The organism is Halomonas sp. GXIMD04776 (genome assembly GCF_049808615.1).
In the GTDB taxonomy this organism is placed as follows: Bacteria; Pseudomonadota; Gammaproteobacteria; order Pseudomonadales; family Halomonadaceae; genus Modicisalibacter.
Genome location: NZ_JBNCAN010000011.1, coordinates 1 through 56,394 on the forward strand (window position 1 = coordinate 1; position 56,394 = coordinate 56,394).

General features: G+C 59.7%; 54 protein-coding genes (1 of these 54 only partly in view). 22 read left to right on the forward strand and 32 right to left on the reverse strand.

The genetic code is table 11. From position 1 onward, the window contains the following. Nucleotides 1-157: 157 nt before the first annotated feature. From hisD to ACPF7Z_RS09030, 5 genes are all read right to left on the reverse strand, one after another. Nucleotides 158-1,471 (reverse strand): histidinol dehydrogenase, encoded by a 1,314-nt coding sequence (gene hisD / locus ACPF7Z_RS09010; protein ID WP_425192906.1) that lies wholly within the window; start codon nt 1,469-1,471, stop codon nt 158-160. A gap of 287 nt (nt 1,472-1,758) precedes the next feature. Further along, nucleotides 1,759-3,066 (reverse strand): TRAP transporter large permease, encoded by a 1,308-nt coding sequence (locus ACPF7Z_RS09015; protein ID WP_425192907.1) that lies wholly within the window; start codon nt 3,064-3,066, stop codon nt 1,759-1,761. 12 nt (nt 3,067-3,078) lie between these two features. Next, on the reverse strand, nt 3,079-3,588 hold the full coding sequence (locus tag ACPF7Z_RS09020) for a TRAP transporter small permease (protein ID WP_425192908.1): 510 nt from the start codon (nt 3,586-3,588) through the stop codon (nt 3,079-3,081). Nucleotides 3,589-3,613: 25 nt separating this feature from the next. After that, nucleotides 3,614-4,798, reverse strand: coding sequence for a TRAP transporter substrate-binding protein (locus ACPF7Z_RS09025; RefSeq protein ID WP_425192909.1), 1,185 nt, complete (start codon nt 4,796-4,798; stop codon nt 3,614-3,616). Between the two features lie 90 nt (nt 4,799-4,888). Beyond that, nucleotides 4,889-5,116 (reverse strand): hypothetical protein, encoded by a 228-nt coding sequence (locus ACPF7Z_RS09030; protein ID WP_425192910.1) that lies wholly within the window; start codon nt 5,114-5,116, stop codon nt 4,889-4,891. A gap of 212 nt (nt 5,117-5,328) precedes the next feature. Here ACPF7Z_RS09030 and ACPF7Z_RS09035 point away from each other — a divergent pair, with 212 nt between their 5' ends. Next, complete coding sequence (locus tag ACPF7Z_RS09035) at nt 5,329-6,351, forward strand: LacI family DNA-binding transcriptional regulator (RefSeq protein WP_425192911.1); 1,023 nt, start codon at nt 5,329-5,331, stop codon at nt 6,349-6,351. Here the strand turns inward: ACPF7Z_RS09035 and ACPF7Z_RS09040 are convergent. The 7 genes from ACPF7Z_RS09040 to ACPF7Z_RS09070 form a co-directional block, all read right to left on the reverse strand. Further along, nucleotides 6,344-7,345, reverse strand: a complete 1,002-nt coding sequence (locus tag ACPF7Z_RS09040) for an Ldh family oxidoreductase (protein WP_425192912.1) — start codon at nt 7,343-7,345, stop codon at nt 6,344-6,346. The two genes, ACPF7Z_RS09035 and ACPF7Z_RS09040, sit on opposite strands and share 8 nt — an antisense overlap. Further along, the gene (locus ACPF7Z_RS09045) at nt 7,342-8,286 is read right to left on the reverse strand and encodes a hydroxyacid dehydrogenase (RefSeq protein ID WP_425192913.1); all 945 of its coding nucleotides are present in this window, start codon (nt 8,284-8,286) and stop codon (nt 7,342-7,344) included. Before ACPF7Z_RS09045 ends, ACPF7Z_RS09040 begins: the two co-directional genes overlap by 4 nt. Nucleotides 8,287-8,299: 13 nt before the next feature. Further along, on the reverse strand, nt 8,300-8,782 hold the full coding sequence (locus ACPF7Z_RS09050; RefSeq protein ID WP_425192914.1) for a tripartite tricarboxylate transporter TctB family protein: 483 nt from the start codon (nt 8,780-8,782) through the stop codon (nt 8,300-8,302). Further along, the gene (locus tag ACPF7Z_RS09055) at nt 8,772-10,289 is read right to left on the reverse strand and encodes a tripartite tricarboxylate transporter permease (RefSeq protein ID WP_425192915.1); all 1,518 of its coding nucleotides are present in this window, start codon (nt 10,287-10,289) and stop codon (nt 8,772-8,774) included. Before ACPF7Z_RS09055 ends, ACPF7Z_RS09050 begins: the two co-directional genes overlap by 11 nt. Before the next feature lie 67 nt (nt 10,290-10,356). Then, nucleotides 10,357-11,343 (reverse strand): tripartite tricarboxylate transporter substrate binding protein, encoded by a 987-nt coding sequence (locus tag ACPF7Z_RS09060; protein WP_425192916.1) that lies wholly within the window; start codon nt 11,341-11,343, stop codon nt 10,357-10,359. A gap of 202 nt (nt 11,344-11,545) precedes the next feature. Continuing rightward, on the reverse strand, nt 11,546-12,715 hold the full coding sequence (locus ACPF7Z_RS09065; protein WP_425192917.1) for a UxaA family hydrolase: 1,170 nt from the start codon (nt 12,713-12,715) through the stop codon (nt 11,546-11,548). Between the two features lie 2 nt (nt 12,716-12,717). After that, nucleotides 12,718-13,002, reverse strand: a complete 285-nt coding sequence (locus tag ACPF7Z_RS09070; RefSeq protein WP_425192918.1) for a UxaA family hydrolase — start codon at nt 13,000-13,002, stop codon at nt 12,718-12,720. 211 nt (nt 13,003-13,213) lie between these two features. Here ACPF7Z_RS09070 and ACPF7Z_RS09075 point away from each other — a divergent pair, with 211 nt between their 5' ends. Further along, complete coding sequence (locus ACPF7Z_RS09075; protein WP_425192919.1) at nt 13,214-13,939, forward strand: GntR family transcriptional regulator; 726 nt, start codon at nt 13,214-13,216, stop codon at nt 13,937-13,939. Here the strand turns inward: ACPF7Z_RS09075 and ACPF7Z_RS09080 are convergent. The 3 genes from ACPF7Z_RS09080 to xsc form a co-directional block, all read right to left on the reverse strand. Further along, entirely contained in the window at nt 13,934-14,695 is a 762-nt protein-coding gene (locus ACPF7Z_RS09080) for a TSUP family transporter (protein ID WP_425192920.1), read from the reverse strand. The two genes, ACPF7Z_RS09075 and ACPF7Z_RS09080, sit on opposite strands and share 6 nt — an antisense overlap. A 16-nt stretch (nt 14,696-14,711) precedes the next feature. Further along, nucleotides 14,712-15,719 (reverse strand): phosphate acetyltransferase, encoded by a 1,008-nt coding sequence (gene pta / locus ACPF7Z_RS09085; RefSeq protein WP_425192921.1) that lies wholly within the window; start codon nt 15,717-15,719, stop codon nt 14,712-14,714. Between the two features lie 218 nt (nt 15,720-15,937). After that, nucleotides 15,938-17,758 carry a sulfoacetaldehyde acetyltransferase gene (xsc, locus tag ACPF7Z_RS09090; protein ID WP_425192922.1) on the reverse strand — a complete coding sequence of 607 codons (1,821 nt, stop codon included), beginning with the start codon at nt 17,756-17,758 and terminating at the stop codon, nt 15,938-15,940. 199 nt (nt 17,759-17,957) lie between these two features. Between xsc and ACPF7Z_RS09095 the strand changes: the two genes are divergently transcribed. After that, entirely contained in the window at nt 17,958-18,758 is an 801-nt protein-coding gene (locus ACPF7Z_RS09095) for an IclR family transcriptional regulator (RefSeq protein ID WP_425192923.1), read from the forward strand. A gap of 54 nt (nt 18,759-18,812) precedes the next feature. Here ACPF7Z_RS09095 and ACPF7Z_RS09100 read toward each other — a convergent pair whose 3' ends face one another. After that, entirely contained in the window at nt 18,813-20,255 is a 1,443-nt protein-coding gene (locus ACPF7Z_RS09100; RefSeq protein ID WP_425192924.1) for an APC family permease, read from the reverse strand. Between the two features lie 375 nt (nt 20,256-20,630). On the opposite strand from ACPF7Z_RS09100, the gene ACPF7Z_RS09105 reads away from it, so the two are divergent. The 3 genes from ACPF7Z_RS09105 to ACPF7Z_RS09115 all read left to right on the forward strand — a co-directional run bounded on the left by ACPF7Z_RS09105 (nt 20,631) and on the right by ACPF7Z_RS09115 (nt 24,170). Next, nucleotides 20,631-22,199: an alanine/glycine:cation symporter family protein gene (locus ACPF7Z_RS09105; RefSeq protein ID WP_425192925.1), complete on the forward strand. Its 1,569-nt coding sequence runs from the start codon at nt 20,631-20,633 to the stop codon at nt 22,197-22,199. Nucleotides 22,200-22,397: 198 nt separating this feature from the next. Then, nucleotides 22,398-22,877 (forward strand): hypothetical protein, encoded by a 480-nt coding sequence (locus ACPF7Z_RS09110; RefSeq protein ID WP_425192926.1) that lies wholly within the window; start codon nt 22,398-22,400, stop codon nt 22,875-22,877. A gap of 192 nt (nt 22,878-23,069) precedes the next feature. Then, nucleotides 23,070-24,170 (forward strand): malate dehydrogenase, encoded by a 1,101-nt coding sequence (locus ACPF7Z_RS09115; protein ID WP_425192927.1) that lies wholly within the window; start codon nt 23,070-23,072, stop codon nt 24,168-24,170. 1 nt (nt 24,171) lies between these two features. On the opposite strand, the gene ACPF7Z_RS09120 is transcribed toward ACPF7Z_RS09115, so the two are convergent. Beyond that, a complete protein-coding gene (locus tag ACPF7Z_RS09120) occupies nt 24,172-25,323 on the reverse strand; it encodes a hypothetical protein (protein ID WP_425192928.1) in 1,152 nt (383 codons plus the stop codon). Nucleotides 25,324-25,503: 180 nt separating this feature from the next. On the opposite strand from ACPF7Z_RS09120, the gene ACPF7Z_RS09125 reads away from it, so the two are divergent. Further along, on the forward strand, nt 25,504-26,190 hold the full coding sequence (locus ACPF7Z_RS09125) for an SDR family oxidoreductase (RefSeq protein WP_425192929.1): 687 nt from the start codon (nt 25,504-25,506) through the stop codon (nt 26,188-26,190). Between the two features lie 215 nt (nt 26,191-26,405). Further along, nucleotides 26,406-26,606: an XRE family transcriptional regulator gene (locus ACPF7Z_RS09130; protein ID WP_425192930.1), complete on the forward strand. Its 201-nt coding sequence runs from the start codon at nt 26,406-26,408 to the stop codon at nt 26,604-26,606. A gap of 107 nt (nt 26,607-26,713) precedes the next feature. On the opposite strand, the gene ACPF7Z_RS09135 is transcribed toward ACPF7Z_RS09130, so the two are convergent. The 3 genes from ACPF7Z_RS09135 to ACPF7Z_RS09145 form a co-directional block, all read right to left on the reverse strand. Then, nucleotides 26,714-28,729, reverse strand: coding sequence for a TRAP transporter permease (locus ACPF7Z_RS09135; protein ID WP_425192931.1), 2,016 nt, complete (start codon nt 28,727-28,729; stop codon nt 26,714-26,716). 10 nt (nt 28,730-28,739) lie between these two features. After that, a complete protein-coding gene (locus ACPF7Z_RS09140; RefSeq protein ID WP_425192932.1) occupies nt 28,740-29,213 on the reverse strand; it encodes a DUF1850 domain-containing protein in 474 nt (157 codons plus the stop codon). Nucleotides 29,214-29,275: 62 nt separating this feature from the next. After that, on the reverse strand, nt 29,276-30,238 hold the full coding sequence (locus ACPF7Z_RS09145) for a TAXI family TRAP transporter solute-binding subunit (RefSeq protein WP_425192933.1): 963 nt from the start codon (nt 30,236-30,238) through the stop codon (nt 29,276-29,278). Nucleotides 30,239-30,459: 221 nt separating this feature from the next. Between ACPF7Z_RS09145 and ACPF7Z_RS09150 the strand changes: the two genes are divergently transcribed. The 6 genes from ACPF7Z_RS09150 to ACPF7Z_RS09175 all read left to right on the forward strand — a co-directional run bounded on the left by ACPF7Z_RS09150 (nt 30,460) and on the right by ACPF7Z_RS09175 (nt 38,376). Next, the gene (locus tag ACPF7Z_RS09150) at nt 30,460-31,818 is read left to right on the forward strand and encodes a DNA-3-methyladenine glycosylase 2 family protein (RefSeq protein ID WP_425192934.1); all 1,359 of its coding nucleotides are present in this window, start codon (nt 30,460-30,462) and stop codon (nt 31,816-31,818) included. Between the two features lies 1 nt (nt 31,819). Next, a complete protein-coding gene (locus tag ACPF7Z_RS09155; protein ID WP_425192935.1) occupies nt 31,820-32,305 on the forward strand; it encodes a methylated-DNA--[protein]-cysteine S-methyltransferase in 486 nt (161 codons plus the stop codon). A 149-nt stretch (nt 32,306-32,454) separates the two neighbouring features. Next, a complete protein-coding gene (dsrO, locus tag ACPF7Z_RS09160; RefSeq protein ID WP_425192936.1) occupies nt 32,455-33,237 on the forward strand; it encodes a sulfate reduction electron transfer complex DsrMKJOP subunit DsrO in 783 nt (260 codons plus the stop codon). Next, entirely contained in the window at nt 33,218-34,375 is a 1,158-nt protein-coding gene (gene nrfD, locus ACPF7Z_RS09165; RefSeq protein WP_425192937.1) for an NrfD/PsrC family molybdoenzyme membrane anchor subunit, read from the forward strand. The genes dsrO and nrfD overlap by 20 nt, the downstream gene beginning before the upstream one ends. Beyond that, on the forward strand, nt 34,368-37,466 hold the full coding sequence (locus tag ACPF7Z_RS09170) for a molybdopterin dinucleotide binding domain-containing protein (protein WP_425192938.1): 3,099 nt from the start codon (nt 34,368-34,370) through the stop codon (nt 37,464-37,466). Before nrfD ends, ACPF7Z_RS09170 begins: the two co-directional genes overlap by 8 nt. Before the next feature lie 124 nt (nt 37,467-37,590). Beyond that, nucleotides 37,591-38,376, forward strand: coding sequence for a YrhK family protein (locus ACPF7Z_RS09175; protein WP_425192939.1), 786 nt, complete (start codon nt 37,591-37,593; stop codon nt 38,374-38,376). Nucleotides 38,377-38,396: 20 nt separating this feature from the next. On the opposite strand, the gene ACPF7Z_RS09180 is transcribed toward ACPF7Z_RS09175, so the two are convergent. The 8 genes from ACPF7Z_RS09180 to ACPF7Z_RS09215 all read right to left on the reverse strand — a co-directional run bounded on the left by ACPF7Z_RS09180 (nt 38,397) and on the right by ACPF7Z_RS09215 (nt 44,870). Beyond that, nucleotides 38,397-38,966 (reverse strand): plasmid pRiA4b ORF-3 family protein, encoded by a 570-nt coding sequence (locus ACPF7Z_RS09180; protein ID WP_425192940.1) that lies wholly within the window; start codon nt 38,964-38,966, stop codon nt 38,397-38,399. A 66-nt stretch (nt 38,967-39,032) separates the two neighbouring features. After that, nucleotides 39,033-39,419 (reverse strand): type II toxin-antitoxin system VapC family toxin, encoded by a 387-nt coding sequence (locus tag ACPF7Z_RS09185; RefSeq protein ID WP_425192941.1) that lies wholly within the window; start codon nt 39,417-39,419, stop codon nt 39,033-39,035. A 1-nt stretch (nt 39,420) separates the two neighbouring features. Further along, nucleotides 39,421-39,660 (reverse strand): type II toxin-antitoxin system Phd/YefM family antitoxin, encoded by a 240-nt coding sequence (locus tag ACPF7Z_RS09190; RefSeq protein WP_425192942.1) that lies wholly within the window; start codon nt 39,658-39,660, stop codon nt 39,421-39,423. Nucleotides 39,661-39,808: 148 nt separating this feature from the next. Further along, a complete protein-coding gene (locus tag ACPF7Z_RS09195) occupies nt 39,809-40,699 on the reverse strand; it encodes a DMT family transporter (protein ID WP_425192943.1) in 891 nt (296 codons plus the stop codon). An 81-nt stretch (nt 40,700-40,780) separates the two neighbouring features. Continuing rightward, nucleotides 40,781-41,506, reverse strand: a complete 726-nt coding sequence (locus ACPF7Z_RS09200) for a helix-turn-helix domain-containing protein (RefSeq protein ID WP_425192944.1) — start codon at nt 41,504-41,506, stop codon at nt 40,781-40,783. Further along, a complete protein-coding gene (locus ACPF7Z_RS09205; protein ID WP_425192945.1) occupies nt 41,503-42,000 on the reverse strand; it encodes a metallophosphoesterase family protein in 498 nt (165 codons plus the stop codon). The genes ACPF7Z_RS09200 and ACPF7Z_RS09205 overlap by 4 nt, the downstream gene beginning before the upstream one ends. Before the next feature lie 184 nt (nt 42,001-42,184). After that, the gene (ilvD, locus tag ACPF7Z_RS09210) at nt 42,185-43,873 is read right to left on the reverse strand and encodes a dihydroxy-acid dehydratase (RefSeq protein ID WP_425192946.1); all 1,689 of its coding nucleotides are present in this window, start codon (nt 43,871-43,873) and stop codon (nt 42,185-42,187) included. A 97-nt stretch (nt 43,874-43,970) separates the two neighbouring features. Then, entirely contained in the window at nt 43,971-44,870 is a 900-nt protein-coding gene (locus tag ACPF7Z_RS09215) for a polyprenyl synthetase family protein (protein ID WP_425192947.1), read from the reverse strand. A 113-nt stretch (nt 44,871-44,983) separates the two neighbouring features. On the opposite strand from ACPF7Z_RS09215, the gene fni reads away from it, so the two are divergent. From fni to crtB, 4 genes are all read left to right on the forward strand, one after another. Further along, nucleotides 44,984-46,033, forward strand: coding sequence for a type 2 isopentenyl-diphosphate Delta-isomerase (gene fni / locus ACPF7Z_RS09220; RefSeq protein WP_425192948.1), 1,050 nt, complete (start codon nt 44,984-44,986; stop codon nt 46,031-46,033). Next, nucleotides 46,008-47,237, forward strand: a complete 1,230-nt coding sequence (gene crtY / locus ACPF7Z_RS09225; protein ID WP_425192949.1) for a lycopene beta-cyclase CrtY — start codon at nt 46,008-46,010, stop codon at nt 47,235-47,237. Before fni ends, crtY begins: the two co-directional genes overlap by 26 nt. Nucleotides 47,238-47,551: 314 nt before the next feature. Next, the gene (locus ACPF7Z_RS09230; RefSeq protein ID WP_425192950.1) at nt 47,552-49,039 is read left to right on the forward strand and encodes a phytoene desaturase; all 1,488 of its coding nucleotides are present in this window, start codon (nt 47,552-47,554) and stop codon (nt 49,037-49,039) included. Beyond that, entirely contained in the window at nt 49,032-49,961 is a 930-nt protein-coding gene (gene crtB / locus ACPF7Z_RS09235) for a 15-cis-phytoene synthase CrtB (RefSeq protein WP_425192951.1), read from the forward strand. Before ACPF7Z_RS09230 ends, crtB begins: the two co-directional genes overlap by 8 nt. Here the strand turns inward: crtB and ACPF7Z_RS09240 are convergent. Then, a complete protein-coding gene (locus ACPF7Z_RS09240; RefSeq protein WP_425192952.1) occupies nt 49,927-50,460 on the reverse strand; it encodes a beta-carotene hydroxylase in 534 nt (177 codons plus the stop codon). The two genes, crtB and ACPF7Z_RS09240, sit on opposite strands and share 35 nt — an antisense overlap. Nucleotides 50,461-50,632: 172 nt before the next feature. On the opposite strand from ACPF7Z_RS09240, the gene ACPF7Z_RS09245 reads away from it, so the two are divergent. After that, nucleotides 50,633-51,310: a hypothetical protein gene (locus ACPF7Z_RS09245; RefSeq protein WP_425192953.1), complete on the forward strand. Its 678-nt coding sequence runs from the start codon at nt 50,633-50,635 to the stop codon at nt 51,308-51,310. 15 nt (nt 51,311-51,325) lie between these two features. On the opposite strand, the gene ACPF7Z_RS09250 is transcribed toward ACPF7Z_RS09245, so the two are convergent. The 3 genes from ACPF7Z_RS09250 to ACPF7Z_RS09260 form a co-directional block, all read right to left on the reverse strand. After that, nucleotides 51,326-51,907, reverse strand: coding sequence for a peroxidase-related enzyme (locus ACPF7Z_RS09250; RefSeq protein ID WP_425192954.1), 582 nt, complete (start codon nt 51,905-51,907; stop codon nt 51,326-51,328). Nucleotides 51,908-51,980: 73 nt separating this feature from the next. Next, nucleotides 51,981-53,477: a CoA-acylating methylmalonate-semialdehyde dehydrogenase gene (locus ACPF7Z_RS09255; protein ID WP_425192955.1), complete on the reverse strand. Its 1,497-nt coding sequence runs from the start codon at nt 53,475-53,477 to the stop codon at nt 51,981-51,983. Nucleotides 53,478-53,566: 89 nt separating this feature from the next. After that, nucleotides 53,567-54,274: a GntR family transcriptional regulator gene (locus ACPF7Z_RS09260; RefSeq protein ID WP_425192956.1), complete on the reverse strand. Its 708-nt coding sequence runs from the start codon at nt 54,272-54,274 to the stop codon at nt 53,567-53,569. 173 nt (nt 54,275-54,447) lie between these two features. Between ACPF7Z_RS09260 and dctP the strand changes: the two genes are divergently transcribed. The 3 genes in view from dctP to ACPF7Z_RS09275 are tightly spaced (at most 22 nt apart) and all read left to right on the forward strand, a layout consistent with a single transcriptional unit that may run on beyond the window. Next, a complete protein-coding gene (gene dctP, locus ACPF7Z_RS09265) occupies nt 54,448-55,446 on the forward strand; it encodes a TRAP transporter substrate-binding protein DctP (RefSeq protein ID WP_425192957.1) in 999 nt (332 codons plus the stop codon). 22 nt (nt 55,447-55,468) lie between these two features. Next, complete coding sequence (locus ACPF7Z_RS09270) at nt 55,469-55,990, forward strand: TRAP transporter small permease subunit (RefSeq protein ID WP_425192958.1); 522 nt, start codon at nt 55,469-55,471, stop codon at nt 55,988-55,990. A gap of 2 nt (nt 55,991-55,992) precedes the next feature. Next, on the forward strand, nt 55,993-56,394 hold the 5' end (the start) of the coding sequence (locus tag ACPF7Z_RS09275; RefSeq protein ID WP_425192959.1) for a TRAP transporter large permease. It continues 924 nt past the right edge of the window; the window shows 402 of its 1,326 coding nt (coding positions 1-402); it begins with the start codon at nt 55,993-55,995; the stop codon falls past the right edge of the window.

Below are 56,394 nucleotides of genomic sequence, written 5' to 3' on the forward strand. Positions count from 1 at the left end.
CGATAGGCGGATACTCGGGATTCCCCGACAGCAACGCCGGCTGACCATGCCACCGGCCCAGCTGCTTGCAGGTCAGCTCCCCGTCGAGCGCCCCAGCCCGCTACTGCCACCCGTGACCAGCGCCACCTGGCCACCGAGATCGAAACTCGCGCGCATGTCACACCTCCTCGGTGATCACCAGCTCGAAGGTCTCGTCCGGGTAGTACTTGGCCAGGCGCACGTCGCCGGTACGCGCATGCCCCTCCATGCCCTCGCAGCGCGACAGGCGTGCTGTGACCGCGGCCACGTCGCGGGTCGCCTCCCGACTCTGGCGCTGGTAGGTGACGATCTTGAGGAACTTCTCCGCACACAGACCGCCGGTGTAACGTGCCGCGCCCTTGGTGGGCAGGATGTGGTTGGTGCCCGAGCACTTGTCGCCGAAGGCCACCGTGGCCTCCTCGCCGACGAACAGCGAGCCATAGCTGTTCAGCCGGGCTATCCACCAGTCATGGTCCTCGGCCTGGATTTCGAGGTGCTCCGAGGCATAGCGATCGCTGATCTCGACGACCTCCTCGCGGGTGTCACAGAGAATTATTTCGCCATAATCGCGCCAGGCCGCATCCGCCGCCTTGCGTTGGGTCTCGGGCAGCGTGGCGATCAGGCCGGGCATGCGCTCGGTGACCGCATCCGCCAACTTGCGGGATGTGGTGAACAGCCAGGCCGGGGAGTCCGGGCCATGCTCAGCCTGACCCACCAGGTCGGCGGCGACGATATCCGGGTCCGCCGTGTCATCGGCAATGATGCCAATCTCGGTAGGGCCGGCGAACATGTCGATGCCGCAGCGCCCGAACAGCTGCCGCTTGGCTTCGGCGACGAAGCGATTGCCCGGGCCGACCAGAATATCCGCAGGCTTGCCAGTGAACAGCCCGAAAGCTATGGAGGCGATGCCCTGCACGCCGCCCATCTGCAGGATGGTATCGGCCCCGGCCAGGTCCATGGCATAAAGGATCGCCGGGTGGATGCCGTTCTCGTCTCGCGGCACCGAGCACGCCACGACGTTTTTCACTCCGGCCACCTTGGCCGTGGCCACGCTCATGATCGCCGAGGCGATATGCGCATAACGGCCACCCGGCACATAGCAGCCGGCGGTTTCCATCGGAATCAGCTTCTGGCCGGCGAACAGCCCCGGTGAGAGCTCGACCTCGAACTCACCGATACTGTCGCGCTGTGCCGTGGCAAAGCGACTGACCCGCTCGTAGGCGAACTGGATGTCCTGCTTGAGTTGTTCCGGCACCCGAGCCGAGGCCGCATCGATCTGCTCTCGGCTGACCACGACATCGCCTTCCCAACCATCCAGGGTCCGGCAATACTCCTTCGCCTTGGCCTCCCCCTCCGCCTCGATCTCGGCCAGCATTCTGGCAACGAGCTCCTGGGTTTCGCCGTAGCCGGTGGCGGCGTTCTTCTCGGCCTTCTTGTAGTATTGAATCGTCATGTCGGTCACTCCTTTCATTTCATTGACAGTTGAACTGTGATGTTCCCATCGCCTCAGAGGGTCTTTACAAAATGCCTGTACTCGGCAATACAGCGTTGAAATTGAGCTCAAAATGCTCATTTACTCCGTGTAAACTGCGCTTTTTCACTCAATTTCGCCTTGTCTTGCCTTCGTTCGCCTATTTTGTGAACACCCCCCTCATGTAAGCGCTTACATTCTAGGCTGAAAGCTATCCATCTTTTTACTTGGCGGCCCTGGCGCAGCGATTCGCCAGGGCCGCCATCTATTCAGAGCCCCCAGGTCGACAGCCAAGGCACAAAGGCAATCAGCAACACCACCAGCAGCATGCCCAGCACGAAGGGGAAGGCATAGCGGGCGATGGCCAGCACCGAGCAGCGCGTCAGTCCCGAGACCACGAACAGGTTGAGTCCCAGCGGCGGCGTGATGAACCCCAGCCCCAGGGTGGTCACCATCAGGATCGCGAAGTGGAACTCGTTCATCCCCACCGATTGGGCCAGCGGCAGCAGCAGAGGTGACAGGATCACGATGTTGGGGGTGGTCTCCATCACGCAGCCGGCCAGGATCAGGATGCCGATCATCAGCAGGATGATGGCGGTCGAGGAGTCGGTGAGGTTGCCGATGCCGCCCACCAGCGTCTGGGGAATGTCGAGGCTGGCCAACGTCTGGGCCAGGGGCAGCGACACGGCGATGATGGGCACGATCACCCCGCACACCCGTGCCGACGACTCCAGCATGCGCGGGATGTCGCCGAGGCTCAGTCGGCCTTGGTAGAGCCCGATGATGACCACCACCACCACCGCCACCGAGGCCGCCTCAGTGGGCGTAAACAACCCCGAGTAGATGCCACCGAGAATCACCACCGGCACGAACAGGGCCCAGCGCGCATCCCACACCGTCGCCAACCAGCGGCGTCCGGAGAAAGGCGCATGTTCATTCTCGAAGCCGTATATGCGGTTCAGCACCATGTTGGTGACCATCACCGACACCATCACCATGACCCCGGGAATGGCGGCGGCCAGGAACAGCGTCGAAGCGGACATGCCCAGCACCAAGCCGATGACGATATAGGCGATCGACGGCGGGATCAGGATGCCGGTACAGGCGCCGGAAGCCACCAGCGCGCAGGCTGCCGGCAATGGATAGCCGCGCTCCACCAGCCGGTGGATGGTCATGCGCCCTACCGCCGCCGCCCCGGCTGCATCGGAGCCCGAGATGCAGGCGAAGAAGCCACAGCCCAGGGTCGTGGAGTTGCCCAGACCAGTGCGTAGTCCGCCGACACTGGCCTCAGCGACATCGAGCAGCTTGTCGGAGAGCCCCGAACGCACCAGGGCATCCCCGGTCAGGATGAACAGCGGCACCGCGATCAGGGCGAAGGCATCGATGCCGTCGAACAGCGCCTCGCCGAACATCGACAGGGGCAGCGTCTCGGTGAGTGTCAACATGCCGAGCGTTCCAAGCCCGATGGCCACCCAAATCGGCACTCCGAACACGATCAAGGCAATCAGCACCGCGAGCGGGACGTAGAAGGTCCAGTCGAGGGTGGCCGCGGCCTGCTGGATAGCGAGAAATTCCATATGCGACCTCCTTCAGTCGAAGAGCTTGTGTCCCGAAAACGGGGGTTCGCCACGCCGCATGCGGCGTACATCGGCAAGCATCGACTGCACGACCCGCCACACCACCACCAGGAACCCGATGGGAATGGCGGCAAGAAATATCGCCTGGGATACCCTTAGCCCCGCTGTCACCGAGCCGAACTGCAACGAGGTCAGCACCGGCGAAAGCGACAGCCATAGCGCCCAGACCGCCAGCACCAAGGTCGCGATATCGGCAAGCCACCAGCCGAGTCGCTGGGCCCGGGGCCCGCCAAGATTGACCAGCACATCGATACGAATATGGGCGCGATCGCGCACCGCGGCGGCGGCGGCGAGCCAGGCCAGATAGATGAAGGCATAGCGCGACAGCTCCTCACCCCATACCGAGGAGTAATCCAGGGCGAAGCGGCGGATGACCTCGATGGCCACGGTCAGGATGATCAGGGCATAGAAAGTCAGCAACAGCCAACGCTCCACCCCCCGGTCGACGCGATCGAACTTCATTCGCAATGCGTGATACTTTCCGGGCTTAGCCGTTGCTGTCGACGTAGTAGCCATTTGACACCTCCGTAGCCGCCAGGAGCTTTTCGAAGACTTCGAGGGAACCGGCCAGCTCGACCTTGGTGTCGTCCCAGGTCGCCAGCTGATGACCACAGCGTTCGCGCCACTGATCGAGTTCCGCATCGCTGGGCGAGTAGATCGACACGCCGGCCTTGCGCATCTGATCGTAGGCATAGGCGCGCGCGGCGGGCACCTTGGCCAGGTTCTCGCGGAAGGTCACATCCGACGCCTGAAGCACGCCGTCCTGTATCTCCTTGGGCTGGCCATCGAACCAGGCCTTGTTGCAGGTGTAGACCTGGGCGTCCGGCACCGATCGAATGGTCGAGATATTGGCCAGAATATCCGTGAAGCCGAAGACCAACAGCGCCTGCACGCTCGGGTCGAGGGCATCGGCGACCCCTTGCTTGATCGCGGAAGAGGTCTCGCCCCAGGCGATCGGTGTCGGATTGGCACCGGCCAGACGATAGACCTTCTGCAGGATCTGGGATGACGGCACCCGGAACTTGATGCCCTTGATATCCTCCGGGGTGCGCGCCGGGCCATCCAGCAGGCCGCCACGTACCGCTACGGTGCGCGGATCGATGCAGATATAGGTGAGTATCTTGAAGCCCCGCGCCTCCACCTTGTCGTGCACCGTGTCCTGCCAGGCCTTTGACGTGACCAGGTTGATCAGCTTCTGATTTTCACCACACCAGTAGGGGATGTTGATCAGATCGACCTCCGGTGCGAAGGGCGAAAGATTGGAGATCGAATGCTGGGCCATGGCGATGGTGCCGTTCTGCACCTTGGTGATCAGCGCACCGCCGGCGCCCAACTGACCACCCGGGGCCAGCTTCACGTAGAGACGGCCTCCGGTGAAGTTCTGCAGGTTCTCCTTGAAGTTGAGCTGCATGATCGGATAAGCCCGGGACGCGCCAAGCACATAGCCCGTGCCCACCGTCAAGGTCGTGTCGGCGGCCTTTTCGCGTTCGTTTTCCTCCTGGGAAACGGCGGCCATGGCGGATTCCGAGAACAATCCACCGCCGACGGCACCAAGCACGGCGGCGGTAAATCCGTAACGGGCCACCGTGCTCAGGAAGTGGCGGCGCTCGGATTGGCTGGATGTGTCCAGGGCACCGGGTACTCGAGATAACATCTTGGTTAGGCGTGACATGCTGACATCCTCTTGTGTTTTGTTTTTAGGCTCAGGTCTTACGCTTCTTCGGGTTATTGTCGGGACCGTGCTGCGTGTGGCCGGGGGTGATCATTCACTGCTGGCACGGCGCCGTTCGTAGCTCAGGCAACCGCTGATGAAACAGGCCGTGGCCAGCACCAGCAGACAGGCTTCGACCACTGGAGACATCTCGAACAGACCGGGCCAATACCGCTCCAACGCGACATTCAAGAAGAACGCCACGAAGAGACCCAGGGCAACCCATATCAACCAGCCGAAGGATTGGCCGCGTGTTGCAGCCGGTGTGGAATTCGCCATGGCATTGGCTCCTGATGACTTGTTGTTGTGATGTCCGACGCGATGGTCAGTGCTTTCAATATCGCGTTATTACTAAACTTGCGTTAGATTAAAATGTAAGCGCTTACAAAACATTCTTTAAACCTAGACTCCTATATAGGACTTGTCCAGCAAAAAATTGGCTACAATGGCAAATTTTACTTTCCGCATGAATACAGGGTGCCCAAGCCAGGATGAAGAACGACAAACGAACCCTGCTCGGCGATGTAGCGCGTGAAGCCGGAGTCTCCACGGCCTCGGTCTCCCGAGTGCTCAACCGGGCACCCCACGTCAGTGAGCGCCTGCGCGCGAAGGTCAAGGCCGCTGTCGATCGGCTCGGCTATGTCCCCGATGGGCCTGCTCGGGCCCTGGCCTCGCGGCGTATCGGCGCCATCGGTGCCCTGGTGCCGACCCTGGACAACCCTATCTTCAGCGCGATGATCGACAGCCTTGAAAGACGCCTCAAGCACCACGACTGTCGTCTTCTGATCGCCACCTACCATTACAATCTCGACGACGAACTGGAAGCCTTGCGCACCCTGGTCCAGCAGGGCATCGATGGCGCCGTCCTGATCGGTCACGATCACCGGCCAGCTGCCCTGACCCTGCTCAAGCAATACGCCCTGCCCTATCTCAGCTGTTGGCACAGCGAAAATGACCCCGACTGGCCCAGCATCGGCTTCGATAACGCCGCCCCCGCGAAGCGCCTGGCGGAACACTTGATCGCACTGGGCCATCGGCGCATCGCCGTGGTCACCGCGCCCACCACCGGCAACGACCGCGCCCGGGCCCGGCTGCGCGGGTTCCGAGACGCCATGGACGCCGCCGGCGTCGAACTGCCTGGTGAACGTATCGTGACCGTCGACTACGGCATCGAGGAAGGTGCCTACGCGCTGCAACTGCTGATGCGCCTCGATCCATCGCCCACCGCCATTCTGTGTGGTAACGACACCCTCGCCTTCGGCGTGATGCTGGCGGCCCAAAAGGCCGGCATTCGCATGCCCGAGGAGCTCTCGGTCACCGGCTTCGACGACCTGCCCCAGGCGCGCTTCATGCACCCTCCCTTGACTACCGTGGCCGCTCCCGCCAAGGATATTGGCCATCGCGTCGCCGATGCCCTGGCGGCACGCATTCAGCAACAGCCCACGATTCATTGCCAGGTGATCGAGGCGCCGCTGGTGTTGCGGGAATCGACGGCGCCGCCACCTTCTACCTAGCCGCATGTTCCTCAAGCGCCGCCACCAGTTCGCCGGGCAGCCGCAGCCGGCCGTCGAACTCGCGACGCAGCCGATAGCGACGCTCCCCCGGCAACCGCACCCCGGGCTGCTCGAGCATGGCGGAAAACAGCGTCTCGGCATGTTCGAGGAAGTCATTTGAGAAACGCGCCGGATCAAACAGCAGGAGCAGATGAGCAGTGTTCGGCGCCTCGCCCTCAGCCTCGAAGAAGGAGCTGGCCTGAAAGCCGAAATGGCTGCCGGCCAGCCCGGCGGTGAGCAGTTCGACCATCAGCGCCAATGCTGCCCCCTTGGCGTCCCCCGACGGCACCATGCTGCCGGCGATGGCGGCATCCGGGTCGGTGGTGGGTCGCCCGTCGACATCCAGGGCCCAGTCGTCGGGAATCGGTTTTCCCGCCTTCTTGGCCAGCATCACCTTGCCGCGGGCCACCTTGGACAACGATAGATCGATCAACAGCGGCTCGGCGTCCCGACGCGGGCAGCCAAACGCGATGGGATTGGTGCCGTAGAGCGGACGGTTGCCACCCCAGGGGGCCATCGCCGAGGGTGCATTGCTGAAGGCCAGGGCCATCAGCCCCTGGCGTGCCGCGGTTTCTACCGGCGAACCGGCGACGCCGAAGTGATGCGAACGGGCGATGGATACCGCCGCCAAGCCATGCTCGCGGGCCTGTTCGATCCCGACCTCCAGCCCCTTCGCCACTGCGGGGAAGGCCAGACCATGGCCGGCGTCGACCCGAACCACGGCGCCATCGACATCGACTCTTGGCACCGCCGTGGCCTCGACCTTGCCACTGGCCGCCTGATCCAAATAGAACGGCAAACGCGACAGGCCGTGGGAGGGCAGGCCGTCACGCTCGGCCTCCAGCAACGCCTCGACGGTCGCGGTGGCCTCGGGTTCGCCGAAGCCATGGGCGCGCATTGCCGCCATCGCCAGATCGCGCGCCGACTCGAGGGTCACGGTCTTTGGTTCACTCATGTCTCTGCCCTCCCCGACTTCTGGCCCAGCACCGCCCGCACATTATCGGCGGTCATCTGGCTGATGCGCGCATTGGACTCCTCGGTCACCCCGGCAATATGCGGCGTCAGGATCAGGTTGGGCACTCCCACGAGTATCGACCCCGCGGGCAGCGGCTCCTGCTCGAAGACATCCAGCATGGCCCCGGCCAGGCGCCCTTCTCGCAGGGCGTCTGCGAGCGCCGCTTCGTCGACGGTGCCGCCACGGGCGGCATTGATCAGCACCGCCGACGACTTGACCCGCTGCAGCCGGGTGGCATCGATCAGATGATGGGTCGCCTCGGTCAGTGGCACATGCAGGCTGATCACGTCGGCCTCTTCGAGCAGTGACTCGAGGCTGTCGCGGCGCTCGACGTCGGCCCAGGCGGCATCCTCGGCAGGCAGATGCGGATCGAAGGCCATCACCTGCATGTCCAGCGCCCGGGCCCGTCGCGCCGTCTCCCGGGCGATGGCGCCGAAGCCCACCAGCCCCAGCACGCTGCCGGATACCTCACGACCGATCAGCGCCTGGCGTGGCCACACCCCGGCCAGCATCGCCGCACTCGAGAAATAGGCGCCACGGCGCAGCATGAGTGCACCACCGATCACGTATTCGGCGACCGAACTGCCGTTGCCGCCGAATGCCGGCTTGACCTCGATCCCTCGCGCCGCACAGGTCTCGAGGTCGATATTGTCGAGGCCCACACCGAGGCGCCCCACCACTTCGAGATCGGGAAAGCGTGAAAGAAGCGCCTCGTCCACCTGGGTGCGGTTGCGCACGATCAGCCCACGGACGCCCTCCCCCTGATCCAGAAGCCGCTCACGTGCTTCCACCAGGGTGGGGTCGAAGAGCACCGTGAAGTCTCGTCCAAGCGCCTCGACGGCCGCCTCATCCATGAATTCACTGATGACGATGTCGCTCATTGGCTTCTTCACCTCAAAGACCACGCCATAGCTGCCCCACCGGCAGCGGCACATTGAGCAGGATGGCAAACAGGGTATAGAAAAACGCGATGATCCCGGCCAGCACCAGGCCATAGGCAACCGCGCGTTTGAACGTCCAGCCGTGATAGTGCGCCAGCATTGCCAGCGCTGTGGCGGAAAGTACGCTCGCAACGATGAACCCCAACCATTTGAGGGAAAAGCTCCACAGCAAGAGCACGCCGATGAGCCCCAGCCGGCGGCCCACGCTACCGGGCTGTGGTTTCGACATCTGCGGCCGCGTGACGAAGACTCGGGCTAAAAGCGCGATACTGAAGATCAACAGCAGGATGGCGATGGTGCGCGGAAAGACACTGGCCATCATCGACATGTCGCGGCTGAACCACAGCGCACCGAGGGCGATGACGATCATGATCGACGCCAGAATGCCATCCGAGCGCCGGGCCTCGATCTGAGTGGCGTTCGTTTCAGTGCTCACGGCGGGACTCCTTGTTATCAATCGCGCGGCTGCGTCTCGCGCGCCACAGCGGGTAGAAAATGGCTATCAACGTCACGGCGATGATTGCCATCGAAATTGGACGACCGAAGAACACCCCCAACATCGACCCTGAGGCATTGCCCATCAGATAGCCCTGTACGAAGCCCTGTTCGGCGATAGGCCCGAGGATCAGGCCGAGCACGATGGGTGATGGCTTGACGCCGTAACGGGCCAGTACCCAGCCAATAACGCCCAACACCACCATGACCACCACATCGAAGGGGTTGTTGCGGATGGCGTAGGTACCGATGACGGTCATGAAGGCGATGCTCGGCACCAGCAGTGCCTTGGGAATGGTCACGATCGATTTGAAGGCATAGCGCCCGATCAGTAGTCCAAGGGGAAGCATGAGCAGCGTGGCGATGAACAACCCGCCAATGAAGGTGTAGGTGACGTTGGCATTAGTAGTGAACATCTCGGGGCCGGTGCGAAAGCCCTGCACCAGTAGCGCACCGAGGATTACCGCATCCGGCGGGGTGCCGGGAATGCCCAGCACGAAGGTGGGGATGAAACCACCGCCAACCGTGGCATTATTGGCCGACTCGGTGGCAATCACCCCATCCGGCTCGCCTTTACCGAAGTGCTCGCTGCGCGGTGACGTGCGCCGCGCCTCGGAGTAGGACACTAGGCTGGCGATCGAACCACCGGCGCCGGGCAGAATGGCGACGACAGTGCCGATCACCGCGCTGCGCAGAGAGTTGAACTTGCTTCGCCACATCAACCCCATGCTCTCGGTAAAGCGCACTCCGCGCCCTTCTTTCGGCGGTTCTAGATGAGCGCTTGGCGTAGCGACCAGATCGATCAGCACCGGGATGCAGTACAGGCCGATCAGCGCCGAGATGATCTCTACCCCACCAAGCAAGAACTGCGAGCCGAACGCATAGCGAATATCGGCCCCGACCACCGCCACCCCCACGGTGGAAAGCAGCAAACCGATACCGGCGCCGATGAAGCCTTTGAGCGTCGAGCCTTCCGAGAGCGCGGAAATCAGCGTCAGACCGAAGATCGCCAGCCAGAAATACTCCACCGGCCCAAACTTGAGCGCGATTTGCGCCAGCAGCGGTGCCAGGGTCAGCAGCGCCAGCGCGCCGACCAGCCCGCCCACCATCGAGGAGAGCGTGGACAAGGTGACCGCCAGGTCACCATCGCCGCGCTGAGCCATGGGATAGCCGTCGAAAGTGGTGGCGATCGCCGAGGGAGTGCCCGGCGTATTGACCAGGATGGCAGCATAGGAGCCGCCGTAGATAGCCCCGGTGTAGATCGCCCCCAGCATGATCAATGCGGCTTCTGTCGGCATGCCGAAAGTAACCGGTACCAGCACTGCCACCGCCATGGTGGCGGATAGCCCCGGTAAGGCCCCGATGAAGATCCCCGCAGCGACACCGAGTATCGCCAGCAGCAGATTCAAAGGAGCGAACGCCGCCACCATGAAACCCAAGATTTCCATGCACTACCCCCGTGCTGGTCAGGCTCCCAGGATCTCGGGAGCCGAATTCCAGGAATGGCCCCTTGGATTACTCGATGATGCCCATCTCTCGGGCGACTTCTTCGTAGGCCTTTTGTTGTTCATCCATGAACGCGTCCACCTCCGCGTAGGGAACATCGATCAGCACGAAGCCAAGATCCTGCATTTTCTGGCGGAACTCAGGGTTCTGATTGATCTGTCCGAAGATGTTGGAGAGCTTTTTTGTCACCTCTTCCGGGGTCTCCTTGGGTACGGCCATGCCGCGATAGGCGCCGCCGGTCATGTCATACCCCAGTTCCTTGAAGGTCGGCACATCGGGGAACTGCGGATGACGCTCGTCTGATGCCACCGCCAACATGCGGACCTTGTCGCTGTGATTGGCCGCCACGGTGGTGTATCCCCACTCGGCCTGGACCTGATTACCCAATAGCGCGGCCACCGCCGCCCCGGTGCCCTTGAAGGGAATATAGGTCGTCTTGATGTCGGCCAGCGACTCCAGACGCTTGTTGGCGATGTCATTGGCGGACTGGGTGCCGCTGCCGGAAAGGGTAATGGCGCCGGGTGACTGCTTCGCCGCCTCGATGAAGTCCTCGAGGGTCTGGTGGGGGCTGTCGTTTTCAACGATCAGGGCATCCGGCGAATAGTGGAAGAAATAGAAGGTCTTGATATCGTCCGTCTTGAAACCGGGGTCCTTGCCCATGGGCTTGAGAATGATATGCGGCAGGTTGGTCCCCATGATGGTGTAGCCATCCGCATCCATCCCGTTGAGTTGAGACCAGCCAACCGCACCCCCGCCCCCATCCATATACTGGATGATCAGTTGCTGGTCGGTGATGTCTCTGAAATATTGCTGTTGCAGTCGGGCGCTGATATCGGATTCGCCGCCCGGCCCGAAGGGAATGATGTACTGCACGTTTTTGGACGGATAATCCTCGGCGCTCTGAGCGAGAACCGGATTGCTCAGGGCAATGCTGGCGATTGTGGCCCCTAGAAGGGTGCCGAACCAGGAACGCTTGTATCGATTTGTATGGCGCATGAGTCTCTCCGATGGCTATTTGTTATATCTGTTGTATCGCTTGTCATCTATCGAGTGGGTCAGTGCCTCCGTGCAGGTCCCGGAAACTGCTGGTATCGCGTCATTGCGACGCAGACTGTTCTTCTCTTTTCTCTTTTCTCTTTTCTCCTTTTCTGACATTGCGGGTGGCAGATGCCACCCGTTCAATACGCTACCGCGCCTCTCAGGCACTCTCGTAGAGGCGCGTAAACACAAACTCGCGATGCCCCAGCGCCTCCGCCGCTGTATGGCGCCCGTTGATCGTACGGAACATCATCTCGAGGAGCTTGTCGCCCGCTTCCTGCATGTTGATCTCACGCTTCAGAATACCGGTGACATCGACATCGATGTGCTCGCTCATGGTGCGGAAGGTGCGCGGATTGGCGCAGATCTTGATCACTGGCAGGATGGGGTTGCCGATGACGTTGCCTTGCCCAGTGGGGAAAAAATGCACCACATAGCCTGAGGCGGCACATAGGGTGACCATCTCCGCGGCGGCGGATGAGGAGTCCATGAACCACAGGCCCGGCTTGTCCGGCGTCTCGGCCTTGTCGAGCACCCCGTCGACCTGGCAGCGATGTCCGATCTTCTGAATGTTGCCCAGCGCCTTCTCCTCGATGGTGGTCAGTCCACCCTCGATGTTGCCCTTGGTCGGCTGGGAGTCGGAGAGATCGCTGGTCTTGTGACGATCGATCATCGCGCTGTAGCGATCGAACATCGCCTGGAACTTCTCGCGCACCTCGGGTGTGGCACAGCGTTCCGCCACCAGATGCTCACCGCCAGTCAGTTCCGAGGTCTCGCCGAAGACCAAGGTACAACCCGCGTCATACAGCTTGTCGAAGGCATCGCCGACGGTGGGATTGGCGCCGCAGCCCGAGGTGGTATCGGACTCTCCGCACTTGGTCGACACCCACAATTCGCTGACATCGCACTCCTCGCGCTGTAGTTCAGTGGCGTACTGCACGTATTCCCGGGCGGCCTTGGAAGCGGCACAAATGGTGTTGTGATCACCGTTCTGTTCGATCCAGAAGCCTGCTACCGGCTTGCCGGTGGCCTTGATGCCATCGACCACCTTGCCGGTCCAACCCGGCTCGATACCGATGACCACTACCGCCGCTACATTGGGATTGCTGCCGGTACCGATCAGGGTGCGGAAATGCAGGTCCAAATCGGCACCAAATTGCAGGCGCCCATAGGGATGCGGCATCGCCAGGGTGCCCTTGATGTTGTTGGCAACCGCCTCGGCGGCGGCGTTGGAGATATCGTCCACCGGCAGCACGATGACGTGGTTGCGAACCCCGACGCGGCCGTTGTCGCGACGATAGCCCATGAACTTGCGTCCCTTGAGTTCCATGCTTACCACCTCTTGGTCTTGACGTTGTGGACGTGCAGATGCTCACCCTTGCTGATCGGCTTGACCGCCTTGCCGATATCGACGCCGTACTTGATTACGGTATCGCCATCAGCCAGATCGCAAATCGCCAGCTTGTGACCGATGGGAATCGGATCATGCACCTCGAAGGTCACCGTCTGGTCCTGGTGCATCACCCAGCCGGTCAATGTCTGCCCCGCCTGGACCCCCTCTACTACCACCACGCCAACGCTGTCGTCGGCGTCGTGCACCACGAAATCAATACTCATCGATGTGTCCTCCCGCTAGCCACCGTATTGTTCTGCCTCTGCCAGCATCATGCCGCTGGTTCCTGGAATGGATGATCATCGTCCAACCCCAACTCATGTATATGATATATGACATGGGATAGCAAGTACCATTTTGTGTTATGAGGTAGAATGAATTCGTTGATCACATTCATACTCATGGTTAATCACTTGTGAAAATAAGGACTTGCCAATGGACTCTCGGGTGACGCCGACCTTCCGCCCGCTGTATCAGCAGCTCAAGGAAGTGCTGCTGGCACGCATCGTCTCCGGGGAATGGGCGCCGGGCACCTTCATCCCTAGTGAATCGGCGCTTTCTCGTGAATACGCCGTGAGCGTCGGCACGCTGCGAAAGGCGCTGGATGCCCTGGCCAAGGATCAGGTGGTCATCCGTCATCAGGGCAAGGGCACGGTGGTGGCGACCCACGATGCGGACCGCTCGCTGTTCCAGTTCTTTCATCTGGTGCGACTGGATGGCCAGCGCAGCCTGCCCGTCTCCCGCGTACTGCGTCGGGAGCGTCGGCAAGCCACCGCTGAGGAAGCTCAAGCCTTAGAGCTGGAGGCCGGTGAGGAAGTCATTCATATAAGACGGGTGCGCGAGCTGGACGATCATCCAGCGCTGCTGGAAGACGCGGTGGTCTCGGCACGCCTGTTTGCAGGGCTCGAAAAATCCCCGGAGCCATTGCCCAACACGCTCTACCATCTTTACCAGCAGCAGTTCGGCTGTAGCGTGGCCAACGCCGAAGAACGATTGTTCGCGGTCGCCGCCGATAGCCAGGACAAGACGCATCTGGGCGTCAAGGTCGGTACGCCGCTGCTGGAGATTCGCCGTATCGCCAGGGATCTTCAAGGTCACCCGGTGGAATGGCGACTATCGCGTTGCGAGACGAGCCAGCACTGCTACGTCAATGAGCTATAGAATGTCTAGCGATGCCCCGATGAGCCCGCCCCCGATCCCCACCAACACCAGAAACGCCAGGCGACGCATCATCACCGCCGACAGCGGCGGCGGAAAGCGTCGTCCGGCGTAGGTCGTAACGGCAATCACCGGTATCGACCAGGCGGTCAGCACGAGGATTTCGGTATCGAGTTGACCCTGAAAGGCAATGAATAGGGTCCGTACGAGTGAGGTAATAGCAAAGAACAGGATCAGCATGCTGCTGATGCCGATCAAGGGTAGCGGTTGACGATAACACTGATAGATCAACGGCGGTCCGGGTGTGGCAAAGAGCCCGCCGCACAGCCCGGACAGCACACCGCTGACGAAAAAGCTCATCGACGAAGATAATGACGTCTGACGGCTGGGCTGCAGTAGCATGCTGACCCCGCCATAAAGGATGAGACCGCCCAGGACGAGCTGCAAAAGGCGCGAGGCACTGGCACTCAAGTAATCGAGTATCAAGACACCGCCCAGGATCGCCGGTAGAAGGCCGACAATCACTGCCCTGATCGCTGGCCAATGCACGTACTGGAGCTTACCGGGCAGCGCCACGACGCTGTTGACCACCATCAGCAGGCTGACCACCGTGGCGACGGTAGCCACGGAGGCAATCCCAAGACCACTGGACAAGCCGATCACGATCATGCCCAGACCAAAACCGGTCACCGTCTGGAAGTAACCGGCCACCGCCGCTACCGCCAGAAAGGGCAGCAGGGTTTCAGGAGGAATCGTCACCCGCGCACAACCATGCTCATTCTTGCTCGACCGCTTGAGCCTGTAGCGCGGTGACGGCGACTACATGATAGACGTCATCGGCGCTGCAGCCCCGGGAAAGATCGTTGGCGGGCTTGGCCAGCCCCTGCAGCATAGGCCCGATGGCCTTGGCTCCGCCGATGCGCTCCGCCAGCTTGTAGCCGATGTTGCCGGCCTCGAGATCGGGAAAAATCAATACATTGGCTTCGCCCTTGACCCGGGAGTCCGGCAATTTGCGTTGTGCGATCTCCGGAACGATGGCGGCATCGAGCTGTATATCCTCATCGATGGCGAGTTCAGGGCGTTCGGCCTTCACCTGACGTGCCGCCTCGACCACCTTGTCCACCGCCGCATGCTTGGCGCTGCCGTTGGTGGAAAACGACAGCATGGCCACCTTAGGCTCCTCACCAAGCAAGGCACGAGCACTGTCGGCCGCCGCCTTGGCAATCTCGGCAAGCTCTTCGGCCTTGGGGTCGATGACCAGGCCACAGTCAGAGAAGATCATGCCACCCTTGCGGCGATGATGTGGTTCTTCCATTACCATCAAGAAGAAACTCGACACCAGCTTGGCGCCGGGCTTGACCCCCACGATCTGAATGGCACTGCGCACTACATCCGCAGTGGTATGCACGGCACCGGCGACCGAGCCGTCCGCATGCCCCAGACGCACCAGCAAGTCGGCGAAGACCAGGGGCTTTTGCACTTCATGTTCAGCCCGCTCCTGAGTCATGCCCTTCTTATGACGCAATTGATACAGCGTCTCGACCAGGGAGGGGGTCAGCGACGACTCAGCGGGATCGATCAGGGTGATGGCATCGAGGGACAGGTTATTGTCGGTCGCTGTCGCTTCGATCCCGGCACGTTCACCGACCAGGCTGATGTCGGCAATGCCATCCTGAGCAGCGCGAACGGCTGCTTTCAATACTCGTGGGTCGTCGCCTTCGCAAAGAACGATACGTTTACGCGCCTGTTTGGCACGCGCCATGATGTTGTCAAGCACCTGCATGATCGGCACCTCCTGATGAACACTCTTTTTAGAAAGTAAGTTGGAAAGCGAGAAAACCCCGACCCAATGAGAATACCTCATTGAATCAGGGCCTTAGACTTGAGCGCTCAAGGAAAGCATTTATTTACCACGCAATCGATGAAAGATGTGCCACCTCCGGCGCGTTCATACCAGCGCCGGCGGCAGCCATGACATCGAGCGCAGCAAATACGTCTTCCTTACACGTAGTCCTGATACTTCTCCAGCATCCGCACCGGCTTCTTCAGAGCATCACGACGGAACGGGTCGCCCAGTTCACGGGTACACATGATCTCGAGAATGCAGGTCTTACCTTCGTTCATCTGCATGTCGATGGCCTTCTTCAGCGCCGGGCCAACGTCTTCAAGCTTGTCCACCACGATACCTTCAGCGCCCATGGCACGACCGATCTCGGCAAAGCTCTGGTTTTCCAGCTCGCCGGCAACGAAGCGGCGGCCGTAGAAGTCCACCTGGTTCTTCTTCTCCGCGCCCCACTGACGGTTGTGGAAGACCACCGCGGTGACCGGGATGTTGTCCCGTACGCAGGTCATGGTTTCCATCAGGCTCATGCCCCAGGCGCCGTCGCCGGCATAGGAGATAGCCGGGCGATGCGGTGCCGCGACCTTGGCCCCAATGATGGTGGGGAAGGCATAGCCGCAGTTGCCGAAGCTCATGGCAGCGAACATGCTGCGCGGCTTCTCGAAGCGCAGGTAGCTGTTGGCCACGGAGTTGATGTTGCCGATGTCGGTAGAGACCATGACGTCTTCCGGCATCGCCTTTTCGAGCTCGCGCAGCACCTGACGCGGATGCAGGTAATCGCCGCCGGAGAAGGTCTTCTCCTGCTTGTTTTCTTCAATGACGTCAAGGCTGTAATCGTCACGCTCATGAGTCCACTCATCAAGCTCTTTCTGCCAGGCGTCCTGCTCGCTCTTGATGGTCTTGGCGCGCTCGTCCTTGTTGCTGTCGCAGGCCAGATCACGGCCCTGTAGCCGCTCAGTAAGGGCGACAGCAGCCTCTTTGGCATCGCCGCAGATGCCCACGGAGATCTTCTTGACCAATCCGAGCATCCTGTGGTCCGCGTCGATCTGAATGATCTTGGCGTTGGTCGGCCAGTAGTCCATGCCGTGCTGGGGCAAGGTGCCGAAGGGCCCGAGACGCGTGCCCAGGGCGACGACCACGTCCGCTTGTGCCATCAGCTTCATCGATGCCTTGGAACCCTGATAACCCAGAGGGCCACACCACAGCGAATGGCTGGCGGGGAAGGAGTCGTTGTGCAGATAGCTATTGACCACCGGCGCGTTGAGGCGCTCTGCCAACGCCTTGCACTCTTCCACGCCATCCGCCATGACCACGCCGCCACCGGAAATGATCACCGGGAACTGAGCCTTGGCCAGCAAATCCGCGGCTTCGTCCAGGCTCTTGGTGCCGCCCGGGCCACGATCCAGACGCATCGGGCGGGGAATCTCTGCCTCGATTTCGCCGTAGAAGTAGTCCCGGGGAATGTTGAGCTGGGTCGGGCCCATCTCGGACATGGCACGATCAAAGCAGCGGCCGGTAAACTCCGCAATACGTGCGGGATGGGTGACATGCCCCTGGTACTTGGTGAACTCCTGGAACATTGGCAGCTGATTACATTCCTGGAAGCCGCCCAGGCCAATGCCCATGGTGCCGGTTTCCGGCGTAATGATGACGACCGGGGTGTGGGCCCAGAAGGCCGCAGCGATAGCGGTCACGCTGTTGGAGACGCCTGGGCCGTTCTGGCCGATCAGCACGCCGTGGCGGCCGGAGGCGCGGGCATAACCGTCTGCCATGTGACCAGAGCCCTGCTCGTGTACCACCGGAATCAGACGAATGCCCGCCGGAGCAAAGATATCCATGGCATCCATGAAGGCCGAGCCCATGATGCCGAACATATCGGTAACACCGTTGGCCACCAACGTTTCGACGAAGGCTTCGGACGGGGTCATCTTCTGCTTGCCTTGAACAACCTGACGGTTGTCTGTGTTGTCTTGGGTGCTCATGGAAAACCCTCCGGAGTGAGCGTTTGCTTTATTTGGTACGTTTTATTCCATTTTCTGGAACTGATGCTGAATCTAGTCTTTCCAATGATCGACGTCAACACAAATTTCAAAAAATGGTATGCTTTCTATCAAATTCAGGAATTATCATTCTCCTGGCTTGTTCATCACCTCCGTCGAGACCGTCGCTATGAAGCCCGAAATGCAGCCCGAAACAGCCAAGATCGATGGCGATACCCCTGCTTTACGTCTCCTGTCGTTATTGGAAGTCATCGCCGAAAAGGATCAGTTTTTCACCCTTCAAGGACTGGTGGAAGAAACCGGCTTACCCAAGCCGACCCTACATCGCATGCTGCAACAACTCGAAACCGCCGGCATGCTGCAACGTGACGGTGACAACCGCCAATACGGCACCGGTATACGTTTGCGCCGTCTGGCCGAAAATCTGCTGCTCAACAACACCGTTCAGGGCGCACGCCATGCGGTGCTCAGCCAGCTCGTCAAGGAGGTCGGTGAAAGCTGCAATATCACCGCCCTCTCGGGTAACGAAGTGCTGTATCTCGATCGGGTCGAGACCCAGGCGCCGTTACGCTTTTATCTGCACCCAGGTTCCCAGGTCCCCGTGCACTGTTCAGCCAGTGGCAAGCTGTTCCTGGCCCAGATGAAGCCCGCTCAGCGCAAGCGCTTGCTAGCTCATGTACCTTTGGAACGCTTTACCCACAACACCCTGACCGATCTGACCTCCCTCGAAGGCGAAATCGAACGTGTCGGCAATGACGGCTACGCCTTCGATGATGAAGAATTCCTGCCTGGGCTTTTGTGCATTGCCGTGCTGGTGCCTGCCGCCAAGGGCCGCTCCAATCTGGGGCTCGCGATCCAGGGCCCTACCATGCGCCTGTCCCGGGAGAAAGCGTTGAGCTTTTTGCCGGCGCTGCACAAGGCAGCCCAGTCGATCGCCGCCATTGATGCTGAAGCCACCGCTGACAACAGTGCATTTGCTTAGACTTAGCGCTGCTGCCGAACCCAACTGGGCGCCACTATCCTCCATCACTACACATCACACATCGCTGGACGCCAGGATGAGATGATCGAGTTCCTCCTTCGACTTGTGCCGCACGATTTTCCGACGATAGATATAGAGTGCCAGTCCCAACGCCGACCAGATAATCAGCGCAATCCAGGACGGGGCACTCAAGAAGCCTGGTGAACCAGGGATCAGCAGGAGGCCCAGGAACGACAGACTGCTGATCGCACCAAGCAGCGACAGCAACTTCTTGAAGGGAGACACGCAGCCCTCATAATGCTTGCCGATCCCCTGTTCGGACCATTTGAAGCATTTATAAGCGACCGCGCAGCAATAAAAGTAAGCGATAGCGACACCGGTGGCGGCCATATCGACGACCCATAGCAGGGCCTCACGGCCAAGCCAAGGCGCCACCAAACAAAGACCACAGGTAAACAGGATGCCCGCTGTCGGTGTACGGTACTTCGAATGCAACTGGCCGAAGACGGAGGGCAGAACACCAGCCCGGCCCAACGCGAACATCAAGCGACTGGTAGCGATGTAAAAGCCATTGAGACCCGTTGCTATCCCCATCAGCAACGCGAGTGCCAGGGCGGCCAAACCTAGATTACCCAAGGTGGCCTGCACCATTTCCCCGGTACCCCATACCGGAGACTGATCGACCAGCTCCATCCAAGGCATCGCCAGCGCCGTCGCCATCACCAGGGCGGAGTAATGCACTGCGGCCATGGCGAGGGCCAATACGATCAGCGTAAATGCCTTGGCCGGCGAAAAATCGAATTCCTCCGCCGCCTGGGGAACGCTGTCGAAGCCCACATAGGCCCAGGGAGCAATGGCAACGATGGAGAGTACCGCCGCCCAGGACGACACACCGGGTTTGAACAAAGGCTCGAGATTGCTGAAGGAGGTGCTAGGCGCCAGGATCATGCCTACCACCACCGCAACCGCGCCTATGATCAACAACATGCAGAACACAAACTGACTCTTGCCAGAAAAGCTTCCCCCGCGAATGTTGATCAACGCAAACAGGATCAAGGCCACGCTGGCTACCACGATCTCGCCCAGATACACATCCCAACCGGCGACGCTATAAAGCCGACCGACATCGACTATTTCGGGAATCAGAAACTTGCCTAGCAAGGCCAGCGCCGAGGCATTCAAGGCCACGATGGACATGTAGCCCAAGGTCAAGAACCAGCCGCAGAAAAAGGCATGATTGCGCCCAAAGCCCAAATAGGCATAAGAAAATCCACCGCCGGTAACAGGGTATATCTTGATCAGAAAGCCATAGCTGACACCGATGATGATCATCAGTACGGCCCCGATACTGAGCCCCAACATCACCCCAAGCGGACCCGCCATGGCGATCCAGTCCGCCGGTAGCACGAAACTGCCCCAGCCGATAGCGGAACCAAAGGCAATGGCCCACACCCAATGAGGCTTCAGACACTTCTCGAGCTGTTCGCGTTGTTCCATGCCACTGCTCCCGAACTATCGTAATTTTGTACGGCGATTCCTTCGTCGTCAGTTACTGAGTCTAGACGTCGATTGCATTTAGTGCCGACACTAGGGAGGCCTTCAGAAAGGAAGTAGGACCAGAGGCAAAAAAAGGATGGAGCCAGTGGGTGATCTGTGCTTACAGTTTCCGGAATGAATCAAGATAAAAAATGCCAAGCCTTTGTATTGGAGTGTCTTTCTATCGAGACGTTTTGCTTGAACGCTGTTCTGCGCTGTCCCGTAGCCATTTGCCTACCTTATACCAAAGTCGTATTGGAAGTTAGATGGCCTCATCGACACGAAAATGGTCGTTACAACATAAAAGAGTCATATGTGAAATAACAGGGCGCCTGCATGCGTAATTATTTACATAATATAAAAGAGCTATCTTGGTCATGCTTTCTATGGCTGCCATTACTGTTTGGAACAAGTACGCCGATTCTAGCCGCAACATTTGATGAAAATATAAACTCGCTTTTCGAGCCTGCTTCCAAGGTCGTTTCATCGATAATCTTTTTCAGCCTGCCCGTGCTTGGCGTTCAATTGCCGATCATAGTGCTGTGGCTTGCGCTCGGCGCTGTATTTGCCACGCTCTATTTCAATTTCATCAATCTGCGCGGCGTTGGTCATGCAATAAAATTGCTCCGAGGCGACTACTCCCATCCTGATGACGAAGGAGAGGTCTCCCACTTTCAGGCATTGGCCACCGCCGTATCGGGCACGGTAGGCATCGGTAATATTGGCGGCGTCGCTTTTGCCGTGTCTCTGGGCGGGCCCGGGGTCGTATTCTGGATGGTGGTTGCCGGCTTCCTGGCCATGTCACTCAAGTTCGTCGAGTGCACATTGGGGACCTATTATCGACGACAAAATAGTGACCGTTCGGTATCCGGCGGCCCAATGTTCTACCTCAAACAGGGCTTGGCTGACCGCGGCTTTCCTAATCTTGGACGTTTTCTGGGAGCTTTCTACGCAATTGGCATCATCGTTGGCTGCCTGGGCATCGGTAATATGTTTCAGTCACAGCAAGCCGTCATCCAGCTGGTCAATATTACTGGAGGCAGTGATGTCAGCTGGTTTGCCGACAAAAGCTGGATACTAGGGTCGCTCATGGCGACCATGATCGGGTTGGTCATTATCGGTGGCATCAAATCGATTGCCCGCGTCACCGAAAAGGTGGTGCCGTTCATGGCAATTCTCTACTGCACCATGGCATTGGTGGTCATCGCCATGAATGCCGAAGCCCTGCCCTATGCCATTACTGCTATCTTCCGTGGCGCCTTCACTGCCGAAGGAGCCGCCGGCGGTGCCTTGGGAGCCTTCATCATCGGCTTTCAGCGCGCGGTATTTTCCAACGAGGCTGGCCTTGGTTCGGCCGCCATCGCCCATTCGGCAGTTCGCACCCTGCACCCCATCACTGAAGGTTATGTGGCACTGATAGAGCCCTTTATCGACACCATCATCATCTGCACGCTGACCGGCTTGGTCATCGTGACGACACTTTTCTATGATCCTGCCTTTACTACCGATATTGGTGGCATCGAAATGACATCCGACGCCTTCGCTCGCAACGTTTCCTGGCTGCCAATCCCTTTGGCAATTGCTGGGTGGCTGTTTGCCTTTTCCACGGCGCTTGCCTGGTCCTACTACGGTCTCAAAGGCTGGTGCTATCTGTTCGGCGAGAGCAGATGGCGGGGCCACCTTTTCAAACTGGTGTTCTGCCTTTTTACCGTGATTGGCTCCATGACACAGCTCAAATCACTGATCTCTTTTTCCGATGCCTTGATATTCTTAATTGGCGTACCGAATATCATCGGAATTTATGTTCTGGCACCCATCGTCAAGCGTGAGCTCAGATTTTATCGTGTCATGCTGCGCAGCGGTGAAATCGTCGATTACCGTGAGCAGCGCGCACTCTCTAAATAATACGGCCTTTACTTTTGCGATCATCAACGCTTATCTGGCTGACAAAAAATATTATTTATTAGTTTTACTTAGACAGGTGATACTTGAAAAGGGATTATCATTATATTTTGCAGATAATCCAGGCCAGTAATTTCGTATTGCGTACCAAGACCTCCCTTTACCATACTGGCGAATCGATCAGGCTCCGAGATTCGCCTCATGCAACACTCGCAACATCCGGATGATGAAAACACCTTTCGAATAGAGAAAAATCATTGGTATGCATGGCAAACCATTCCCTCCGATCTTGATGGAAATCGCATCTATTACTCTCCTGTTCATGTCACCAATTCGGCATTAAAAGGGGGCAATAAATCACATATTATGCTCGCCTTTACCAACGTACTTTATCTGGACGGCTCTCAAGATTTTCATGTCAACTTGAACGTGCTGCAGCGGTTCAAGGATATCCTGGTCGCCGATCTCTTGATGACCAATGCAACAATGCGAAGTATTGCCATCCTCAGTCGCATCGACTTTGCCTGGTTGCAACAGCACTGTCGGCATGTCCTCGATCAGTACCCTCCTAGCCTGTTCGGACCGGCGGCAGAAGGCGATGTCGCAACCTACCTGGATAGGGCCTTTCCTTACGTGCACTCGCGAGTAACGCTACCCCGCCGTCCTATGCTCGATAAATAGTCGTAGACTCGCACACGAAACACGGCCGCAAGATCTGAATCGCGCCAGTTTTTGTTATGCTCTGGGATGGCGGTAGGCGCAGGAGAACATGTGCTCGTCTGCGCCAGATATTGTGCGAGCGTGTTTCCTTGCTCGCGCTAGAATGCGAGCATGGTGTTGTAGCTACCATCCAACCTCAGGAGGGATCCCAACTTGAAACGTCCTTTTCGTATCGCTGTCACCGGTGCGGCCGGCAGCATCAGTAATTCACTATTGTTCCGTATTGCCTCTGGTGACATGTTCGGCAAGGATCAGCCGGTGATCCTGCAGCTCATCGAGCGACCCGAGGCCATGCAGGCTCTGAGCGGCGTTGCCATGGAGCTCGAGGACTGCGCCTTCCCGTTGTTGCTCGGAGTGCGCCTGCACGATAACGCGGAAGATGGTTTCCGCAATGTCAGCCACGCGCTTCTGGTCGGTGCCAAACCCCGTGGCAAGGGAATGGAGCGCAAGGATCTACTGGCCGAGAACGCCGAGATCTTCAGTCGTCAGGGCAAGGCCCTCAACGATTTCGCCAATCCGGACGTCAAGGTACTGGTGGTGGGCAATCCGGCGAATACCAACGCCATGATCGCCAGCCGCAACGCCCCGGATCTGTCGCCGGCGCAGTTCACCGCGATGAGCCGCCTGGATCACAACCGCGCCAAGGGCATTCTGGGCAACCATATCGGTGCCAACGCTCAGGACATCACCCATGTAGCCGTGTGGGGCAACCATAGCCCGACCCAGTATCCCGACGTCCGCAATGCCAAGGCGTTCGGTGAACCGGTGATGCCGACGCTGGACAAGAAATGGGTCGAGGAGACCTTCATCCCGCGGGTGCAAAAACGCGGTGGCGAGATCATCGAGGCACGCGGTCTATCCAGTGCGGCATCCGCCGCTCAAGGCGCCATCGATCACATGCGTGACTGGGAACTGGGTACCCGCGACGGTGATTTCGTCAGCATGGGCATTTTCTCCGATGGCAGCTATGGCATCGCCAAGGGGATTGTCTACTCCTTCCCGGTACGCTGTCGCTATGGACGCTACGAGATCGTGCAGGGTCTGTCCGTCGACGATGAAGCACGCAAGTACATGAAGGCAACGGAAGACGAGTTGCTCGAAGAGAAGTCCGCAATCGAGCACCTGCTGCCCAAGGAAACCGAAGAATCCAGTCACAATCTGGGTGTGACCCTGCGTTCCGGCGCCAAGCGCTACGCCGACCAGGACCCCTTGGACGATAGCGAGGCCAGCGCCCTGCGCACCGATCGCATCTGATTCATGTCGGCTCCTGTCCTTCCCGCTCCCCGGTGATCCACCGGGGAGCGATCAGGGTGCGCAGCATCCACCACAGCGCCCATAAAGCCGCCAAGGGCATTAGCAGCGTCTCGAGCAGATAGACCACCAGTAGTTGAACGAAGCGATCGACCATATCATCGGAAAACTGTCGCACGCTCAGCGTCATGTCCGAGGTGCGTTCGCGCAGATCATTCAGCCATCCCGTCAGGCCGTCATCCTCTTTCAAGGTATCGACATCCGCCTGCTGCAATTCCGCCGTGACCACGTTCAATACCTGCTGGGCCTGCTGCCGTCGCTCTTCCAGAAGGGCATCCGAGACGAACCCCACCCCGGTTATCATCAAGGGAAGCGCCAAACGCGCCACCACGAGTACGATCACGACACCACGAGCCAACAGCATCAAACGTCGGGACAATCCCGAAAACACCAGTGCCGACATCAACAACAGCGCGCTCAGACTCCCTAGCACCGTCACCGCAGCGCCCTCTCCCATCTCCAGCAGCACGCGCTGAATACCGATCGACGCCATGGCCACCACCATGACATCGGAATAGCGCTCCGCCATATCCTGCAACGGCTTGAATACCTGGCCGGGCTTGACCGCGACGCCGCCGATGAAGGGCAGGGTCAATTCGGCTTCGGCCGCCAAGGCAATACCGCGATCGATCAAACGTGCCGAGGCATAGGACGCCGCCGCCAGCGCCAGGGAACGGTCGAGGGTCATGACCGCCGAGATTTCCGTCGGCGACAGTGCTGGCCCGAGCACGCGCCGTTCGGCAAACCCGCTGACAGACGCCAGCAGCACTAGCCCCAGCAGTATCAGCATCCCCAGGCGCTTTCCCATATCACGCCGAGACAACGTTATTGTCGTGTCCGCCTCGTTTGGGCCTGCCGCTCGACCACGCTGTACCGCCGCCCAACTGGTGAAGGGCAGGAACAGGCTGAGCGAAAGCAGTACTATTTGCCATCCTTGCAAGGAAGGCTTGTGCCACCAACGCCAGGCAGCGCTCCCCCCTATCATCAGCCCCACCAGGATGCCGTAACTCAACGCTGGCCATTGAGAAACCCGTACGAACGCCCCTAGATAAGCGGCGTCGAACAACAACGCGATGACCATCCACAACGTCATCATCAGCCAGTCCTCTATGTTGCAAATAAATCGTCCAAGCCTGATGTGGACCTGTCGAGTACGCCTCCATGAGACACAGTCTTGATAAGTACAGTCATATCAGGTGACCTTGATCTCATCATCATGTTGCGTTCCCGAGGTTTACTTACCATGCTATAAAGCCAACACCCTAAGGAGACAAAAATGAATGATCGCGTCCTTTTGATTACCGGTGCCTCCACCGGCATTGGTGCCGCCACCGCTCGTGCCGCCCATCGAGCAGATTACAAACTGGTACTGGCAGCCCGTTCCACCGATAAACTGGACGCCCTGGCCCGGGAATTCGGCCCAGAAAAGACCTTGACCGTTGCCTGCGACGTCACCTCCATGGACGATCAACAAGCCATGGTCGACAAGGCCATGGAGCGCTTCGGACGCATCGATATCGTCTTCGCCAATGCCGGTCGGGGTGGTTCACCTGGGGGGTTTAGCGAGGCCGACCACGAAAGCTGGCGCGACATGCTGATGACCAACGTTTACGGTGTTGGTCTTACCATCCAGGCCACACTCCCGATGGTACGCAAGAATCAGGGCCATATACTGCTGACCGGCTCCGCTGCCGGACGCGCCACCATCCCCGGTTCAATGTACAGCGCCAGCAAATGGGCCGTTACCGGGATCGGGTACAACCTGCGCGAGGAGCTTCGCGGCAGCGGCGTACGCGTCACGTTGATCGAACCAGGCATGGTCGATACACCTTTCTTCGATCAGGCGCCGGAACATGCCCTGGAGGATCGTGACATTGCCAACGCGGTCATGTATGCCATCAATCAACCCCCCCATGTGGACGTCAACGAGATATTGATACGACCAACGCCACTTCAGGAATAACCATCTAGTCAAACGTTACAAAAAACATGCTTTGAACTCGCTTTTGAGACTAGCGAAATGCGCAAAAATTTCGCATGCTAAACCGGTCAGTGGTCAGGCATTGGAGCCTCATGAACGCGGTACGACAATTTAGCGGCAGCGCCTTTTCGGCAGCATCATCGAAGGGCAAGAGCCGCTTCGATACAAAAGGCGATTTAAGAGACGATGTCCGAGACATGGAAAAACGCTCTCGCTTGATGCGGGTTGTGACACGCCGCATCGCCTTTTCAGAGTTGGACAATCGGGAAATCGCCCGTCGCGCGGGCATTCCCTCCCAGCGCATCAGTGATCTCCTCGCCGGTCGCCTGGAACATTTCTCGGTAGACGAGCTACAGGCGCTCCGCGAAACCGTGGAGGATGAGACACCCAGCTCCTGACACGACGTCGGATTCGCTAGCACCTTCAGCCATTCTCTTATTCGGTGCCGTAAAATACGGCACCGAACAATTTCGTCCTTCAACACCCTTCAACCCGGACTCGTGGTTCATGTAGCACCGGCTGAAGACTGGCGCTTACTGGCCAGCCAATTCCCTCCCAGGAACACCGCGATGGTCGCCACACCGGCCACCTCGCTCAATAAATTGGGATAGAATACCGCCGCGGAAGCCAAGGCAATCAGCATCCGAGGAATCACCGAGATGCGCAGGAACAGATAGCCTTCCAAGGCTGCGGCAAAGGCCAGAAGCGCGGCAATCGCGATGATCACGTTCCAGATCACCACCGTCACCGGCCCACCCATGATGATTTCCGGATTGAACACCATGAATAGCGGGATCAGGTAGAGCCCTTTGGCAAACTTCCAGGCCTGGAAGCTAGTCTCCATGGGCTTGCTGCCGGCGATAGCGGCGCCGGCGAAACCGGCCAGAGCGATCGGTGGCGTCACGTTGGAGTCCTGGGAGTACCAGAACACCACCAGATGCGCGATCAGAAGCGGAATGCCGAACTCCGTGGAAAGTGCCGGCCCTACCAACACAATCAATACAATATAGCTCGCCGTGACGGGCAGGCCCATCCCCAGCACCAGGCTGGCCAACAGCACCATCACCAGGGCCAGCAGGATGTTGCCCCCGGAGAAGGCCATCATCATCGCCGAGAACTTGAGTCCCAGTCCGGTCAAGCCGACGATGCCGACGATGATACCTGCCACGGCACAGGCCATGCTCACCGCCACCGCATTGCGTGCACCCAGCTCCAATCCCTCGACTAGCCGCGTAAGGCCGGACTTGGCCACATCCTTCAAACCCGCGGCGGTCACCGGCTGCCCCTTCTTCGGCGCGATGAACAGATACCAGATCAAGAAGCGCAGCACCGCCACGGCAATGATGGTGAGAATGGCATAGTAGCCTACCCGCATTGGCGACATGTTCATGACCAGCAGATAGACCAGCATCCCCAGGGGTAGCAGGAAGTGCCAGCCATCGCGCATCACTTGGCCTAGCTGGGGTAATTCCGAGCGTGGCATTCCTTGCATGCCACGCTTCAAGGCGATGATGTGCACGAACAGATAAACCGTGGCGAAATACATTACCGCCGGCAATACACTCACCTTCACCACTTCCAGGTAAGGTACGCCGGTGTATTCGGCGATCAGGAAAGCGCCGGCCCCCATCAGGGGCGGCGTGATCTGGCCACCGGTGCTTGCCGCCGCCTCGATGCCTCCGGCCTGGGCCGGGCGATAACCCAGGCGTTTCATCAGGGGTATGGTGAAGGCGCCGGTGGTGACCACGTTGGCAATGGCGCTGCCGGAAATCGACCCCATGCCCGCCGAGGCCAGCACCGCCGCCTTGGCCGGACCGCCACGCTGGCGCCCGGTGGCGGCATAGGCCAGATCGATGAAGAAACGCCCGGCGCCGGTGCTTTCCAGAAAGGCGCCAAACAGCACGAAGATAAAGATATAGGTGGCCGCCACCCCCAAGGGCAGACCGAACAGCCCTTCTTGACCCAGATAGAGCTGGCCGACGATGCGATCCAGGCTATAGCCGCGATGCGCCATGATGCCCGGCATCCAGTCCGCCAACCAGGGCAGATCGCCCCGGGGGCCGGCAAAGGCATAGAGAATCGCCACCACGCCGATGATGGTCATGCCGAGTCCCACCGCTCGGCGGCTGGCCTCGAGCACCGTGACCACGGCAATGCAGCCGACGAGGATATCCGTCTGGTTCCAGAACCCGGCACGATCGATGATCGCGTCGAGATTGAAAGCCATGTAGAAACCGGTAATGAAGGCACCCGCCAGAAAGACACAATCGATGACCCAGCCGATCACGCCTCGGCGTCGCTGGGCGCCGAACACCGGGAACATCAGAAAGGCCAGGAACATGATCAGCGCGATATGAATGCTGCGCTGATAGAAGAGTCCGAGCGGTTCGATCCCCGCCGCATAGAGCTGGAACAGCGACAGCCCCACGCCTACCAAGGTAATCAACCACAGCACCATACGCGGCTGGACGGACTTGGGTGTGCCAGGATCGACAGAAGACTGCTCGGGTGTTGCGTTCATGGCATTCTCTTCAAGGAATCGGGTTGTTTGTTTGCAGGCGGACCGTGACAGGCTCCCCTGCCGCCAAGGCGCTCAAACTGATGATATTGCCGGCATGACAAAGCCTATGATTCACGGCCATGCTACCGACTCGTAATAGATAACCGTTACCGGGTACCGGCTCATCGATATGCTCGATCCAATAGCCACCTTCACCGTCGGACGTCTGCACTCCGCGACCCGGGATATGTCCAAGCCCCGCTGCAAAATCCGGTTGATGGCTGCGTTCCAACACCATTTTCCCCTGCCAATAGCGATAGCAGTCCGCCACTCGAATACCCGTCACGGAATGATTCCATACCAGACACCAGCGCTCACCGGGCTGAAGAGGAATATCGACCAGCCTGGTGTCCGAGGACGACACCACCTGTAACCGAGCAGGTACGTCGACCGCCCTGCCAGGAACGGATATCATCGACAACCCCAGCAGGAAAAGGGCGAGCATCGATGCTCGCCCTACTACTGCCAGTTTCTGGGTTCTGTTCGTTTCAGGCCACATTTCAGGGCTTAGGGACGCAGCTTGTCGGGAATCTCGGCGCCTGTTTCCTCATAGTAACGAATGGCACCAGGATGCAGCGGTACCGGGGTCGAATCGAGGCTAAACTCCACCGTGGTATCATTGGCCGCCGGATGGATGGCGATCAGCTCATCGGTCTTCTCGAACAGCACCTTGGTGACGTCATAGGCCAGATCGTCAGGCAGATCGGCATTGACGACCAGCACATTGGGAATGCTGATGGTCTGCACCGGCTCTTCCATGCCTTCATACAGGCCTTTCTTCAGTTCGTAGGCGGCAAACACCGGCTCGGCTTCCTTGGCCTTGGCAATCTCCTCATCGCTCAATCCCAGCAGGCGAATATCCCGGGTGGCGGCCAGGTTGAGAATCGAACTGGTCGGCGGCCCCACACTCCAGAAACCGGCGTCGATATCGCCATCGCGTAGCGCATCCGCGGTCTCGTTGAAATTCAACCGCAGGGTTTCCATATCGTCATAGGTCAGATCATTGGCGTTGAGCACCGCCTTGGCATTGAGTTCGGTGCCACTACCCGGCGCCCCCACGGAAACCCGTTTACCCTTGAGATCGGCAAGTGAGGTAATATCCGAATCCGCCATGGTCACAATCTGCACCGCATTCGGGTAGATCGACCCTAGCGCCCGGGTGGCTTCGACCTGTCGCCCTTCGAACGCCCCCTCCCCCTTGTAGGCCTGATAGGCGGTATCCGCCAACACCAGGGCGAAATCCGAATCCCCTCGATAGATCAAGCCCATGTTTTCCACCGAGGCTCCGGTGACCTCGGCCACCGCGCTATACCCCTCGAGATGCTTGTTGATCAGCTCGGCCAAACCGCCCCCATAGGGATAGTAGACACCCCCGGTGCCACCGGTGGCAATGGAGAGACGTTGCTGAGCAATGCTGGTGGGGGCAGCAATGATAAGCGAGGCTGCGAGTGCAGCAGTGAGAAGACGCATGGATTTCTCCTTGGATGATTGTTGTTGATAATGCGTAGCTAAAAACTAGCACGACCGACAACTTGCCTGCCAGGCGGATTGGCAACTTAACCGCTTCTCTTTGGTAGGATTTCAAGGAATCAGGCGTGCCTGTGACGAGACCGTTCAGTTCCGTTTCCGGCTAGTCATTGCCGTGAGAGGGCTTACACTGGGCCTATCGTCATGCCACTGGACATGCACAGGTGCTTAACAGAGAGACATGTCACCAGGCTCGCCTGGCCCGGGATGCCCGCTTCGATGGTCAGTTCTTCACCGCGGTCAAGACTACCGGCATCTATTGCCGACCGGTATGCCCGGCCACGCCGCCCCAGGAACACAATGTGGCTTATTTCGCCAGCGCTGTAGAAGCCGCCGAGGCCGGTTATCGACCTTGCCTGCGCTGCCGACCGGACAGCGCCCCGGGTTCACCGGCCTGGAAAGGTGTAGACACCACCTTGGAGCGGGCGTTGCGGCTGATCAATCAGGGCGCACTGCAACACGGCAGCCTGATCGAACTCAGTGAGCGCCTGGGCATTGGTGAGCGCTATCTGCGTCAGCTATTTCACAAACGCTTCGGTGTCGCACCGAAAACCTACGCCCTCTATCAGCAATGCCTGTTCGCCAAGCAGCTATTGCATCAAACCCGTCTGCCGATCACGGAGGTGGCTTACGCAAGCGGTTTTCGCAGCTTGCGGCGCTTCAACGACTGCTTCAAGAGTCGCATGGGGCTCAATCCCAGCCAATTGCGGCACTATGCAAGCCCTGACAACAATGAACTGGTGCTGCAACTCATCTATCGTCCGCCGTTTGCCTGGGAGCGTTTGCGTCACTTCCTGGCCCGGCGCCTGATCGAGGGCCAGGAATGGCTGGGCGATGACTTCTACGGCCGCACCTTCGTTTGGAGCGGTGCCAAAGGGCATTTTACGGCGACCCACGATCCGCAGCAGCACTGTTTCAGAGTGGCGCTGACAATCGATGACGTCTCCGTCCTGCAAGCCGTGGTCGGCAACATTCGCCGCCTGCTCGATCTGGATGCGGACACCCGAGCCATCGAAGATCACCTGAATGTAGCAGTCCCTGGATTACCCTTGGTTGCAGGACTGCGTTTACCCGGCATCTGGGATCTGTTCGAGGCCGGTGTGCGAGCCATCCTGGGTCAGCAGATCTCCGAACTTGCCGCGCGCCATCTGGTCCAGAATCTGGTCGATGCGCTTGGCGAACCTCTGGAAGACCAGCGACGCTGCTTCCCAACCCCGGCCAGCATCGCCGCCAGCGATCTGACTTTTCTCAAGATGATCGCAGCCCGCCGCGATACCCTGCGTCGTTATGCCGAATGGTATCGAGACAGCGAAGCACCTCAAGATGCGGAGCAATGGCTGACGCTGAAAGGCATCGGTCGCTGGACCGTGGATTACGCACGAATGCGCGGCATCAGCCATCCGGACATCTGGCTGAGTGGCGACCTGGTGGTAAAGAAGAAGTTACATGCCCTGGAAGACGCCGACCCACATCGGGCCGCCCCCTGGCGCAGCTATCTCACCCTGCAACTGTGGAATCACTGACATGTACATCGACTACCTGACCACCCCCGAAGGCTCACCGCTGGGCTTCCTGCAAATCAAAGCCACTGAGGCGGGCATCACCCACATCGACTTCGTGGATGAGTGCTTTGAGCCGGTCAAGCCCCACCCGCTGATCGACGACTGCAAGACTCAGCTCGAGGAGTATTTTCAGGGCCGACGCCAAACCTTCGATGTGCCGCTGGCTCCTCAGGGTACGGAGTTCCAGCAGCGCGTATGGAGGCAGCTGCGAGCCATTGCGTTCGGGGAAACCTGCAGCTACGCGGCGATCTCCCGAAAGATAGGCAGCCCCAAGAGCCACCGCGCCGTGGGTGCTGCCAATGGCCGTAACCCCTTGTCGATCATCGTGCCCTGCCATCGAGTGATCGGCAGCAATGGCCAGCTGACCGGCTATGCCGGCGGGCTAGAGCGGAAGAAGTGGCTGCTACAACATGAACAATCGCATCTGGAGTATGCATTACAGCCTTGAGCAGCACTTGTGCATTTAGGTTATTGACTAATTACTTTCCTAACGGTACTTGACCGATATCAAGACCCCTCTTGGCTCGCAGATTCATACTGACTCCATAACATTCTGACCTCGCTCTTTGCAGCGATCCTTCAATCCTTGGAGGCGTTATGGATCCTATTCGCCGCTCTCTTCTCGGCCAGCTTGCAAAGCTTACGGCCGGAGCTGCCCTGGTGCCGCTGTCCAGCGTGGCCAGTGCCGGCATCAACGACCAGCCGCCGCGTCGCGGTGGCGACCCGGAAAAGCGCTACGGCATGCTCATCGATCTACGCCGCTGCATCGGCTGCCAAGCCTGTACCGTGTCCTGTCATATCGAGAATGCCGCGCCGCTGGGCAATTTCCGCACCGTGGTCTCCCAATTTGAGGTCGAGCACGAAGAGACCGGGGAGCTTGCCACCTTCATGCTGCCAAGACTCTGCAATCACTGCGAGAACCCGCCCTGCGTGCCGGTCTGCCCGGTGCAGGCCACCTTCCAGCGCCAGGACGGCATCGTGGTGGTGGACAGCGATCGCTGTGTGGGCTGCGCCTATTGCGTCAACGCCTGCCCTTATGACGCTCGCTTCATCAACCCGCGCACCCAGACCGCAGACAAGTGCACCTTCTGCGCCCACCGTCTGGAAGCCAATCTGCTGCCCGCCTGTGTCGAATCCTGTGTCGGCGGTGCTCGCATCATCGGCGACATGCGCGATCCACAAAGCGAAATTAGCCAGCTGATCGAGCAACATCGGGACGAGCTGATGGTGCTCAAACCGGAAAAGAACACCCTGCCCCAGGTCTTCTATCTGGGCATGGACGAGCGTTTCACCACCCGCCCGGACGGCATCAAGCCGGCCATCTGGGATGTCGCCAACCAGAACGGCAAGGAGATCGGTTATGAATTCGATGGCCATTGAAATGCTGGTTCCGCGCTACGGGATCGCCTGGTATCCCTGGGCGGTGCAGTATTTCTTCCTGATCGCGCTGTCCTACGCCACCTTATGGCTGGCGGTCCCGGGGCTCATCTTCGGCAAGAAGGCGTGGATGCCCACCGCCCGCATCGCCATGCTGGCCTGTGTCAGCACCACCCTGGTAGGACCGGTTGCCCTGCTCGCCGACCTGCACCAGCCGCTGCGTTTCTGGCACTTCTACGGTTACCCTGCCCCCTGGTCCTGGATGTCCCTTGGCAGCTTTATTCTGCCGCTGTATCTCGGCGCCGTGGTCGTGCTGGCCTGGATGAGCTGGCGTCCGGCGCTCAAGGCGCGCAGTCAGCATGACGATGGCTGGTTCTCCAAGGTCGCCGGTTGGCTCTCCTGGGGTCACTGGGAAATTCCGCGTCCGCTGATGGTATTGGTGGGACTGGGTGCCTTGGCGCTTTCTCTTGGCATCATGGTGTATACCGGTGCCGAAGTGGCTATCGTTCGCGCCCGCCCGCTGTGGCATACCTACTGGCTACCGTTTGCCTTCGTCGCCACCGGCTTCATCGGCGCCTGTGGCCTTGTAATGCTGCTCAACCGCATCAGCCAGGTACGCGATGTTGTAATCAATCGTCAGATGTTCAGCGTCATGATTGGCGCCTGCATTGCCATGGGCTTTGTCGCATTGACCTGGTTCCTGGACGGCGTCAATGCGGTGGATGGCTCCGTCGCCATTGCCCTGGACTCCATCAAGGACAGCACGCAGTGGCGCAATACCGCGCTGTGGGGCGGCATTGCCGGCATCGCTTTGTTCGTCATTGCCATCGTCCTGCGACTGCGCGAGCGGCTGTGGGGCTGGGGCTGGCTGGTCGGGCTACTGGCCCTGCACGTGGCCTGGATGTTCCGCTGGGTCGTGTTGATGGATGTACAGACCGTGGCGCGAAACAGTGCCGGCTACCACAACTACGACATGGCCTTCGGCTCCTACGGCCTGATGGGCATTCTCGGCACCTTCGGGCTCTGGATCGCCGCCATTCTGCTCATCGATCTGTTCATCCCCTGGCGCGGCAACGACGCCCGGGCGATCACCGACAAATCATCTTCTGACATATCGACAGGAGCGCCTAGCCATGGATAAGTCACGTCGTCGTCTTTTAAAGGGCGCTGTCGCCGCTGGCGGCGCCGCCACCTTCGCCGTCGGCTATTCCGGCCCGCTGATCAAGATGGGCAAGGGCGTCACCGGCAGTGCCGGAGAAACCCCCAAGCACAACATCTATGGCAACGCCCTGGCGCCGGAGTATCACGTCGATGCCAAGAGCGGCGAGTTGACGCTGAATCCGGATCAGCGCACCGCCTTCACCATCTGCTACGGCTGCACCACCAAGTGCGGCGTGCGGGTCCGGGTGGACAACAACACCGACGAGGTGCTGCGGGTCATCGGCAACCCCTATCACCCCCTCTCCTCCGAGCCGCACCTGCCCATGAAGACCCCGGTCGCGGAGGCGCTCAGAAGCGTCAGCGGCTATCAAGGGCAGGGGCTGGCCGGGCGTTCTACCGCCTGCGCCCGGGGCAACGCCATGATGGCCCAGATCACCAGCCCCCATCGCATCACCGACTGCCTGAAGCGGGTTGGCGAGCGCGGCAGCCATCGCTGGGAAAAGATTTCCTTCGAGGAATTGATCGAGGAGGTCTGCGAAGGCGGCGATCTGTTCGGCGAGGGCCAAGTGGACGGGCTACGCGCCATTCACAATCATGACGAGCTGATCGATCCGGACAATCCGGAATACGGCCCCAAGGCCAATCAGCTATTGATGATGGAGGCCACGGACTACGGCCGCTCCGCACTTTTGAAGCGCTTCGGCAACAACGCCTTCGGCACGCGCAACTACGGCCACCACGGCTCCTATTGCGGCCTGGCATTCCGCATGGGCTCCGGCGCCATGATGGACGACCTGGCCAAGAACGCCCACACCAAGCCGGACTACGCCAACGCCAAGTTCGCGCTGTTCATCGGCACCGCCCCCAGCCAGGCGGGCAATCCCTTCAAGCGTCAGGGCCGCATGCTCGCGGAAGCACGCTCTCTGGGCAATCTGGATTACATCGTCATCGATCCGGCGCTGAATGCCACCGCCTCTCACGCTTCCGTAGAGCGCAGCCGCTGGATTCCCATTCGTCCGAGTAGCGACAACGCCCTGGCCATGGCGCTGGTGCAGTGGCTGCTCGACCATGAGGCCTACGCCGCGGACTATCTGGCCATTCCAACCCAGCAGGCCGCGGAGAGCGCCGGCGAGCTGGGCTACACCAACGCCACGCATCTGGTGATCGAAGATGAGAATCACCCTCGGGTCGGTCACTTCCTGCGCCGCTCGGATATTGGTGACGCCGAAGCGGACAGCGATGACGACGAGCTGCTGGTCGTCGATACCAACGGTCAGCTCTTGCCCGCCTCCAAGGTGTCCAAGGCCGCCCTGTTCGTCGAGCGCGAGGTCGAGACCCCGGAAGGTCCGGTACAGGTCAAGAGCAGCCTAACCAAGCTCAAGGACGCCGCCAACGAGCACACTCTCAAGGAGTATGCGGATTACTGCGGCATTGCCGAGAGCCAGATAAAGCATATCGCCGAGCGTTTTGCCGCCTATGGTCGCGATGCCGTCGTCGACTGCCACGGTGGCATGATGTCCGGCAGCGGCTTCTACGCCGCCTACGGCATCCAGATGCTCAACCTGCTGGCGGGCAACATGAACCGTCAGGGCGGCGCGGCCTTGGGGGCAGGCAAGTTCAATGGCATGGCGGATGGCCCGCGCTACGATCTGGAAAGCTTTCCGGACATGCGCAAGCCCCAGGGCGTGTTCGTCTCCCGTTCGCGCTTCGCCTACGAGAAGACCTCGGAATACAAGCGCAAGGTGGCGGCGGGCGAAAATCCCTACCCGGCCAAGGCGCCCTGGCGCTCCCTGGCGCCGCCGATCCTGACTGAGCAGCTAGCATCCGCCTTGGACGGCTATCCGTACCCGCTCAAGGCGGTGATCGGCTGCATGGCCAACCCCTTCTATGGCCAGGCCGGACTACCGGGGCTGATCACCGAGAAGTTCAAGAACCCCAGGAACCTGGGCCTGTATGTGGCCATCGACGGCTTCATCAACGAAACCAACCAGTATGCAGACTACATCGTGCCGGACTCGGTGATGTATGAAGTCTGGGGGTTCACCGGTGCCTGGAGCGGTGTCGTCAGCAAGATGACCACCGCCTGCTGGCCCGTGGTGGAGCCACGCCAGCAGAAGACCGAGGACGGCGAACCGGTCAGCATGGACAGCTTCTTCATCGCCGTGGCCAAGCGTCTGGGTCTGCCGGGATTCGGTGACAACGCCATTCCCGGCGCCGATGGCAAGGTCTATCCACTCAACCGCGCCGAGGACTTCTACCTGCGCGCCGCCGCCAACGTTGCCTTCATGAACCAGCCACTCCCGGCGGCGGATGAAAGCGACATCCAGCACGGTGGCATCGCGCCCCTGCTGCCGAAGATCGAGCAGACCCTGCCCGCGGAGGAACGCGGCCCCGTGGCCTATCTCTATGCCCGGGGCGGGCGTTTCGAGGATCACAGTGACGCCTACCTGGGCGAGGACAAGCTCAAGAATGCCTGGACCAAGCCGCTTTGCGTCTACAACGCGCAGGTGGGCACCGCCATCGACAGCCAGACCGGCAACCGCCTGAGCGGCACGCCACGCTATCAAGAGCCGCAGATGAGCGATGGCCGCATGATGCGGGAGGTGTTCAGCGAAAAGGACTGGCCGCTGCTGGCCTTTTCTTACAAGTCCAACATCATGAACTCCTACGCCATCGGGCTTGAACGGCTACGCATGATCAAGCCCTACAATCCGGTGCTGATGCATACTGATGACGCCCGGGATCGCGGTATCTCCCATGGCGACACCGTGCGCCTCAAGAGTCCTGGCGGCGAGGCCATCGGGCTTGCCCTGGTCACGGATGGCGTCATGAAAGGCTCACTCGGTATCGAGCATAGCTACGGCCACACCGAACTTGGCGGCAGCGATCATGTGATCGACGGAGAGACGATGGAAGGCGTGGAATGGGTGCGCGCCGGCGTCAACATCAACGATCTCGGCTTTGCCGATCCCACCCGCAAGGTGATGGGTACCTGGCTCGAAGGGGTCAGTGGCGCCAGTATTCGCCAGGGGCTGCCGATCGAGGTCAGTCGTATCGCGGAAGAGGCATAAGATGTTTTGAAGTAGCTTCAAGGCGGCCCAAGGGTCGCCTTTTGGTTTGTCTGGCTTTGCAATTTTCGGGCTTTCGCAAATTTGCCATACTAGCGCCATCCAAACGATCAATGACCTCAGCCCTATGCCGCATCTAGTGACTCACCGCCCGCGGGTTTCCAACCTGAAATCCTCTAATCCAAAAAGCACCTCACACAAGCTCTGGGAGACGATCAACGCCTTCAGCTACAAGCTGGGGGGATTGGCTTTCGTCTTCGGTAGCGTCTTTTTCTTTCCGGCACTCTCGCAGTATCTGGTCATCGGCGACTGGCTGTTCTTTGCCGGCTCGCTGCTTTATCTGCTGGTGACGGGCCATGATCTGCTCGAGGTGCTCAAATATTGGCGCATGCACAGCACACGGACCTTCGCCGATCATATCGAGTACATAGCGGCCTGGTCCTATGTACTTGGCTCGATACTGTTCACGGTGGGCAGCCTATGCTTTCTTCCCTCCCTGGAAGCCGTCGCGCTTGGCAGCTGGTGCTTCATCATTGGCTCGGTGCTGTTCGTGATCGGCGGCTTCGCGAACCTGCTGCAGGTAGTCGAGGCGCCGTCGATGATCTACATGCAGCTGTTCAACGTCACCGTGGCCCAGTTTATCCTGGGTTCGGGATTGTTCACGATCGCCTCGATTCCTTATCTCTGGCAACTCGACGCCGCCGCAGAGCGGCAAGTGACAACCCTTGCAGCGTCATCGTTTCTGTTCGCCAGCATGCTGTTCTTCGTCGGCGGCGTATGCATTTACTACCGCAAGCTGGTGGAGAAAAAGCTCGAGGCTTTCTGCCATGCTAACGGACTAGGCACAATGTTCATCAGTGCACTGCGCAAAGAGGACGATGTGGCAAGTCGCGAAAATTCGTCATCACGCTAGGTTTCCACGTTTACGCTCGTTCATGAACGACCGCCGCGCCGAAACCCTGCCTGTATGGGCTTCAGCATGAAGGCGATGCCGTCAGGGTCCATGTCCTGCGGATCGAAATAGCCATCCAGCGACTCGAGCAGCATCTGGCCATGCTCGTCATCCTGCCCCGCGACTGCTGCCTTGAGTGCCTCGAAGCCGGGAAGACCGCCAATATCCTCCGGCGGGCAGGCCATGGCGCCACCCAGCAGACGCGGGCAGGGATTGGTCTCGGGCAACCCGCTTTCCTCCACCAGGATGCGATGCTCCCAGCCATCACCGAAATCGTAAAGATAACGCAACTCACTGTCGGCGAGTCGCGGTAGAAAGGTGTTCAACTTGGCATTGCGCGCCAGCGCAATATCACGATCCGCGAAGTCGTCCGGCTCACCGTAATAGCGGCCATTACACTCGAACTCGTACAGATGGCAGTCATGCCAGCCCATGACAGCCTGGATCACCTCATGCAGACGATGCAGGTTGATCTGCTGCGGCACCAACAGGCTGCGCCAGACCAAAGGCTGGGTATCAAGCAATTCAATACGTAAACGCGTATCAGGCATGATCCCTCCTTCGCCTATCATCGAGTGCATATCAATCTGCTTGTCAGTCTTGTACTAGTCACTTACCTACACTCGACGAATCGGACCAGGGTATTGCGCCACCAGATCATCCATCGTCAGCAGCAAAAAGCCTTCGAATTCCGCCTGGGCGACAAGAATCCGATCGAATGGATCCTTGTGGATGGGCGGCAAGTGAGCAATCGCAAGTGTATGTTGAGACGCGATCGGCAGCTCTCGGTAACCATTCTCTATAAGGTTACGACGAAGCAGATGGGCATCCACGTTAAAATCCGGGCGCTGCAATCCATTCTTTATAACGATTTCCCAAACGCTGGCGGCGCTAAAGTACAGGCTGTTATCGCGATCCTCCACAAGCTCCAGCGCCTCGACAGACAATCGCTGCGGCTCTCCCGCCGCCCAGAGGAGAATATGCGTATCGAGAAGGAGGTTCACACTAGCCTCCAAACAGTTCGGAAATGTCTTGCTCACCCATACGATCGAAGTCTTCAGGCACCTTGAACTCCCCTTTCAAGAAGCCCAGCCGGCGCTCCTTACCCGGTTCGGGACTATCGATGGCGGTGACACGGGCCAGTGGCTTACCCGCTTTTGCAATAATGAAGGGCTCCCCTTTCGCGGCCTTTTCCACGAGCTGCGAAAGACGGGTTTTGGCGTCATGCATGTTGACGATTTCCATGATCAGCTTCCTATAACTGGTAAAGCTTAGTCCATAGAACTTAGTTTGATCTGAACTGTATTCTGCTGGCTTCCTTTCTGCAAATCCAGCTCAACGCCAGGCTGCAGCGGACAATGCCATCGCAAGCACTGGCGGGAAGCAGAATCCATCAACCGGCACTGCGTGAAAACAGTCGACCACTCAAACGCCCGCTGCCCACCAGCATCCCCAGCGTGATCAGCCCGGCGGCCAGCGCCAGCAGCGGGGTTGCCTCGGCGTATCCGGTCAGGATCAACACCACCGTAGACAACAGCGGCGTGAAATAGGCCAGCAGTCCCAACAGACGCAGGTCGCCATGCTTGACGCCCACATCCCAGGTGAAGAAGGCGCTGCCCACCGGCCCCAGGCCTAAACCAAGCACCCCGAGCCAGCCGAGGCCTTGCGGCAGGCGCGTCGGCTCGAAGAACCAATGGCAGAGCGCCGCGAGCAGCGCCGTAACCAAACAAAAGCCGCCTACCGCTGCGGTGGGCACACTGCGGGTCGCCCTTGAAAGCACCGAATAGCCGCTCCATACGAAGGCACAGGCAAACGCCGCCGCATAACCCAGCGTATTGCCCCCGACATTCACGTCGCCGCCCACCAGCAAGGCCGCCCCGCTGAAGCCCAGGAGGCTGCCGATCACATGAATGAGGCGCAGCCGTTCACCGGGCAGCAGCGCCACGAAGATCACGATCAACAGCGGCCATAGATAGCTGATCAGCCCGGCATTGGCCGGCGGCGCATTCTGCTGGGCGATGAAATAGAGCGCGTGGTAGCCGAACAACCCACCGACGCCCAGCGCCCATATCGCAGGCGGCTGCTTGAAGGATGCGAATAGCGATTCGCCACGCAGGCTCAACCAGGCTGCAAAACAGATAAAGGCGATGCCGAAGGCCAGCGCGGTAAGCAGAAATGGCGGCACCGGCCCGGCCAGTTGGGTCAGCGCTGCCAGCAGCGCCCAGTTGAGCACCGTGGTAGCACCGATGGCGGTAGCACGATTGTCGGGGATGGATTGCGTCATGATTCTCGCCAACAGAGGGACTGCTGCAGAGCCTGCCGCTAGTCGACGGTCATGACTTGTAGAATCCTGACCAATGGATCGTTATTCCATGAGTCGAAGGATGCCGCGCCAATCGCGGGGCGAACAACCGTGCTGCTGCCGGAAGCTGCGCGAGAAGTGCGCCGCGTCTGCAAAACCGCAAGCCAATGCGATCTCGGTCAAGGAACCCTTGGTTTCACGCATTAGATGGCGGGCACGCTCAAGACGCCGAGCGATCAGCCAGTTATGCGGCGTCTGTCCGGTCAGAGCGCGAAACTGCCGCGCGAACACCGCCTCGGCAAGATGACAACAGGCAGCCATCTCGTTGACACGCCAGGGATGGGCTAAATCTGCCTTGATGGCCGATAGCAACCGGATCAGTCTCAGGCGCGGTGCCATCACTTTGGCACCAGTATCGGCCAAGGCTTCATGCAGCCAACTCAGCAACTCAGTGGAACCGGCAGTGGTGAGTCTCGGGCCGTTTGCGACTAATGCCGGGGCCAGTCGGCGTGGCATATGGTTCGTCGCTATATCCAGCTCCAGTGACTCACACCAGGTGACCGGCAGATCCAGCGTCAGGCAATCGTTATCACGCAATGCCAAATAATGGTGTTGCTCACCGGCAGCGATGGGTACCAGCACACCGGCCGTCACTCGCGAACCACGGCCATCGGTCTCGAGCTCAACGTTACCGCTCAGCCCTAGCAACAGCTGATGAAAGTCGTGACGATCGGTGAGCACCCGGTCCGGATAGGCACGCACTTCAACGACGGGCCGTGAGGCAATCATGACGATTTCACATCGAGCGGCTGATGAATGATCGCACCGCGTAAGCCGCGTTCATCCGCCCATAATTTGCCGAGGGTAATCGGCAGCTTGAAACGACGCCGACCGCCACCGCCGGGATTGAACAGCAGCCGACCGCCCCGCCATTCGTTACGGGGTTTGTGGGAATGGCCGTGCAGCACCGCATCGCAGGGCGTGCTCGCATCTAAATCGGCGATGTCATGCACCAGATGCAGCCGCCAGCCGTTGACCTCCAGATTCTGGACCCAGGGGATATCTTCGGCCCACTCTTGCGTATCGATATTCCCCCGCACGATGTAGAGTGGCGCCAACTCGGCAAGCCGTTCGAGGATGAACGGCTTGCCCACATCGCCCAGGTGCAGAATCAACGCGCAATCCTGGAGCAGGATGAGCGCTTCGTCGCGTAGCGTGCCGTGGGTATCGGCGATCACGCCAATCGGCGAATCGCTTTCAAACCGTGGCATGTCCTGTAACATCACGCGCTCCCGGGCTTTTATTACCTGCCACACAAGAAATAACCGAGCGAAATAAGCGGGCGTCGCTACGTCGCAAGGCGCGCGGCGCACAGAAAACGAGACATAACGGGGTGTTAGGCAAGTTTTCGATCGGACTGGCGCACCAGCACCGCGCAACACAGCGATTCGTTCGCGCAGGTATTTATTATACCGGCAGATCGGTGACCGCCCCCGTCGACGCCGAACTCACCGTCCGCGCATACTTGGCCAGCACACCCCGGGTATAGCGCGGTGCGGGTTGTTTCCAGTTGGCGCGACGACGCTCGAATTCCTGATCGTCGATATGCACGTCGATGGTATCCGCTTCGGCGTCGATGGTGATCTCGTCGCCATCCTCCACCAGCGCCAGTGGCCCGCCCTCGAAGGCCTCCGGTGACACATGCCCGACCACGAAGCCGTGACTGCCGCCGGAGAATCGTCCGTCGGTGATCAAGGCCACATCGTTGCCCAAGCCCTGACCCATGATCGCCGAGGTCGGGGTGAGCATTTCGCGCATGCCCGGGCCGCCCTTGGGGCCTTCGTAGCGAATCACCACCACATCGCCGGCCACCACGTCGCCGGCGTTGATGCGCGCCTGGGCCTCCTCCTCGGAGCCGAACACCTTGGCTCGGCCGGAAAAGCGCGTGCCCTCCTTACCGGTGATCTTGGCCACCGCACCCTCTGGCGCCAGGTTGCCGTAGAGAATACGCAGATGGCTCTCGCTCTTGATCGGCTTGTCCAGCGGCTGGATGATCTGCTGATCGCTCGGATAAGGGGCGACATCCGCCAGGTTCTCGGCCAGCGTCTTGCCGGTGACGGTCATGCATTCACCGTGCAGAAGGCCCGCATCGAGCAGCATCTTCATCAACGGCTGGATGCCGCCGATGGCGACCAGCTCACTCATCATGTAATGACCGCTGGGGCGCAGATCCGCCACTACCGGCACGCGCCGGCCGATACGGGTGAAATCGTCCAGCGTCAGCTCGACGCCGATGGCGTTGGCCATGGCGATCAGGTGCAGCACCGCATTGGTGGAGCCTCCGAGGGAAATCACCACGGTGATGGCATTCTCGAAGGCTTCGCGGGTCATGATGTCGCTGGGCTTCAGATCACGATCGAGCAGTTCGAGCACGGCGGCGCCAGCGGCACGGCAATCGTCTCGCTTGTTCTGGGATACCGCATTCTGGGCCGAGCTATTGGGCAGGCTCATGCCCAATGCCTCGATGGCGGACGCCATGGTGTTGGCGGTATACATGCCGCCGCAGGAGCCAGGCCCGGGAACCGCCGTCTCCTCGATCTGCTTGAGTTCGATCAGTTCCATATCGCCCTTGGCATGCGCGCCCATGGCCTCGAACACCGAGACCAGATCGGTATGGTTCGCCCCGGGCAGGATGGTGCCGCCGTAGACGAACACGCTGGGCCGGTCGAGCCGCGCCAGTCCGATCAGGCAGCCCGGCATGTTCTTGTCGCAGCCGCCGATGGCCACCACCCCATCGAAGCCCTCGCAGCCGGCCACGGTCTCGATGGAGTCGGCGATCACTTCCCGGGAGACCAGGGAATACTTCATGCCCTCGGTGCCGTTGGCGATGCCATCCGAGATGGTAATGGTGTTGAAGATCACCCCCTTGCCGCCGGCACTATCGGCACCCTGGCGCGCATCCTCGGCCAGTTCGTTGATGTGGCTGTTGCAGGGCGTGACCTGGCTCCAGGTAGAGGCGATACCCACCTGGGGCTTGGTGAAATCCTCATCGCTGAAGCCCACCGCGCGCAGCATGGATCGGCTGGCGGACTTGCCAATGCCATCGACGACTTGACTGGAATAACGACGACGCTTGTCCTGCTGTTGCTCGCTCATGGCCCGGGCTCCGCGGTGGCATGTGTTTGTGGGCATCGATTTTGGAAGCAAGCGCCAACGGTTGCAACATCCGGCGATACAATGGTGAACCGGATGGTTACCAAGCGCGAGGGAAAAGGCTGCGCATGAAGTTACAGAGTGCCGAGCGAGGACCATAGACGAGAGTCAAATATCGATCAGCTTCTTCGAGTTGCTCATTCAGCAGCCGACGCACTTCCTCGGCCCCAAGCAGGTTGACCAGTGTGGCCTTGTCGCGATCCTGGTAAGCATCCTTGCCGTGAACCGCACTGCAATCACCGAGGTCATCGCATAACTGATAGGCTTGTCCCAGCGCCAGGGCAAAACGCTCCAGCGCATCGGTCGCGGCCTGATCGGTCCCGGCGGCTAGTGTTGCCATACGCAAGCTAACCTGGAAGAGCACACCGGTCTTGTGTCTGTTGGTGATCATGACGTCTGTCACGGATCGGGGTCTGTGTGCTTCATGAAGATCTTCGTACTGTCCTCTCACTAGCCCTTGGGCGCCTATCGCTTGGCTCAGATGACCGATCATCATCGTGCGTTGCTCGGCGGAGAGCCCTGGTGCTTCGGATACCACCCCGAAAGCTCGGCTCAGCAAGGCCACCACCGTCAGCATGGCCACGTCCTCCCCATGCTGACGATGCACCGTCGGGCGTCCGCGACGCATACTGGCGTTGTCCATGCAAGGAAGGTCATCCAAGATCAGCGAGGCGGTATGAATCATCTCCACCGAGGCACCCAAATCAAGCAGCATCGGCGCAGGACAACCCAGTTCTCGGGCGGCAAGCACCAGCAATAGAGGCCGCACCCGTTTACCCGATACCAGTAGGCTAGTACGCATGGCTTGGCTAACCGGATCGTCGCTACCTTGTGTATCCGAAAGCAGCTCCTCCAAGCGCCTCTCGAAAGCCTGTTGAATCGCGGCAAGGCTCTCGGATTCGGCACTATCGAAAGCAGGATCGGTAAAGGATGAACCCATTGGGGACGCTCCTGGATTTGTTCTTGATGATCGACCCGTACAATTCTTGCACAACTTCATGCGCTACCCTATACAATGGAGTTCTAGCCCATGCTCTTTGGCAAGGAGAAAACATGAACGGCGAAGGCCTGGTCGAGCGCAAGAACGATCATCTCACTATCGTGCTAGACGCTCAGCGTGCGACCGCGCCTACCTCCTCGGGGTTTGCCGCCTATCGCTTCGAGCATTGCGCCTTGCCGCAACTTAATCTCGACGATGTCGATCTGCGCACACAGTTTCTGGGTAAATGGTTGAACGCGCCGTTTTTGATCAGTTCCATGACCGGTGGCGCGGCAAGGGCTCGAGAGATCAACCAGCATCTGGCGCAAGCCGCCCAGGCCTTGGGAATCGCTCTAGCCGTCGGCTCTCAACGGGTCGCCTTGCAGACTCATAATGATCATGGCCTGACCCGCGAGCTGCGACGTTTCGCACCGGACATTCCGTTACTTGGCAATATCGGTGCCGCCCAGCTCCGGGAGGCCCAGGGCATCGACTGGACACGTCGCGCTGTGGACATGATCGATGCGGACGCCCTCATCGTGCATCTCAACCCCCTGCAGGAAGCCGTACAAGTCGGAGGCGATCGTGACTGGCGTGATGTTCGTCAGGCCATTGGCGTACTTGTACGAGCCCTCGAGGTACCGGTGATGATCAAGGAGGTCGGCGCGGGCATTTCGCCCCAGGTTGCCCGGGCACTGATAGAAGAAGGTGTGGCGGTCATCGATGTGGCGGGCGCCGGCGGCACCAGTTGGGCGGCGGTGGAAGCCGAACGGGCCTCTAGCGAGGCACAGCAGCGCATTGCCATGGCTTTTGCCGGCTGGGGCATCCCTACGGCGCAGGCCATTCAGGCAGTACGATGCGAGCTGCCGGATACGCCTCTGATCGCCTCCGGCGGTATCCGCGACGGTGTCGATGCGGCCAAGGCAATTCGTTTAGGCGCCGATCTCGTGGGCCAGGCCGCGGCGGTGCTTGCAAGTGCCACCCAGTCGAGCGAGGCCGTGATCGAGCATTTCGAGATACTCATTCAGCAACTGCGCATCGCCTGTTTTTGTACCGGCAGCGCCGATCTGAACGCACTGCGCCAGGCAACGCTACTGAATGAAAACGGCGCTGCCCTGCCGTGAGTTCATGGCTAGACTCAAGCATCCCGACCCACAGGACACGCCCTGCATGGCACAGCACCCTTACGATCTGATTCTGGCTGGTGGCGGTCTGGCCAATGGACTGATCGCTTTGCGGTTGAAGCGCGATCGCCCCGAGCTTCGCGTGCTGGTGCTGGAGCAGGAGAGCCGCCCCGGTGGCAACCATACCTGGTCATTTCATGACAGCGACTTGAACACCGAGCAACACGCCTGGCTGGCACCCCTGATAGAGTGCCGCTGGCCACGCCATCGGGTAATCTTTCCAGATCGCGAGCGGCTGCTGCAGGGCGGTTATGCCAGCCTGTTCTCTTCGACCTTTGCACACGCACTCGAAGGCGCTCTCGGCGATACGCTATGGGTGAATACAACCATTACCTCTCTCGCGCCTGACCGGGTCACGCTTGAAGATGGCACCCGATTGACGGCAGACGCCGTGATCGACGGCCGTGGCCCCGAGCCCAATGCGCATTTGTGCCTGGGCTATCAGGCCTTTCTGGGCCAGGAAATTCGGCTGGAAAGCCCGCATGGGCTCAAGGAACCGATTCTGATGGATGCCAGCCTCGCCCAGGGCGATGGCTATCGGTTCGTCTATGTGCTGCCTTTTTCTGCCAACACTCTGCTGATCGAGGATACCCACTACGTCGATCAACCGGTCGACGACGAGGCGCAATTGCGGGACAACATTCACGCCTATGCCAAGGCCAACGGATGGCAGATGGACGAGGTGCTGCGGGAAGAGCACGGCGTGCTGCCGATCACCCTGGCCGGCGATTTCGACGCCTTCTGGAATGAAGCCAACGGGCAGCCGCGCAGCGGCCTGCGGGCAGGGCTTTTCCATCCCACCACCGGTTATTCGCTGCCCCATGCGGTACGCCTGGCGGAACGCATTGCCGGCCTTGCTGACCTAAGCGCAGCGTCGCTATTTGCCGCGATCCGTGACGAAGCAAAACGGGAGTGGCGCCAGCAAGGCTATTTTCGCCTGCTCAACCGCATGCTGTTTCTGGCCGGCTCGCCTAGCCAGCGCTGGCAGGTCATGCAGCGCTTCTACGGCCTGCCAGAGGGATTGATCGAGCGCTTCTATGCCGGGCGTCTGACCGCTCTGGACAAGGCGCGCATTCTTGTCGGCAAGCCACCGGTGCCGCTGGGCGAGGCCATCCGCGCCGCAAGGTGCTCTAGGGCCTGTTGACGTTTCATTCACGGCCGCGCTGGCGCCAGTTTTTATTCGGGGCAAGGCAGGAGGAGAGAAATTTGGTTATTCCAAATGAACGACGACTAACGCAGCAGCGGGTAAAAACTGGCCCAGCCCGTCGGGTTGCGCAGCAAAAAGCGCCATTCTGCGTTGCGAAACTTGAAAAGGGAATAACCCTTCCCTGCGCTTCGCGCCTTGACTGACACTTTTTGATGCAGCAACGCGGTTCGCGATGAAACGTCAACAGGCCCTAGCCCTGCTCGACTTCTCTCTTCTTATCGACGCGACTCGACACCAACCAGGAAGCGACCATGACGCAACAACGTGCTCTGGTGATCGGCGCCGGCTTCGGCGGGCTGGCCCTGGCCATTCGCCTGCAGGCCGGTGGCTATCACACCACCCTGCTGGAAAAGCGCGACAAGCCCGGCGGCCGCGCCTATGTCTACGAGGACAAAGGCTTTATCTTCGATGCCGGCCCCACGGTCATCACCGACCCCTCGGCGCTTGAGGAGCTCTTCACTCTCACGGGCCGGCAGCTATCCGACTACGTGGAGCTTCTGCCTGTCTCCCCTTTCTACCGGCTGTGCTGGGAAGACGCGCCGTCTTTCGATTACGTCAACGACCAGCAGGCGCTGGAACGTCAGATCGCCCTGCGCAACCCCAGGGACGTCGAAGGCTATCGGCGCTTTCTCGAGTACTCCAAGGCGGTATTCGAAGAGGGCTATATCAAACTGGGCGCAGTCCCCTTCCTGTCATTCCGCGACATGATCAAAGCCGGGCCGCAATTGGCGCGGCTACAAGCCTGGCGCAGCGTCTATTCCATGGTGTCGCGTTTCATCGAGGACGAGCACCTGCGCCAGGTGTTCTCTTTCCACTCCCTGCTGGTCGGGGGTAATCCCTTCGTCACGTCCTCGATCTATACCCTCATTCACGCCCTGGAACGCCAGGGTGGCGTATGGTTTCCCCGGGGCGGCACCGGCGCGCTGATTCAGGGCATGGTCAAATTGTTCGAGGACCTGGGCGGCAAACTCGAACTCGACGCGGAAGTGGCGAATATCGAGACACAGGATGATCGCGTCAGCGGTGTCACCCTTCAGGATGGCCGCCATTTCGAGACTGACGTGCTGGCCTCCAATGCGGATGTGATACACACCTATGCCCACCTGCTGGGCAAGCATCCCCGCGGGGTCAATCACGGCAAGGCGCTCAAGAAAAAGCGCTACAGCATGTCGCTGTTCGTGATCTATTTCGGCCTCGACATGCCCTCGAATAACCTTCAGCACCACACCATCTGCCTGGGAGCACGCTACAAGGAACTGATCGACGAAATCTTCAACGCCGATACCCTGGCGGAGGATTTCTCGCTCTATCTGCATTCGCCCTGCGTCACCGACCCCTCCCTGGCACCGCCTGGGTCCAGCGCCTACTATGTGCTGGCGCCGGTGCCTCATCTGGGCACCGCCCCGATCGACTGGGAAAACCAGGGGCCGGTCTATCGCGATCGCATTCTCGACTATCTGGAGCGGCACTACATTCCCGGGCTACGCGAACATCTGGTGACCTGTCGCCATTTCACGCCGCTGGATTTTCGCGATGAACTCAATGCGCACCTTGGCTCGGCGTTCTCCCTGGAACCCATTCTCACCCAGAGCGCCTGGTTCCGACCCCATAATCGCGACCAGAAGATCGACAATCTCTACCTGGTGGGGGCCGGCACCCATCCCGGCGCAGGAGTGCCCGGGGTGGTGGGCTCCGCCAAGGCCACGGCGACACTGATGCTGGAGCGTCTTGATGGCTGATGCGCTCGACCGCCATGCCGCCGAGACCATCCAGGCCGGATCAAAAAGTTTTGCTACCGCTGCGCGCCTGTTCGATCCGAAGACGCGACGCAGCGTGATGATGCTGTACACCTGGTGTCGCCATTGCGACGACGTGATCGATGACCAGCATCTGGGCATGCGCCAGATGACGGCAGGCGCGCCGGACACCAGCGAACGGCGTATGGCCCGGCTTCGCCGCAAGACGCAGCTCGCCTATGCCGGTGAGCCCATGCAGGACGCCCCTTTTGCCGCCTTTCAGCAGGTGGCGCTGCAGCACGGTCTTCCCGAACGCTATCCCCTTGCACATCTGGAAGGCTTCGCCATGGATGTTCAGGGCCGTCGCTACGACACAATCGACGACACCCTGAGCTACTGCTATCACGTGGCCGGTGTCGTCGGCATCATGATGGCCTGGATCATGGGAGTGAAGGATAAGGCGATTCTGGATCGAGCCTGCGATCTGGGTCTGGCGTTCCAGTTGACCAACATCGCTCGAGATATTGTCGACGATGCCGAGATCGGCCGCTGCTACCTGCCGCGGACGTGGCTTATTGAGGCCGGCATACCGCCGGAGGAAATCACCGCCCGGCAGCATCGCCAGGCGCTGGCGCGGGTGGCGGTACGCCTGATCAATCTGGCGGAGCCCTATTATCAATCAGCTCAGGGTGGACTTGGCGCGCTACCACCCCGCAGTGCCTGGGCGATCGCCACCGCCCACGGCGTCTATCGGAAAATCGGCATTCACGTCATGGCGCAAGGCGCACGGGCCTGGGATCAGCGCGTCTCCACCAGCAAAAGCGACAAGCTACGCCTATTGGCTAAAGGATTGGGGCAGACGATCGGCTCTCGCTGGCAAACGCCGACGCCTAGAGCCGAACATCTCTGGCAGCGTCCCGACTAGTCGCACTCGGCAACGCGCCCCCATGCTTTTCCCGCAGTTGACGCTTGAGGGTGCTGATAGGGGGGGCAATCAGAAAGCCGAAGGAGACACATCCTCCCTTGCTATTTACCGCATGATGCATGCGGTGGGCCTGGTACAAGCGCTTCAAATAACCGTGCCGCGGCACGTAGCGAAACGGCCAGCGCTGATGCACCAGACCGTCGTGGGCCAGAAAGTACAGAAATCCGTAGGCGGTCATACCGGCGCCGATCCACTGAAGCGGATACCGGCCCCAGGTTCCCAGCGCAATCAAGACGATCGCCACACCGGCAAACACCACCGCGTAGAGATCGTTCTTCTCGAACCAGCCATGAGCTTGACGCACAGAGCGGGATTCGTGATGGGAACGGTGCCAGCCCCAGCCCCAGCCATGCATCACGTACTTGTGGGCAAACCAGGCGAACGCCTCCATGCCGACTATCGTCAGCAGCAGAATCAATGCATTCGTAAAGATGGACATGGCCAGCAGACCTCCGGAATTGCGCAGACAGACAAAGCGACACTCTCGGCGCTACCAATATTCTACGGTAACTTTGCCTCAAGAAACTGCTGTTACCCGCCGATATCATATTTAACCAAGCATGATGTACGAGCAAAGAATTCAAACGACCACTTGCGCCGGAAGCTTACCGATGTCATTCAATGAAGCCAAGGAGCATGCGCCTGGGCGCCTGCATGCCATTTTCACCGACCCCTACTCCGCCTTCGACAACTCGGTAACCGAGCGTCAGTTGCACCTGAATGTGGCCATTGAAGCACTTCTTGGTCAGCCGATGGTCGGCAATCAACTGACTCTTGACGTAGTACACGGCTGGGAAAACGGCGAATGCGATCCTGGGAACTTACAGCATAGCTGCCATCGGCTCGCCTCTCTCGATGATTTGCGCCAAATCGTTGAGCGCTACCGCCAGGCGATCGAAGCACAAGAACCGCTGCCCCGCGACACAACCTCTCTTATCGCCGAGCCACTGGCCGAGGCAATCGCCACGGCACAAGCAAACGGCCAGGATCTCGACGAGGATACACGCACCATCCCTGCCCGCTGGCCAGCCTTCGCTAAAGGGCTCACACTCTATACCTTCTTCAAGGTGTACCATCGTCTGACCTATGGCGAAGACGACCCCTACCGCTCCATCCGCTGCGAGACATCCGATGGTCTACGAGAGGTGCACGAATTCCATGTGGAAGAAGGCGAATTTGCCGTCATCTTGCCTGCCGAGAATGACACCCTCGACACTGTTCTTACTCTGCATGAGAGCCAACTCGAGCCGGTGCTGCAGCTATTCGAGAAATTCCAGATAGGCGGCTGAGTAGGTGCGTATTTTCTATCTTGGCACCCTGCCCATCAGGTAGAACTCGGGATTGGGCGGTGTTCCGGTGAGATTCACCAGACGGTTGGACATGCCGAAGAAGCCGGCGACCGCACCGATGTCCCAGATATCCTCGAGGGTAAAGCCCACCTCGAATAGACGACTCTGCCATTCGTCGTTGAGCTCGCCCTGCTCTGTACCGATATAGAGTGCGAAATCGAGCATGATCCTGTGGCGCTCGCTGATCGGGGCGGTGCGATGGTTGATCGCCACCTGATCGGCGAGCAGCGGATCCTTGCTGTAGATACGTACCAGCGCGCCGTGAGCGACCACGCAGTAGAGGCAGCGGTTCCGCGCGCTGGTGGCCACCACCACCATTTCCTTCTCGGCCTTGGTCAGGGTGTCGGATTCCCGCTCCATGAGCGCATCGTGATAAGCAAAGAAGGCACGAAACTCGTCAGGCCGATGAGCGAGCGTGAGAAAGACGTTGGGCACGAAGCCAGCCTTCTCCTGCACCGCCAGGATGACGTTACGAATATCCTCGGGTAGTTCATCGAGGGTCTCGGGGATAGGGAAACGGCTGAGAGATGCACTCATAAATGATTCCTTCGAAGTAGAAAAACACCGCCATGAGTCCTGGCGGTGTTCACGAGCTTATCTATTTTCGCGCTTACCCCATCGAGATCGTGCTGTTGATGCCGCCGGAAACATTCTCCGGCTCGAACCAACGGGAGGTCACGGTCTTGGTCTGAGTCCAGAACTGGATCGCCTGCTTGCCGTTGGGTCCAAGATCGCCGAGCTTGGAAGCGCGAGAGCCGGTGAAGCTGAAGTAGGCCACCGGCACCGGAATCGGCACATTGATACCCACCTGACCGACGTCGATATCGCTTTCGAAACGCCGCCCGGCCCAGCCGGAATTGGTAAAGATCGAGGTGCCGTTGCCGTTGGGATTGGCGTTGATGAAGGCAATGGCGTCGTCCAATGTTTCGACCCCCACCACGCACAGCACCGGACCGAAGATCTCTTCCTTGTAGATGGTCATGTCCGCCGTCACGTCGCTGAAGATGGTCGGTCCGACGAAGTTGCCATCCGGATAGCCCTCGACATTGATGCCGCGTCCGTCCAGCGCAAGTGTCGCTTCGGACTCGCCGGTATCGATCAGCTTGAGCACCCGATCCCGCGCTGCGGGTGACACCAATGGCCCCAGGTCCGCGTCGCGCTGAGTGCCGGGGCCTACTTTCATTTCCCTGGACTTCTCGACGATCTCGTCCAGCCACTGACGCGCCTCGCCCACCAGCACCAGTACCGAGTTTGCCATGCAGCGCTGGCCGGCGGCACCGAAGGCCGAGCCCAGCACGTTGTTGATCGCCTGACTGCGATTGGCATCCGGCATGATCACGCAGTGATTCTTGGCACCCATCATCGACTGCACGCGTTTGCCGGCCTTACCGGCCCGCTCGTAGATATGGGTGCCGATGGCGGTCGAGCCGATGAATGAGAGCGCCTTGATGTCCGGATGATCGCAGAGTTGGTTGGCCACATCCGGCCCGCCATGTACCACGTTGAGTACGCCGGCGGGCACCCCCGCTTGATGGGCCAGCTCGACCAGACGCATGGTGGAAGACGGGTCCTGCTCCGAGGGCTTCAGAACGAAGGTGTTGCCGGTGGCGATGGCCAGCGGGAACATGAAGCAAGGCAGCATGATGGGGAAGTTGAAGGCGGTGATCCCGGCGCCGACTCCCAGGGGCTGATGCAGCGAATAGACATTGACGTCGCTGGCCGCGTTCTCGGCGATTTCGCCAAGCTGCAGCGAGGTGATCGAACAGGCGTGCTCGATCACCTCCAGGCCACGACCGACTTCGCCTTCCGCATCCGGCAGCGTCTTGCCGTGCTCCTCGGTGATCAGTGCCGCCAGCTCCTCGGTGTGCTCACGAACCAGCGCCTGAAACTTGAGCATGATGCGCATGCGCTTGGCCAGGGGCACCTTGCGCCAACTGGCAAACGCCTGCTGGGCGCTGGCGACGGCCTGATCGACTTCCTCGGGGGTGGCGAAAGGCACCCGCGCCACCACCTCCTGGGTTGCAGGATTGACCACATCGCGCCACTGCTCGGCTTTCGATGGGACGGGCTGGCCGTCGATATAGAGGGCGATTTCGCGAACGGACATGGTGATTTCTCCTTGGTGATTCGTCATCGTGTTCTGTGGAGTCTAGTTGGAGACACCGCTGGCGAACAATCGATGATTCGGTACGCGATTCAGTCGAGAGAGGTGGCGTCCCTGCCGCCAGTGCTCCTGGCGTTGGAGTTGAATTGCCTGACGCTGGCGATGAAATCACCGAAACGCTCACCTTGGATCAGTACATGGCCGCGCAGGGTCTGTTCGGATTGAAGGGGGTCTCCCGCCTCGAGGGCTTTCACAATATCGCGGTGCTCGGCCAGCGAGGCGAGTATACGATGGCGTACCTGCAACTGCAGACGCCGATAAGGGGCCAAGCGCTGCTTGAGTTGGCGTGCCTCCGCGGCAAGAAAATCGTTATGACTCGCCGAATAGATGCATTGATGAAAGATCTCGTTTTCGTGATAGTACTCATCCGGATCACCTCCCTGCGCTGCCGTTTCACAGCGTGATAACGCTTCTCGTAGTGCCGATAATTCTTCAGGAAGAATGCGCCGTGATGCCAAGCGTCCGCACATTCCTTCAAGCTCTGCCATCACTTCGAACATTTCGATCAATTGCTCGATGCTGACCTGAGCAACGAAAGTACCTTTCTTTGGTGAGACCGTCACGAGCCCACTGGCGACCAGTTGCTGTATGGCCTCCCTCACCGGCGTGCGCGATACATTGAATGCCCTGCCCAACTCTTCGGGATCGAGACGTCCACCCGGCGGCAAACGACCATTGAGGATGTCATCCTCCAGCGACTCCTTGAGTTGCTGGGCATTGTACCGCTTCTCGCTCTTCACACTGACTTCCTGTGTTGTCGCTATTCGTCGATTGTCGGTCATCCACGACGTTTGTCTAGCGCCCCCTGTTTGACACATCAGGATCTACTGACTATTGATGTATACATCATAGCAAATCATATATATTTCAAAACATCGCATATTCGACAAAAACAATGAATCCGGAGATCGCCATGCTACATCAACTGCCCTCGCTGGCCGCCGCCACCGCTCTGTTATTCGCCGTCAGCTCTACCGCCAACGCCGAGACTACCCTTCGCGCCTCCCACCAGTTTCCCGGCGGTCAGGGGGATGTACGCGACGAGATGGTCCAATTGATGGCCAAGGAAGTCGAGGCCGCGGGTGTCGATCTAAAAATCCAGGTCTATCCCGGTCAATCTCTGTTCAAGGCTCAGGAGCAGTGGCCAGCCCTGGTGCGCGGTCGTTTGGATATGACCTCATTGCCGCTGGATTACGCCAGCGGTCGCCATCCTGAATTCTCGGCCACGCTGATGCCTGGCCTGGTCCGCAGCCACGAACGGGCGCAGCGCCTCAACGACTCTGAGTTCATGGACATGATCAAGAAAGTGATCAATGACGCCGGGGCAAGGGTGTTGGCAGATGCCTGGCTGGCGGGTGGCTTCGCCTCGAACGTACGCTGCGTCACCAGCCCGGACACCGTGAAAGGCCAGACCATGCGCGCTGCCGGCCCGGCCTTCGACGAGATGCTGGCCACCGCCGGCGCCTCGATCGCTTCGATGCCCTCATCGGAGATCTACACCGCCATGCAAACCGGCGTGCTGGACGGCGCCAACACCTCCTCTGGGTCCTTCATTTCCTATCGTATCTACGAACAGGTCAGTTGCCTCACCGCTCCCGGTGACAACGCCCTCTGGTTCATGTACGAACCGATCCTGATTTCCGAACAAAGCTGGAGCCGTTTGAGCGAGGAGCAGCAGAAAGCGCTGACCGAAGCCGGCCAGAAAGCCGAAGAGTACTTCGCTGGCGAAGCGGCATCGCTGGATCAGGAGCTCGTGGATGTCTACAAGGAGAACGGTGTCGAAGTGGTCACCATGACACCCGAAAACTACCAGGCCTGGCTCGATATCGCTCAGAAGAGTTCCTACAAAACCTTTGCCGAGAACGTTCCCAATGGGCAAGCCTTGATCGACGCAGCTCTAGCCGTCGAATGAAGGCTTTGAAAGGGAGCTTCTCATGGTTGATGGCTCAAGCCGCCCGCTGACTCCGGGTCGGATCGCAATTGGTGGTTACATTCGCCTGATGGATACGCTTTCGGGCGTTGTAGCGCTCATCGCCGGCGCCTTGTTGCTGGCCGGGGTACTGGCAGTCTGCCACATGATCTTCATGCGCTATGTGCTGGGTCAAAGTACGATCTGGCAGACCGAATTCACGATCTACTCCATCACCGGCGCTATGCTGCTCGGTGCGCCTTATGTGCTTCGAAATGGCGGGCATGTCGCGGTCACCGTGCTGCCGGATGCCATGGGCGGCTGGGCCAAAAAGATCATGTACCTCATCTCCGCCCTGGTCGGGCTCGCCTTTTGTAGTGCTCTGGCTTATAGCGGCTGGCACTACTTCTTCGAGGCTTACGGCATGAACTGGACCACCGGCACCGTATGGAACCCGCCCCTATGGCCGGCACTGCTTCCCATGGCCATCGGCATCAGCTTGCTCTCGCTGCAGTATGTGGCGGAAATCCTGCGGGGGGAGGTCTGACCATGGATCCAGTTACCAGCGGCATCCTCATCGTCATTGCTCTGCTCGTGCTGATGGCCATCGGCACCCCCATCGCTTTCGCATTGGGCGCTGTCGCCCTGGGAGGACTGGTTCTCGATCGCGGCATGGGTGAACTGATCTATTTCGGCGAAACCTTCTTCGGCAACATCGCCTCCTTCGGCTTCGTCGCCATTCCGATGTTCATTCTGATGGGCGCGGCCGTGGCCTCATCCCCCACCGGGCGGGACCTGTACCGCTCCCTGGATCTATGGCTCGGCAGGATGCCCGGGGGATTGGCGATCTCCAACATTGGCGCCTGCTCGATCTTTGCGGCATTGTCCGGCTCCTCACCCGCCACCAGCGCCGCCATCGGCAAACTGGGCATTCCCGAGATGCGCAAGCGC

Excerpts from the sequence above, each read along its gene's own strand:
- ACPF7Z_RS09075 (WP_425192919.1), top strand. The coding sequence starts at position 13,214 with ATGGACTCTCGGGTGACGCCGACCTTCCGCCCGCTGTATCAGCAGCTC.
- crtY (WP_425192949.1), top strand. The coding sequence starts at position 46,008 with ATGAAAACGGCGCTGCCCTGCCGTGAGTTCATGGCTAGACTCAAGCAT.
- ACPF7Z_RS09255 (WP_425192955.1), bottom strand. The coding sequence starts at position 53,477 with ATGTCCGTTCGCGAAATCGCCCTCTATATCGACGGCCAGCCCGTCCCA.
- ACPF7Z_RS09015 (WP_425192907.1), bottom strand. The coding sequence starts at position 3,066 with ATGGAATTTCTCGCTATCCAGCAGGCCGCGGCCACCCTCGACTGGACC.
- ACPF7Z_RS09060 (WP_425192916.1), bottom strand. The coding sequence starts at position 11,343 with ATGCGCCATACAAATCGATACAAGCGTTCCTGGTTCGGCACCCTTCTA.
- ACPF7Z_RS09100 (WP_425192924.1), bottom strand. The coding sequence starts at position 20,255 with ATGGAACAACGCGAACAGCTCGAGAAGTGTCTGAAGCCTCATTGGGTG.
- ACPF7Z_RS09215 (WP_425192947.1), bottom strand. The coding sequence starts at position 44,870 with ATGGGTTCATCCTTTACCGATCCTGCTTTCGATAGTGCCGAATCCGAG.
- ACPF7Z_RS09245 (WP_425192953.1), top strand. The coding sequence starts at position 50,633 with ATGTCATTCAATGAAGCCAAGGAGCATGCGCCTGGGCGCCTGCATGCC.
- ACPF7Z_RS09040 (WP_425192912.1), bottom strand. The coding sequence starts at position 7,345 with ATGAGTGAACCAAAGACCGTGACCCTCGAGTCGGCGCGCGATCTGGCG.
- crtB (WP_425192951.1), top strand. The coding sequence starts at position 49,032 with ATGGCTGATGCGCTCGACCGCCATGCCGCCGAGACCATCCAGGCCGGA.
- fni (WP_425192948.1), top strand. The coding sequence starts at position 44,984 with ATGAACGGCGAAGGCCTGGTCGAGCGCAAGAACGATCATCTCACTATC.
- ACPF7Z_RS09130 (WP_425192930.1), top strand. The coding sequence starts at position 26,406 with ATGGAAAAACGCTCTCGCTTGATGCGGGTTGTGACACGCCGCATCGCC.
- ilvD (WP_425192946.1), bottom strand. The coding sequence starts at position 43,873 with ATGAGCGAGCAACAGCAGGACAAGCGTCGTCGTTATTCCAGTCAAGTC.
- ACPF7Z_RS09270 (WP_425192958.1), top strand. The coding sequence starts at position 55,469 with ATGGTTGATGGCTCAAGCCGCCCGCTGACTCCGGGTCGGATCGCAATT.
- ACPF7Z_RS09180 (WP_425192940.1), bottom strand. The coding sequence starts at position 38,966 with ATGCCTGATACGCGTTTACGTATTGAATTGCTTGATACCCAGCCTTTG.
- ACPF7Z_RS09240 (WP_425192952.1), bottom strand. The coding sequence starts at position 50,460 with ATGTCCATCTTTACGAATGCATTGATTCTGCTGCTGACGATAGTCGGC.
- xsc (WP_425192922.1), bottom strand. The coding sequence starts at position 17,758 with ATGAGCACCCAAGACAACACAGACAACCGTCAGGTTGTTCAAGGCAAG.
- ACPF7Z_RS09125 (WP_425192929.1), top strand. The coding sequence starts at position 25,504 with ATGAATGATCGCGTCCTTTTGATTACCGGTGCCTCCACCGGCATTGGT.
- ACPF7Z_RS09095 (WP_425192923.1), top strand. The coding sequence starts at position 17,958 with ATGCAGCCCGAAACAGCCAAGATCGATGGCGATACCCCTGCTTTACGT.
- ACPF7Z_RS09195 (WP_425192943.1), bottom strand. The coding sequence starts at position 40,699 with ATGACGCAATCCATCCCCGACAATCGTGCTACCGCCATCGGTGCTACC.
- ACPF7Z_RS09145 (WP_425192933.1), bottom strand. The coding sequence starts at position 30,238 with ATGCGTCTTCTCACTGCTGCACTCGCAGCCTCGCTTATCATTGCTGCC.
- ACPF7Z_RS09055 (WP_425192915.1), bottom strand. The coding sequence starts at position 10,289 with ATGGAAATCTTGGGTTTCATGGTGGCGGCGTTCGCTCCTTTGAATCTG.
- ACPF7Z_RS09170 (WP_425192938.1), top strand. The coding sequence starts at position 34,368 with ATGGATAAGTCACGTCGTCGTCTTTTAAAGGGCGCTGTCGCCGCTGGC.
- ACPF7Z_RS09110 (WP_425192926.1), top strand. The coding sequence starts at position 22,398 with ATGCAACACTCGCAACATCCGGATGATGAAAACACCTTTCGAATAGAG.
- ACPF7Z_RS09135 (WP_425192931.1), bottom strand. The coding sequence starts at position 28,729 with ATGAACGCAACACCCGAGCAGTCTTCTGTCGATCCTGGCACACCCAAG.
- ACPF7Z_RS09205 (WP_425192945.1), bottom strand. The coding sequence starts at position 42,000 with ATGTTACAGGACATGCCACGGTTTGAAAGCGATTCGCCGATTGGCGTG.
- nrfD (WP_425192937.1), top strand. The coding sequence starts at position 33,218 with ATGAATTCGATGGCCATTGAAATGCTGGTTCCGCGCTACGGGATCGCC.
- ACPF7Z_RS09105 (WP_425192925.1), top strand. The coding sequence starts at position 20,631 with ATGCGTAATTATTTACATAATATAAAAGAGCTATCTTGGTCATGCTTT.
- ACPF7Z_RS09175 (WP_425192939.1), top strand. The coding sequence starts at position 37,591 with ATGCCGCATCTAGTGACTCACCGCCCGCGGGTTTCCAACCTGAAATCC.
- ACPF7Z_RS09120 (WP_425192928.1), bottom strand. The coding sequence starts at position 25,323 with ATGATGACGTTGTGGATGGTCATCGCGTTGTTGTTCGACGCCGCTTAT.
- ACPF7Z_RS09035 (WP_425192911.1), top strand. The coding sequence starts at position 5,329 with ATGAAGAACGACAAACGAACCCTGCTCGGCGATGTAGCGCGTGAAGCC.
- ACPF7Z_RS09065 (WP_425192917.1), bottom strand. The coding sequence starts at position 12,715 with ATGGAACTCAAGGGACGCAAGTTCATGGGCTATCGTCGCGACAACGGC.
- ACPF7Z_RS09045 (WP_425192913.1), bottom strand. The coding sequence starts at position 8,286 with ATGAGCGACATCGTCATCAGTGAATTCATGGATGAGGCGGCCGTCGAG.
- ACPF7Z_RS09140 (WP_425192932.1), bottom strand. The coding sequence starts at position 29,213 with ATGCTCGCCCTTTTCCTGCTGGGGTTGTCGATGATATCCGTTCCTGGC.
- ACPF7Z_RS09030 (WP_425192910.1), bottom strand. The coding sequence starts at position 5,116 with ATGGCGAATTCCACACCGGCTGCAACACGCGGCCAATCCTTCGGCTGG.
- ACPF7Z_RS09250 (WP_425192954.1), bottom strand. The coding sequence starts at position 51,907 with ATGAGTGCATCTCTCAGCCGTTTCCCTATCCCCGAGACCCTCGATGAA.
- ACPF7Z_RS09230 (WP_425192950.1), top strand. The coding sequence starts at position 47,552 with ATGACGCAACAACGTGCTCTGGTGATCGGCGCCGGCTTCGGCGGGCTG.
- ACPF7Z_RS09155 (WP_425192935.1), top strand. The coding sequence starts at position 31,820 with ATGTACATCGACTACCTGACCACCCCCGAAGGCTCACCGCTGGGCTTC.
- ACPF7Z_RS09020 (WP_425192908.1), bottom strand. The coding sequence starts at position 3,588 with ATGAAGTTCGATCGCGTCGACCGGGGGGTGGAGCGTTGGCTGTTGCTG.
- ACPF7Z_RS09200 (WP_425192944.1), bottom strand. The coding sequence starts at position 41,506 with ATGATTGCCTCACGGCCCGTCGTTGAAGTGCGTGCCTATCCGGACCGG.
- hisD (WP_425192906.1), bottom strand. The coding sequence starts at position 1,471 with ATGACGATTCAATACTACAAGAAGGCCGAGAAGAACGCCGCCACCGGC.
- ACPF7Z_RS09070 (WP_425192918.1), bottom strand. The coding sequence starts at position 13,002 with ATGAGTATTGATTTCGTGGTGCACGACGCCGACGACAGCGTTGGCGTG.
- dctP (WP_425192957.1), top strand. The coding sequence starts at position 54,448 with ATGCTACATCAACTGCCCTCGCTGGCCGCCGCCACCGCTCTGTTATTC.
- pta (WP_425192921.1), bottom strand. The coding sequence starts at position 15,719 with ATGCAGGTGCTTGACAACATCATGGCGCGTGCCAAACAGGCGCGTAAA.
- dsrO (WP_425192936.1), top strand. The coding sequence starts at position 32,455 with ATGGATCCTATTCGCCGCTCTCTTCTCGGCCAGCTTGCAAAGCTTACG.
- ACPF7Z_RS09025 (WP_425192909.1), bottom strand. The coding sequence starts at position 4,798 with ATGTCACGCCTAACCAAGATGTTATCTCGAGTACCCGGTGCCCTGGAC.
- ACPF7Z_RS09190 (WP_425192942.1), bottom strand. The coding sequence starts at position 39,660 with ATGGAAATCGTCAACATGCATGACGCCAAAACCCGTCTTTCGCAGCTC.